Consider the following 46,329-nt stretch of genomic DNA (forward strand, 5'->3'; position numbering starts at 1 on the left):
CTTGCGGCTCTCGCGAGCAGCCATGTCCATGACACGGGATACTGCGAGACGTGCGCCCAAGAGCTTCGAGCTGTAGCTCTCATCCCCTGCTCCGATGAGTGCCGTGATGGCGGACTCGAGCGTCTGGAGGCTCCAGCCGGCGGTCGCAGTAAGCGACTGCTCGTTGGCACCAATCTCACGCACAGTGCGGAAGCGGTGTACCTTGTCGAGCTCGTAGGAAGCCGCCTTGAGGAACTCAGGGATGTTGTGACCCTGCGCATCGAGCATGTGGAGGAGCGCAGAACTCTTGGTGCTGTTCCCTGCTGCGAGCCAGCGTACGAACATCGGCACCATAGAGAGATAGGTGGAGAAGAGCATCTCGCGGACACGCGTTGCCGAGAGCGAGAGCCAAGAGTATTCCGGCTTCTCGTACCAGGCATGCGCCACTTCGGTGAGTTCAGAGAGAACATTCTGGGCCTGCTCTGCCTTACCATCCGCTGCAGAGAGGATGAGGGCAGCTGCATCCTCGGAGAGGAGGATTTCCTTCTCACGAGCGTAGCTTACGAGCATCTCATAGATGCGAGTCTTCTCCTCATTGCTCATGCCGGTCGCAACCTTAGGTGCTGCAGGAGCCGCCTTGAGGGTGCGAATCTGGCTTACGAGATCAAGCGGTGCATCAGCTTCCTTGCGGAGAGCGAGTGCTGCCGGAGCTGCCACTACCTCAGGGGTAGCAACTGGCTCTGCAACCTCTTCAACAACAGGAAGCGAGACTTCCATCACCGAGCTTAGAGCGACAGTGCGCGGCAGCGGCGTGAACGGATTAAGGAGATCTGCATAAGGCTTGAGTGCAGCGCCCACGGAGAGAGCGTAGCGGGACATGTCATCCCCCATGGAAGCGAGAGGCTGGAATACCTGCATCGAGCGCGAGATACCACCGGCATAGACCATGCCGTAGGAGAACATCGCGGAGAGACCAAGAAGCCCGAAGAGGAAGAAATACGTGAAGAGGGTGTCGCCTACGCCGGTGTACGGGATGGAACCGAGGTTCACCGAGACGAAGGATGCGAGCGGAGAGCTGCCAGTCACGCGGGTGAGCTCGACGTTCGGCATCGTACCGCCGCCGCCGGTGGAGCTACCGCCACCAGAAGAACTGGAAGACGAGCTGCTACCACCGCCAGAGGAAGATCCTGGAGGAGGCGGAGGAGGTGGGGGCGGAGGAGGAGGCGGAGGCACTTCTATACCGCCAGAGGAAGAACCGGAAGAAGAACCCGGAGGAGGCGGAGGAGGTGGGGGCGGAGGAGGTACCTCTATACCACCAGAGGAAGAGCTAGGAGGTGGTGGTGGGGGCGGCGGAGGAGGCGGAGGGGAAGGAGGTTCGATGTTCGGACCCGCTTCTATAGGACCACCAGAGGAGGAACTACCTGTCTCGCCGCCGGAAGATGAGCCACCGCAGCCCTCGCAGCCACCCGAAGAGGAGCCCATACCATCGCTGGAGCCGCCACATCCTTCACAACCGCCAGAGGAAGAACCCATGCCGTCGCTAGAGCCACCACAACCCTCGCAGCCACCGGAAGAGGAGCCCATACCATCGCTGGAGCCGCCACATCCTTCACAACCGCCAGAGGAAGAACCCATGCCGTCGCTAGAGCCACCCTCGGCTCCGCCACCGTCGCCGCCACCATCCGAGGAGCCCATGCCGCCACCGTCGCCGCCTTCCTGAGCAAAGACGCTGGAAATGGAATTACCAGTAAAATTATTCGAAAGAGAAAAACCGACCACGAATGAGGCTATGGTGAGCACGAGGGCACTGCTGATGATTAGATTTTCTTTAAGGAATTGGTTCATATCTGTCTTAAAATTCTCGTGTCATAGCACCTCGACGAGATGCTATAGCGCAAAAATTGAATGTGCTTAATTGGCACGATTCAATATAGAAGTGATGGCGGAGCGCGCCGAAACGCGCTCCGCACACCAGAAGTTCAGTCCCCTTCCCGGTCAGATCGTGCCGACTCGGAAGCTGAGCACCCCTCGGCCGGAGCCGGAGAGCACTTTCTCCCCGAGGTTGTCCTGCGCACGAATGCGCAAGGCTCCGGTGTTCTTGTCACCGTAGCCATCAGGCAGACAGTCGCAGGCCTGAGGATACCCCGCCACGTAGGCGGGATTCTCCGACCACACCGCTGCGCCCATTCCCTTCCGACCAAGTGAAGGAGGGATGTAGAGCGCGACTTCGCCTGCGAACGGGAATTCGCCGAGGAAATCACCCTTGTCCCCTTCCTTCTTGATGAGCGTGAGGGTCGCAGTACCGCCCGAAGAGAGCGGCACCTGGACCTTCATGCCGAGGGGTTTCCCTGCCGCGTTCGCCTCTTTAAGGGCGATGTGCATGATGACGTGCCGCGTATCGAGCGGCACGGTCTTACGCAGATGGTCCGGGGAGAGGTTTCGAGAATCCTGCGCCTCGCACCAGAGCTTGTTGGCATCGCCGACCGGCTGGAAGGCCTGGAGGCAGAGACGGAAGTGGCCCCGCATCGAGGCGACGCAGGCGCCGGTCGCCGAAACTTGCAGCGGCGGAGACGCGACAACGGGCCTCTGCCCACGGGCATCCACCCGCCAGAAGTTTTTGCACCCGTTGAACTGGCCGATGTACATGCCATCGATCAGGCAGACTTTGGTGCCCCGATCCGAATGACCTTCAGGGACGTTCCCGATGGCCACCCTTACATGCTCCTGGACCACATGTTCCTCTTTCTTGGTCCGAGGATTCTCCCGAGTGAAAGTGAGACGATCGAGCACGACGCCATTCGGCAGAACTGCGTCGGCACACTCGTTGTTGTTGATCATCCGCTTGAAGCGGATGCACTGACCGACGTTGAGGCCGAGCAATCGACAGTTGGTGTCGACGTCAGCCTTGTTGCCATTGGCGTGCATGGTCTGCCACGCCTTCCCCAACGCCGTAGAGACCGGCGCGCTGGGGAAAGCTTCAACAGGAACCATAGCGGTCACATGCTCCCCCGAGACCCCCGGGAGAGAAAGCTGACCCACGCTGACCGCCGAGCCGGAGCTCGCGCTCTGGCCGATGCCCTGCGGGGCGCAGGCTGCAAGCCCGAAGGCCAGCAGCACAACAAGAAGACTGTATACTTTCTTCACGACACCACCTCTCTTCTTGATATGGGATTCTGAACTTCTTACGACAAACAACGGTCCGCAATTCTTATGCGGAGCTACCCGATCAAGAAAAGGTGTTTAGTCAGTTCTCGAACGGATAGCTCTTCACAAAATGCGCTGTGACTACGAAGCGCTCTTCTTTCGCTCCCCACACGTTACAAGTAGACAGGATGAGCTTCCCCTCCTTCTTCCCTATCTCCACAGTCTGATTCCCTGCGAGTACCTTCTCCACGGAATCCACTACATAGAGAAAGGTGGTATTCGCCCCCGAGAGCTCGATCTCATCCCCGCGCTTCAGCTCCTTCAGCCGATTAAACACCTTGTAGGCCTGGTTGTGCACTACCGGAAGCCCAGAGCTGTGGCCGAACAAGAGGATGTTCTGATTGCTCCCCAGGAGCCCTGAGCCGGGATAGTGCACCGGGCCCTCCTGGAGGGCCTTCTCCAGCACCGTGTCGTCCTGGGTCGAAGGGCTCCGCACTGCGGTCGAGAGTTTGATTGCGGGGATACTCACGGCCCGTACTACGCCGAGTTCTGCTGAGATAGACGGAAGAGTAGCCACTTCCTTTCCGAGGATGAGCCCCCTCCAGAATTCCCGGAGACCTAAGGGAGCCAACCCGATGGCCGAGAGAGCGAAGGAGAGGAGAGCGAACACGACGAGCAGAAGGAGGAGAAAACGCCTACGCTGAGGCTTTTTATCTGTATCTTCATTCATCTGGTGCTCATTCTTAGCTTCCATGGCTGTTATGTCAACGTTCGGCGTTAGACGCACATTGCTATTTTTTTTAGATAAAGTCAAGGGCTCTCTCGCGCCTCTTCCCACTTTTCTAAAAGTGGGAAGAGGCGCCCTTCTCTGGTACTTGCAGGGAGGACTCGGGATTGTCATACTCCGCCCATACCAACGTCCTTCCTGCTAAAGGCACTTGTACCCGCAGAGCTGTAGCTCAGGAATGACTTGACAGGAGCATAAAATTATAGTAGTTAGAACACATTATGAATAGAGATACCGAGCAGTACCGGGACATCGCCATCAAGAGCTTGGCAGTCCTCGGCCTCATGACCATCCTCGCTTTGGGCAGCTTCCTCACGCTTACCGCGCTTACCTACATCCCCAAGGTAGTCCGCTCCGTCGGCACCTTTGTCGCGAGCACCACTCCGGACGTGACCACCACCGTGGCCAACGTGAAGAATGCAGTCCAGGGCAACCTCGGCTTCGCCTCCAACAGGACCGCGCTTTCGAACGGCTCTTCCGTAACCCTCTTCTGGGACAAGACCAGCGCTGAGGCTGGCGGCTCCTACGCGCTCACCTACCCGTGCGTCAGCGGCGTCTCCGTCTCCTACAAGGGCACCACCCTCTCCTGCAATGTCCCCTTCTATCTCGACCAAGACGCAGAAGAGGTCACCCTCTCGGTAAATTCTAAGAAGGTGCGTAACGCGGAAGTAGCCTTCGCGCTCCACTTCACCAAGAACGGCGAGAATCGTGTCACTTCTACCGATACCACGGCCGTCTCTGTAACGAACTCCGCCATCGCTTCGACGGATGAGGCTCCTGCAGCTCCAGCCAAGCCGACAGTGACCGCCACCCGCCCTCCGGTCTACAACATCGTCAACTCCTACATCCCGGGCATCCCGACCACCTACTCCACCGTCTACATCCCGGGTAACACTACCTACGTTCCGACTCCAGGAGCAGAGTGGGGTCAGGCGGATCTCCGCCCGGTGATCCTCGAGGTAGGAGTCATGGACCCGTACAGCAAGGTCATCACTCCGACCCGCTACATGAGCCGCACCAGTAAGGTGGCCGTACGCTTCGCTGTCGAGAACATCGGTACCAAGACTTCCCACCCATGGGTCTTCAACGCGGTGCTTCCTACCTCCCCTCGCTACACCTACCTTCCTGAGTTCCAGCCACCTCTTCGCCCAGGGGAACGCATCGAGTACACCCTCTCCTTCGACCGTGTCGTAGAGGACAACAACTCGATCATCGTCACCGTAGACCCGGCAGGCACGCTCGCGGAAGCCACTAAGGCCAACAACTCCGTCACCGCGACCTTCACAGCGTTCTAATATCGCAGTAGTCAAAACAAAAAACTCCCCCAACGGGGAGTTTTTTGTTTTACGGGAGCAAGAAGTTGGTTAAATATCCAAAGTCGCGAGCTTCGCATTCGACTGGATGAACATCTTGCGGCTCGGCACGTCTGTGCCCATGAGAATGTCGAAGACCTTGTCTGCCTCGACGCCGTCCTCGATGTTTACCTTCTTGAGCACGCGACGAGCAGGATCCATGGTGGTCTCCCAGAGTTCTTCTGGGTTCATTTCTCCCAAACCTTTGTAACGCTGTATGGAAATCTTCGGCTTGCGCTCCTTTCCTTTTGCAGGAGTTTCTTCCTCTTCAGGTTCTTCTTCCAATCCTTCGGTCTCCGTCACCTCAGTGACAAGCTCAGCATCCTTACCGAGGAACTTGATCTTCTCTTCGTCGGTATAGGCGTAGGCGATCTCCTTGCCGCGCTTGATCTTGTAGAGCGGCGGCTGGGCGATGTAGATGAAGCCGCCGTCGAGGAGAGGACGGAAATGACGGTAGAAGAGTGTGAGGATGAGCGTGCGGATATGCGCGCCGTCCACGTCGGCGTCCGTAGCGATGATGATCTTGTGATAGCGGAGCTTCCCGATATCGAAGGTGTCTCCGATGAGTGTACCGAGCGCAAGCACCAGGGATTTAATCTGCTCAGAGGCAAGCATCTTGTCGAGACGAGCGCGTTCCACGTTCAATATCTTGCCGCGGAGCGGGAGGATGGCCTGCGTGCGGCGATCTCTTCCCTGCTTAGAAGAACCTCCGGCAGAATCTCCTTCCACGATGAATAGTTCGGACTCAGAAGCGTCCTTGGACTGACAGTCTGCAAGCTTTCCTGGGAGCGTGAGACCCTCGAGGGCGCCTTTGCGCAGGATGGAATCCTTTGCGGCCTTTGCGGCCTTGCGGGCGCGCTGTGCCAAGAGCGCCTTGCCGATGATGAAGCGGGCGTCCTCCGGATTCTCTTCAAGAAAAGCAGAGAAAGCTTCTGAGAAGACGGTTTCCACCGCACCGCGCGCTTCCACCGTACCGAGCTTGGCCTTGGTCTGGCCCTCGAACTGGATCTCGGGAATCTTGACCGAGACCACCGCAGTGAGACCTTCGAGCACGTCGTCACCAGTAAGGGTGTCGTCGCTATCCTTTACTATATTGTTCTTGCGGGCGTAGGTGTTGAGCGTACGAGTGAGCGCCGTCTTGAAGCCGGTGACATGGGTACCGCCTTCTGCAGTGTAGATATTGTTGGCAAAGGCAGAGAGGCGAGAGCTGATGTCGTCTACATACTGGAGCGCTACTTCCACCGCCACGCCATCCGCCTCCTTCTCTACATAAAAGACGTTCTTGTGGATGGGCTTCTGGAACTCGTTGTAAAAACGCACCAGGGATTGAAGTCCCCCTTCGAAATAGAAAGAGGTGGAGGGGACCTCCAGGCGCAGATCGCGCATATACACCACATCGTCGAGATCAAGCTTCCCTTCATACTCAGCCGCATTGATGATGCCAATGCGCAGTCCTTTCACCAGGTAGGCTTGCTGGCGGAGGTGCGCGACCACTCTCTGCCAATCGAATTTGATCTCCTTGAAAATCTCGATATCCGGCTCGAAGATGGTGATGGTGCCGTGGAACTTGGAGCTACCCAATTTCTTAACTGCCGCCTTGCGCACGCCCTGCTTGTATTCCTGCATGTACCTGCCGCCATCGCGGTGCACTTCCACCTTGGTGTAGATGGAAAGTGCATTCACTACTGATGCACCCACGCCATGGAGACCGCCAGAGACCTTGTAGCCTTCCCCACCGAATTTGCCGCCCGCGTGAAGCGTGGTCATGATGGTCTCAAGCGCAGAGACCTTGGTCTTGGAGTGGATGTCTACGGGGATACCGCGGCCGTTGTCTACGACGCGGATGCGATTGCCCGGCAGGAGGGCCACTTCGATGTCGTTGGCGAAGCCGCCCATGGCTTCGTCGCGCGAGTTATCGAAGATCTCCCAGATGAGGTGATGGAGGCCATCGGGACCGGTGGTACCGATGTACATGCCCGGACGCTTGCGCACCGGCTCAAGGCCCTCGAGGACGGTGATATCTTCAGCTCCGTAGCCGCCCTTTTTCTTCTTTTCTTCTGCCATATATGTCCGCTAATTATATCACAAACAAGGCCTTTTTACCTGTTACAAAACTGGATAAATATGCTCTGGTATAGGCCTAAAGCAGCAATCTAAAGAAGCTAACTCAGCTTAAGGGAATAGAGCTTCCCATACTTCTTTTGCAGATATTCTATGAAAAACCTGCTCGAAGGCGCCTCACCAGTGACTCTCTTCAAGAGATCCGCTGCCTTGTAGGTCTTCCCGTGGAGATGCACGTGCTTACGCAGCCATTCACGAGGAACTGAGAGTTCTCCCTTCGCGATCTTCTTCGCAAGATCAGGAATGTCCCGCTCCATGGCAGCGTACCATTGCGCCGCATACAAATTTCCCAGAGTGTACGTCGGGAAGTAGCCGATGTATCCAGCGGACCAATGCACATCTTGCAATACGCCAAGAGTATCATTCGGCACCTCGATACCCAGATACTCTTTCATCTTAGCTCTCCACACCTTTGGCAGATCCTTGGGATCGATCGTACCCTCTACCATACCCTTCTCGACCTCGAAGCGCACGATGATGTGGAGATTGTAAGTCACCTCGTCAGCTTCCGTACGGATGAGAGATGGCTTTACCTCGTTCAATATCAACATAAACTCCTCGAAAGAGAGTGCTTTGAATGGCTTCGGGAACTTCTTCTGTAGCTTGGGATAGAAATATTTCCAGAACGGGATACCTCGGCCGATGTTGTTCTCCCAGAGGCGCGACTGCGATTCGTGCACGCCATACGATATGGCGTCCGCCAAAGGTGTCCCGAAATGTTCTGAAGGGAGGCCCTGCTCATAGAGGGCATGGCCAGTCTCATGGATAGTGGAGCCGAGCGAATAGAGGAGATCATCTTCTCGGAAGCGAGTAGTGATACGCACATCATGAGGATGGAAAGCCGTAGTGAAAGGGTGCGTACTCTCGTCCATCCGACCTGCAGTAAAATCAAAACCCATGGTCTCAGCGACCATTCTATTGAAAGCGAGCTGCTCTCCGAGAGGAATCTTTCCTTTGGTCTTCTTCGGGTCAGCCTTCACCTTCGAAGCCTTAATCTCCTGGAGGAATGGGATGAGGAAATCCCTCAGGTCACCCAGCATCGCAGAAGCATCCCTGGTGCTGAGCCCCGGCTCGTAGCTATCAATGAGAGCATCGTAGGGAGACTCCTTATAGCTGATGAAGGCAGCTTCCTTCCTCTTCATCTCCACTATTCTGCGCAGATACGGCAGGAACATCTTAAAGTCATCCTTCTTGCGCGCCTGCGCCCAGACATTTTGAGCTTTAGAGACAAGCTCCGAATATTCCTTCACAAAGGAAGCTGGTAGCTTTCTCTCGCGCTCGTATGTCCGCCAGGTCTCCTCTACGATGATCGCGTCTTTACCTTTGAGCTTCTTGCCATCGACCTCCTTCTTCAGGTTCGAAAGAAGCTGGTCATCATCGAGGGCAACCAGTCTCCCGTGCACAATGCTACTGAGATGGGAACTTGCGATTGCTCGCGCATCCGCACCCTTCTCCGGCATATGCACCTCCTGATCCCAGCCGAGCACCGCTCCGGCAGAGCCTAAATATGAAATCTCCAAGAGTTTCTCCTTCAACGCATCTATCGGCCGAGCTTTCATACTAACGGACCTCCCAAGCCTTCTCCTTGATCGCCGCGATGACTTTTTCCATGACCGCATTCACCTCCGCATCTACCAGCGTCTTCTCAAAAGATTGGAATATCAGACGGAAGGCATATGAGATGCGATCTCCTTTTTCGAAGCGGTCGAAAATATAGGTCTTGAGGAGAAGAGGATCGCCGGCTGCATCTCGGATGACAGTCTGCACCTCATCCGCCTCAGTACCCTTCGGCACCCACAGCGCGATATCGCGCGAAATGTAAGGATAGCGGGAGAAAGGCTGATAGCGCATCGTCTCAGTGAACAGAAGACGTTCGTAATTCTCCGCAGCCACATTCTCGATCTCTTTCTCAGATGCAGGCTCCTTCTCCCCGATCTTCCCTAGCATCAATTTCTCCATACCGTCCTTCCAAACGATACCGATTTCAAAAAGCTTCACTTCCTTAAGCTCAAGCAGCGCCTTATTAGGCACGTTCTTGGCGAGCGCCTCCGTAAGGCCCGTAAGGAGGCTGGCACGCAGATACGGCTTATCTCCCCCTATCTTATTCGCTACTGCACGCTCGCCTTTCTCTACGAATACAGAGGTCAGTATTTCGGAATAGCCAGCGCTACGGAGCTCTTCACGCGCCTGCTCAGCGGCGACGAAGCGTCCATTGACCGGCGTCTTCCCAGGAATCGGCGGAAGGGGCACAGCCGGCACATGCTCATAGCCAATGACGCGACCCACCTCCTCTACGAGATCCTCGGGGATGGAGAGATCCAGGCGTTCAAACGGAGGAGTGACAGTGAACACGCCACTCTCTTCCCTACAAGCAAGACCTAAGCTGGAAAAAGCCTCGAGTACCTTCTCCTTGGAAATCTCCGTGCCAAGCATCTTATTAATCTTCTCGAGAGAGACGCTTACCTCCGCAAGTTTTTGCGGAACAGGATACGAATCTACAAAACCTACGAGCTCACCGCCTGCGACCTTTTGAATGATCGCCACCACATCCACCATGCCGTAGGCGGCAAGTTCAGGAGAAAGCACCTGCTCGAAACGACTTGAAGCATCCGTGCGTAGCGCCAGCGAGCGAGAGGCCTTGCGGACAGAGGGTCCGTCAAAATTCGCAGACTCGATGACGATATCGACAGTAGATTCATCCACTGATGCTGGCATGCCGCCTTTTATTCCCGCGATGCCTACTGGGACATCGCCTGCGGTGATGAGGAGCATCGTGTCAGTGAGAGAATATTTCTTGGCATCAAGCGTCTCAATCTCTTCTCCGGCGTGCGCAGTACGGACCCCGATCGAAAGACTCGGAAGTTTCTTAGCATCAAAGGCGTGGAGAGGCTGCCCCAGCTTGAACATTACGAAATTAGTAGCGTCGACCACGTTATTAATGGAACGCTGGCCGATGGCTTCCAGGCTTTCTTTGAGCCAGGAGGGCGAAGGACCCACCTTCACACCCTTCATGTATCCGGCTATATAGCGATTGCAGAGCGGCGACTCTAGGGAGACAGAGACCTCAGTCGTAACCTTTGAAAGATCCGGCTTTTGCAACAGAGGATCATAAGTCATCTGGAGCTTGAGCACGGCGGCAAGCTCTTTGGCCACAGCGCGATGCGAGAGCGCATCGTGGCCGCGGTTAGGCGTCACCTTCACGTCCAGAACTTCCCCCTCCACGCTATCTATCTCAAACGCATGGAACGTAAGGGCGTCAGCTATTACCGCTGCTTCGGGCAGATCGGGAACGAATTTCTGGAGCCACGGGCGTAAGACTTTCATACTTAAAATTGATTCACGAAACGGAGATCCGCAGAGTGCATGAGACGCACGTCATCGATACCCCAACGGAGTATGGCCAGACGATCAAGCCCCATGCCGAAAGCGAATCCACGATACTTCTCGGGATCTACCCCCGCATTACGAAGCACGCTCGGATGCACCATGCCCGCTCCCATCATCTCAATCCAGCGATCACGCAGCTTCTCTGGGACGTTCTCACCCACGAGACGCATGTCCACTTCGACCCCCGGCTCCACGAACGGGAAGAAGCTCGGACGGAAGCGCACTTCCACAGAAGCACCACGGAAGAGCTCCTGGAAGAACTGCTCGATCGTTCCCTTGAGATTGGAGAGGGAGATATCTTCGCCCACGACCAAACCCTCGAGCTGGAAGAACTCGGCTTCGTGGGTCATGTCGGTAGCTTCATTCCGGAAGACTTTGCCCGGCACGATGATGCGATATGGCGGGAGGATGCCCTTCTTCATCTGGGCTTCCATATATCGAGCCTGTACGTTCGAGGTGTGCGTACGCAGCACCATTCCCGGCTCATCCTTGATGAAGAAGGTGTCCTGCATGTCCCGCGCCGGATGATCCTTGGGGACGTTCAGAGCATCGAAGTTGTACCACTCGCTCTCAAGGAGCGGACCTTCAGCGAATTCGAAACCCATCCCCGCGAAGATGCGGTTGGTCTCCCGTATGAGCAAAGAGAGGGGGTGGAGGTGTCCCTGCGGATATTTTGGGTCCATTGAGTCGCATTGTATCGGAAAAGAGCTTTTTATCAACGCGATTCAGGGAAAAAGAGTCTCGACCGGTAGAAAGGCAGGGGTGACCAAAAAGGTTGAAAAAATGGCCTAAAAATCGTATAATGACCGTCATCCTATGAACTCCTTCTTCGGAGAAATACTCCCTCATATCCTGGTGTTCATATCCCTCTATTTCGAGGTTTTCCTCCTTGTGACCTTCCTGGAGCGCCGTGGTGAGATCCGCAAGGAATCCCCAGAGCCGAAAGCGTACCCTTCGGCCACGGTCATCGTCCCCTGCTTCAATGAAGGCACGACGGTGGCAGGTACGCTCGATTCCCTCCTCGCCCTCGACTATCCCAAGGAGAAGCTCTCCATCTTCGCCATCGACGACGGCAGCAGAGACAATACCTGGCAGGTCATGCAGGCCTACAAGGACAACCCGCAGATACGACTCTTCCAGAAAGAGAACGAGGGCAGCAAATACAAGGCCCTCAACCTCGGCCTCTCGCACGTCACGAGTGAGATCGTAGGCTGCCTCGACGCCGACTCCTACGTGGACCCCCAGGCGCTGAAACGTGTCGTCCTCCGCTTCGAGGATCCGACTGTCATGGCAGTGACTCCTGCCATCAAGCTCCACCAGCCCAAGAACTTCATCCAGATGGTACAGCGGGCGGAATACAGCTTCAGCGTCTTCATCCGCAAGATATTCGCCCTCATCGGCAGCGTCTACATCACCCCTGGCCCCTTCTCCTTCTTCCGGAAGTCAGTATTCGACACTCTAGGTCCGTACAAGCACGCGCACCACACCGAAGACCTGGAGATCGGCCTGCGCATGCAGACCAAGGACTACCGTATTGATAATGCGCATGACGCCTACGTCTACACAGTAGCCCCCGCGACATTGCGTGCCCTCTTCAAGCAGCGCGTACGCTGGACCCATGGCTTCCTCGAGAACGCCATCGACTACCGTGAGATCTTCTTCAAGCGCCGCTACGGTAACCTCTCCATGTTCATCCTCCCCTTGGCCACCCTCTCCGTCTTCTCCGTGCTCTACTTCACCGGCTACTCTCTCTTCTACGCCGTCAATGCTATCTTCGGTAAAATCTCCGAGATTAGCATCGTAGGGCTCAATCTCGGTTGGCCGCGCATGGCTACTGACTGGTTCTTCCTCAACACCGGGACCCTTACGCTCCTCTCGGTGATAATGATCCTCATCACTCTCACGCTCCTCATCACCGGGAAGGTCATCGGCCGGGAGAAGCCCTTCTCCCGGGATATTGTTTATTTCCTAGTCTGCTACGGCTTCATCGCGCCTTGGTGGCTGCTGAAGTCGGTCTACAATACCGCCTTCTCCCGTAAGACTACTTGGCGCTAACTTAGCTTTATATGAGAACTATTGATTGGAAAAAATACGCCCTGGTGCTCCTGATTACGGTCACAATATTTGCGACCGCGCTCTACGTGAGCAACCGGCTGAATGATCGCCGTATCGACGAGATCCGCGACATCGGAGACCAGATCTCCATCGATATCCTCTCCTCCGAGACGCAATTTAGCCTGCTTGCGGAATCCTCCTGTAAGGACCTCTCCGGCCAGTCCATCCTCTCCAAGGAGATCAACTCGCTCGCGGAGAGGCTCTCCTACACGGAAGAGAAGCTGGGGAGCGACAACGACGAGGTCATGAAGCTGAAGCGCTACTACTCCCTCCTCGAGATCAAGGATTACCTCCTCATGAAGAAGGTGGCCTCGAAGTGCGGCGTTAAGCCCATCACCGTCCTGTATTTCTACTCGAACACCGGCGACTGCGCAGAATGCGAGCGCACCGGCTACGTACTCACCGCCCTCCGAGAGAAGTACCCTGACCTGCGCGTGTATTCCTTCGACTACCACCTCAACCTCTCCGCGCTCGGCACCCTCATCTCCATCTTCAATATTGAGCCTCGCTTCCCCGCCATCATGATCGATGACGAAATCTTCTACGGCTTCACTTCCCTGGAGGATATCGAGAAGGAGGTACCGGAGCTTAAGGCGAGCCTAGCGACCACCACCTCGACGTCCACTCGCAGCAAGAGATAACATGGAAATACCGCTTAAGGATCGCGCGCTGTACTTCGGAGCAAATGTGCTCCTGGTCTGGCTCGCTGTTCTCATCTACTTCTTAAACGCCTACTACCAGTCCTTCCTCCTCCCCGGTACCAAGCTCATCGTAGTGGGCGCCGCCCTCCTCTACACCGCCTACTTCCCGATCTATCTCTTCCTCCACCGCGCTACCCGCCCGAGCAAGGGCTACCTCATCCTGCGCGGCCTCTGGCGCCTCTTGCCGTGGAGCACCGTAGCTCCTGGAGAGACCCGCTCTCTCACCAAAGAAGAGAAGACTTCTCTCCTCTTCTTCGTAGTGAAGTTCTACTTCCTCCCTTTGATGATCAATTTCGCTGCGGGCAACTTCCAAGGAGCAGTCGTCACTCTCTCGCAGTTTGACCCGAGCCGCCTCTTAGAGGCGGCCTACTTCATCACCGCCACCTATCCTCTCCTCATCCTGCTCATCTTCTTCGTCGATACCTTCTACTTCGCCTTCGGCTACCTCTTCGAGTCAGAGAAGCTTAACAACACCGTGCGCTCGGTAGAGCCTACGGTGCTCGGCTGGATCGCCGCCCTCCTCTGCTATCCCCCCTTCAATGGCGCCATCATGGAGCGCTTCTTCCCCTGGTACCCGAACCTCTACAGTTCCTTCGGCTCCCCTGAAGCGACCTTGGTCGCTTACGTATTCATACTTCTCGCGCTCTTCGTATACCTCTGGGGCACGCTAGCGCTCGGCACCAAGTGTTCCAACCTCACCAACCGCGGCATCGTGAGCCATGGCCCCTATGCGTGGATAAGACACCCGCACTATGCCTCCAAGAACCTCGCCTGGTGGATAGCGCTGCTGCCAGTGATGTCCTTCCCCGCTCTCCTCTCCATGCTCGCCTGGAGCAGCGTGTACTTCGTCCGCGCCCTCACCGAAGAGAGACATCTCCTTGCCGATCCGGAGTATCAGGAATATGTGAAGAAGGTGAAGTATCGGTTTATTCCGGGGGTTTATTAATTCTCTAGCGAGTACCGTAACCCAAAGTTCGACGAATATAAGAATTCCCTGCCCCCAACTCACGAGCTAGTTCCTTGTCTTCCTCAAAAATAAAAGAACGTGTAGGGCGGTGGTAATGCTCAGATACGGAGAATGGCTCGTCGTTGTTAATATTTGCTTTCTTAGTTTTCTCTTTCATTTTTATCTGGTTCTTGTTACTGCTTTCTTGGCAACCCTGGAAGCTATCGGAGCTTTTGGAGGAGACGTCGAAGGGGCCGGACAGACAGTATCTATGACGTGCCGAGGCGATTGTTCTTTCAGCCGCACAGAAACAAGTTTTTGATAAATCTTCATCACATCTTTCTGATCTGACTTTACATTAAATCCGATCTGCTCTGCTTCAGTCGCAAAAATGGGCATGCCATGAGTATAGCCATTATACGTTAATCGGTAGGCTATTCCAGAAGCTTTTTCTGGTTTATACCCAGCCTTCATTAAGAGCCGTCTGGCACATGATGCTGCTGTAAATAAGACCGTGGTCATTTCATCATGAACCACTGGATCCATTTTTCCAGCCATCTGCTGCCAAGGGGTTGGTATCTCTTGCGGGCTCATCTCACCGTACTCATCTTTAAGATATTCAGACGCTCTTACAAAAGCGTACGCCGATACACGAGTATCCTTGTATCGAACTTGAGGATCTATAGAGGTAAGGTTTCCTAAATCACCGATATAGAGATCATCAGCGCCACAACAAAGAATAGTGCCTCCACTAGCGGCTTCATAAGGAATAAAAGCCTTTATGTGAGCAAATTTTGAACGAAGAAAACTAGCAATCTTATATGACGTGTGCATCTCTCCCCCTGGGGTATGGATCACGAAATGCAATGCAGTAGCTCCATTTTTTAATGCCTGCTCTACATGTTCTTCCAAACTATAAATTTCATCCTCTTCAATTGATGCGCTAGCAAAAGTAACCGGTGAAGTACGCACCCCATGCGGAGCAACGAAACTAATGATCGCTACTTTTTGTTTGTCTGCAATAGACTGCAATTCTGCTCTCAATACGTCATCTAACTTAGAGGGGCCGTTGGGCTTTGCCATGTACTTTAAATACTATCACGGCTGTGTTGACCAGAATAGCGTCATAAAACTGATCCGGAGCCGCCTCCCAGAGTCGAACTGGGGACCTACTCATTACAAGTGAGTTGCTCTACCAACTGAGCTAAGGCGGCGATGCTAGCAGACTACCATTAGACCCGAGGCTCGTCAGCTTCCACTGGAAGCTTGTAGGCCTCGTCCTTCTTGTGGGATTCGAGGGAACTGAGGAAGACCGAATTACGCTCTGGGAGCTGATCGGTGAAGCGATGATAGCGACCGCGGATGAGCGTGAAGAATTCCGAGTCACGGAACTTCTTCAAGAGGAAGACGATACCGTGATGGATATGCTCCAGAACGAAGAGAAGTAGCAGCCTAGCGGTGTGACGGTTGAAATAGACCGTGTAGGAGGAAACGTGCAGGAAGCGCTTGCGCAGGAGTATATCCAAGCGATAACGGAGGGCGGAGAAGGGCTTGTGTCCACGGTGCAGTTCCCAATCCTTAAGCACGAGCATCACCACCATGGCGCCGAGAGATGCAAAGAAGAGGTACGTGGTACCCATATTTGATTAGAGCGAGAAACGGGAGAAGCGCGTGATCTCGATGCGCTCGCCGAACTTCTGAACCGCCTGAGAGAGGAGCTCGCGGACGGTACGCTCGGAATCCTTGATGAACGGCTGCTCGAGGAGCGCCTGCTCGCGGAAATAGGAGGCAAGTTTGCCTTCGATGATCTTCTCCTGCATCTCTGCCGGCTTGTCCTTGGCCTCTTCAGCGAAGACCTCGCGCGCCTTGGCACGCTCATCAGCATCGATGTCTTCAAATGTTAGGAACTTCGGGTTGGCAGCAGCCACGTGCATAGCAATATCGTAGGCGAGCTTGCGGAACTCCTCGTTCTTGGAGACGAAGTCGGTCTCGGAGGAGAGAGTCACCATAGCGCCTACCGTGCCGGTAGCGTGCACGTAGGCAGCCACAGCGCCGGAAGCGAGAGTGCGGTCCCCTTTCTTAGCAGCGAGTTCGCCGCTCTTCTTGCGGAGGATGACACGTGCCTTCTCCACATCTCCTCCTGCCTCTTCAAGTGCCTTCTTGCACTGCATCACCGAGATACCGGTCTCATCGCGCAATGCCTTGATCTGCTCAGTGGTTATTTCCATAGTGAAAGAGAAAACGATACACGGCCCCAGAAGGGCCTGTTATTAAACCGTCGCGGTTGCGGAAACAGGAGAAGCAGTCGGAGCGGGAGCGCGGCCCTCGCGGTAGGCGGAGGCGATCTCCTCCACGAAATGCGCAACTGAAGCACGGGAAGAGTCGTTGGCAGGGATGGCGTAGTCCACCTGGGAGAGGTCGCAGTCAGAGTTAGCAAGCGCTACCACCGGGATGTGGAGCCTCTTAGCTTCCAGGACCGCGATGTGCTCGCGGCGAGGATCTACCACGAAGACAGCAGCCGGGAGGGACTTCATGGACACGATGCCAGCGAAGTTGCTCTGGAGCTTCGCAATCTCGCGATCGATGAGGAGACGCTCCTTCTTAGTGTAGCGATTGAGTTCGCCAGTCTCGCGCTCAGAGAGGAGACGCTCCATCTTGTCCACGCGGCGGCGGATCTCAGAGAAGTTGGTGAGGGTACCACCCACGAAGCGGCCAGCAGCAAACGGGAGACCAGAAGCTTCGGCAGCAGATTTAACTACTTCCTTGGCTTCGCTCTTGCCGCCAACAAAGAGAACCTGCTTGCCCTGAGCGGCCACAGCAGAGACGAAGGCCTTGGCGGCTGCGAGCGCCTTCTCAGTCTCCTCGAGGTCGAAGAGCTCTACATGATTCTTGGCACCGAAGATGAACGGCTTGGCCGTAGGATGCCTGCGGGCCTTGGCGTAGCCGAAGTGTGCGCCGACCTTGAAAAGGGCTTCAATGACGGGGCTTTTGGCGGTCGTGTCTGTGGATTGCATGTCGGACTAGCCTACCAAATATGGCGGATTGTTGCAACGGCCGTCTTAACGCTCCTCGAAGCGGGGGCTCACCCGGCAGGTAAAGGAGGCGGTATTGGAGACCTTGGCATCCCCGACCCGGCAGACGAAGCGGTAGAGAGACTGGACGGAGACCGGTGGAGTAAGGACCTGACCAAAAGCGCCGTTGGCGCGCACAGAGAGGTCGGGTCCTGAGATGACACAACGGAGGAACTGAGACTGCTCCGGCGGCACCGAGCTCACCCGCCAAGGGATGGTGCACTGAGAACCCTTCTGGACGAGCTCTCGCTCCGGCATGAGAGCAGTCACCGCGAGCGCACAGGCCTGCTCGCCAGGAGGCGGAGGAGCATCAGAGGATTCGTCGGGACAATAGTAGAGAGAGCGGGTTACGCCGCAGGAATTAGGGGCAGACTTGGCTTCAGCAGCTGGCTGCATCTCGTGGCGAGTGCACTCACCGTCCTTGTCAGTCGCAGTGCAGACATTGCACATCTTGGTCGCGCCGCAGGTAGGACACGGGATCTCCTGACAGGAAGGGAATCTCCCCGTCTCTCCTACCCCACAGCTTGTGCGCGGCTGACAGGAGCCGGTCAGTCCGAAATTGATCGCAGTAGGATCCGTACAGAGAGAGCGTCCGCTCGAATACTGGCAGGCGCCGAGCGCACCGCCATTGAGCGCCAACGGATCGTTGCAGCGGACTGCGCCATAGCGACACTCTCCCGTTTCTCCATAATTGAGAGCGGTCTGGTCCGCGCAGAGACGCGCGACCGGCTGGTCGGTGCACTGCCCGTTCTCCGGATTCCAATTCGGCTGATTGCTCGGACAAGTGAGACCGATGATCACGTCTTTCGTCGCGGGGCACTGAACACCGCTCGGCAGAGTCATGGAAGCGGTAGCCCGGAAATGGTACTGCTGCTTAGGCTGGCTTGCCGCCAGGACACCCTCAAGAGAGCGACCATCATTCACCACCGCAAGAGAGGAGGGGAAGGACGTATCACCAGAGGAAGGAGTGAGCGAGTAGCTCTGCGCCGGACGCGAAGTCTGGATGGTATAGCCTCCGAAGCTTCCCCCTATGATTCCCGCAACACTGCCAGAGCTGGTGATGGTGGGCGTAGAGGTGGCGCACACAGAGGCGGGAGCTATGGTGATAGCCACGTTCTTTGAAGCTGAAAGAGGGGTACAGCCAGGCGCGCTATTCTCCGCTTGAATGGTACAGGAATATGAACCAGCCGATGTGGGTACTCCCCCGATCGACAGAGGACTCGTCCAGCTCGTACCGGAAGGTATGGGCAGACAGCTCATACCGAGCGTCGTGTAGTTGCTGGCAGTTGCTTGATATGAGAAATTCTCGCCCACCACGCCCGCTGCTGTGCCAGAGGAAGTGATCTCCGGAGCTACAGTCGAACACGTTGCCGGAGTTACTTCTATCTCAAGCACATCCGCACGTGAACAGCTCGGAGAATTCCTCATGTAGTATCTGTCCTCGCCGCTCCCCGCCACCGTACTGCTCTGGTTATCCCCGGCTCCACCTTCATAGACCCACTCCTCAAGGTCATTACGAGAAGTGAGGGCTACGGAGTATGTCCCTGGAACAGCAGGCACTCCGGAGATGATGAGACCAGTGGAGTCTGGCACCTGGGTTACGCCCGCACGCGCCTGCACCCGAGCACTCAAGACGTTCGCGGAAAGGCCGGAACCCGTGAGGCCCGCTGGATCAAGCGAAGTGATACCTGCCCCGAACCAGCCTGACTCAAATTCCCCCTTCTCCCGGAGCTGCGGATGCTCCCAAGGAGCAAGATCACGAGAAGGATTGGGATTCACCTGAGCGACCATCACTTCGTATGAAAAAGATTGACCGGCCTGCGTGGTGACACGGAGGGGACTCGAGAAGCGCGGCGTATTGTATTCAGTGCAATACTGAGGGCTGTAACACTGGCTGCCGGAAGCACTGCAGTCATCTATATTATTCATTTCCGCTCCGCACTGGCCTCCCGTACAGTCACTGTTACCAGCAGGACTTCCTGAGCTCGTTTCGCTGCCGCCAGCATCCTCAGCAGCAAGAACTGCAGGAATCTGTCCGATCACAGACAAGTGAATTCCCATGCCCCCGAAGAGAGCAAGCGCGAATGCGGTAGCGAGGATAAAAGGAATTTTTTTCATATTAGTTCCAAGAAGAGAGGTAGAGCGTGCCACCTTCGTATGGAGAGAGGTCGAGGATACTCCTACGCTCTCCCGTGTCGAGCCGCTCGATGACGATCTCGAACTGCGACGCCTCCCCCTTACGTACTCGGAGAGCTGCGTACGCGTTGTCTGGCGAGAACGCCGCATCATACGCTCGCGCCTCAAGAGTATCGTTGAGAAGAAGCTCCTTCGGATTCACCGGGTTCACCTTGAGCAGCATTACTCGCTCGAGGCCGGGAATGAGCCAGGCAACCAAAGAGTGATCCTGGCTTGCGGCGAGCTTCATGCCAGCCCCGCTCGCTCCCCAAACCTTGGTCTTGGCGAGAGTCCCTAGGTCGTAGCGCACCAGGCCTTCTGGAGCGAGCGCAAAGAGCGATTTCCCATCAAGGGACCAGACGGGATAGCTTCCCGCGCCGATGCGGCGTGGAGTCCCTGGGAGATCTATTGCATAGATATCCGAGCCGCCTCTCGCTTCCTGAGAGTACGCAAGCCCCGTACCCACCGGAGACCAGTCTGGGGAATGCCTAAAGGCTTCTCCACGAGTGATCGGACGACGTTCCTCCGTAGCGGGATCATAAATGACCACCTGGCTCGCCAGGGCTCCGGGACCGTAGGCGATATGCGCGAGACGATTGCCATCAGGAGCCACTGCCGCATCGAAATTGGAATTACTATCGCGACCGATACGACGGAGCTCTTTGGTCGCAAGCTCATACTCATACAAATTCACCTCCGTACTCCCTTTATCCGCAAGCGAAAGGAGAAGTGTGCCCTGAGGATCGAACTTAGCCAAGGACGCAGAGCGCTGATAGAAATACACGCCGAGAGCGGCAGCGAGAAGGAGTATGGAGAGGACTCCAGCGACGAGGCGAGTACGCGAGGACATTGCGTCCATTATACGGCATAACCCCGCCTTATGGCGGGGTTATGCACAGCACGATCAGAAATCCGATTTACTGCTGCACCTCGATTGATCCGCGGAAGCGGGCGTGGAGATGATCATGCATATTCCACTTACCTATCCTCTCGAACTGGAAGGAATAGGTTTCTCCAGGACCTACCGGCTTGTCAGAATCGAATTCGGAATAGATTTCGTGCGTCGGATGAAGGTCAGAAGCTGGCCAGTGGAAATCCTTGCCGACATTCACGAACTCTATAATCTGGCCCTTCTTGATGACGAGAGTAGAGGGCTCGAAGCCATCGTCAGTCATGTTCACCGTGATCCTAGGGAGAGCAGGCGTAGAAGAAGCGGTATCTGGCGTAGTAGTAGCTATATTTTCTGTAGGGGTCTCCACGACCACCTCAGGTGCCGTGCGGTTGGTCCAGTAATACCAGCCGCCGCCGAAGACTACGATGACTACGGCAAGAAGTATGAGTTTATTCATCGTGAACGCAGGGAAAAGTAAGTAATAGCGCCGCCCGCGAAGAACGCGGCGAGTACCGATAATAGCATACCGAGAGGAACGGATGATTTGGACGTCTCCGCCTTTTCCGCCTCAAAAGTGAAAGTATGTTCTGCCACGGTTCTGCCCCCCTTCTCAAAACGCACATCCATCTCATAGGCCCCCTCCTGCGGAAAACGATAAGTAAGCACCGTCTTGCCGATATCCGCCTTAGCTATGCCCGTAGCGAAATACGCGGCGGAGCCTCTACCGAGACGCACCCAGATATGGTCGAAGGCTATTTCTTCCCCTCCGGCATCAAGAACGGAGAAATCAAAAATCGTACTCTCCCCCGAGACTGGAGCAGAAGAGTATCCGATATCCATCAGAACTCCCGAAGAGAGAGTAGCTTCAAAGGAAGCGCTTTCACCGTGTGCCGCAACGGTACACGGGATGAGCAAGATCGCAATAATGTAAAACGAGAGTGCGTATTTCATGATGCTATGGACGAGCGCCGCAATGCTCCTGCCACTTCTCCGGAAGGAGAGAACAGAGACGATTCGACTCTGGGGAGCCGGCATGGAAGGTGAAGCTTGCAGTGCGCACCATGATGTCATAACAAGTCTCCCCTACCCCCTTCGCTTCCGCAGCAGCACAGAGGGCTACGGAGCGTTCGATATTGCGGTAGTCGTTCTCCAGGAGGCGGGAAGCCGCATCCGCATAACAGAGCCCGCGATCCTCCGGAAGCATAGTGTCGCAGAACGCGCCGATCTTCTCGTTATCGAATTCAAGCTGCGCCACGAAGACGAACACCAAGGCATGCTTGCAGCGCTCGCGAGGGCCGGCTTCAGAGAGCTGGTTGCACCAGCGACTAATAGCGCCTGGCGCCTTCAGCTCTTCTCGCTGAAGCGGCCAGGATTCGCTCCAGCAAGACGCCTTGTCGTAACCGCTATAAGCGGAACAATACGCACGCTGGGTCCCCGTAGCCACCTCCTTACCCTTGATGAGGTCGAAGTCGTCCGGCTCGAGCGGCTGGAAGATCTGCATGAACACGCCATCGGAGCAGACCTGACTCATATCCTGCCCCGGCTTTATGGAAAGTTCCCTGCACAGACCGAGCGATTTCGGGATATCCGCGCGAGTGATGTACATAAGCAGATGCCCGAGCGCATGGTAGCAGCTCGCCTGTTCGAGCCCCGTAGGATTGAAGCTATCCTGCGGCTCGCACACGTTCGCGAATTCGGGTTTGTACTTTTCGATCTCGCTGTCAGAGAGAGATTCTGTACGGAAGCGTTCTTGGAACGCGCCGTGGATGCAGCCGTTGGAGCATACGCCAGATGGACAGCGCTGGATCACCTCCGTCCACTTATCCGGATCCTTGGCGGTTTCCTTGGCGCTGATCTTGTGCCCGAGCACATGGCAGTAGGTGTAGGTCTTGTCCTTGGCTTGAACTACTGCTGCGACGCGCACCGCATCCTCCATGGAAACGCCCTTGTCCATGAGCTTGGGGATCTCGTCTTCGTAGCAGGTCGGACGATATCGTGCGCTCGCGCAAGCGGCGACGACCTCGTCAGCGTAACGCACCAGACGCATCCCCGGATCAGGAGCAAGCATGGGAGCGGCGAGTATGTAAATCTCACCAAAGAGGAAAGCCGCGAGGATAACGATAGCGGCAGCAAACTTCGTATGCTTCTTTAAAAACGAGTTCATATCAGCGGATTATCTGAGAACCGGCCACACAGCTCTGTCGTGCATCTTCCGAAAGTCCGGCGCAGAGCTGAGGCGAGAGATCCCGCACGCGAGGCTCTGCGAAGAAGCTCCAGGAAGCCCCCTGGCGGCACAGCAGCTGTTCTTCCGTCCCAACGAGACTATTGCAGACAGCGAGAGACTTCTTTACATCATACCCCGACTCCGGAGCCACGATATTGCCGATACCTTTGAAGCACGCCTCCCGCTCGCCCTTCGCACCAACCTCGGCACAGAGAGCGGCTGCTGGAGCGGCATCTCCATTAAATGTCCGCATCCACCATTGCGGCATATCGAAATAGCAGGCTTCGCGATATATGGAAAGAGCGTCGCAGGGCGCATGCGCCTTCTTCGGGTCGAACATGCGCGGGGAGGTAAGGTCGGGATCAGCCATCGTATGAAAATTGTACTCCATGAAGACTCCGCCGGAGCAGCCGCCGATCGGTCCTTTCCAGGTGAGCGTCGCACAGATATCGAGCGCCTCCGCGAGTTTGTCATCGCCGACAGACCACAGGAGGCCGTGCCCGATTCCATGCGAGCAGCCCAGGCCCTTCTCTCCCCACGCTGCCACGCAGGCGCGATCAAGCTGGCCAAGCACTTCTACCCCATGCTCGCTGATGGCCCGCCCGAAGAAGCTGTGGTAGCAGCCGAAGCCGAACGAGCTGTCACAGACCGCGACCCCAGGAAGTCCCTCTTTCTCATACAGTAACTCCCCAAAGACATGCGCAAGCGAATGCGCCGAGCCAGGCGGAAGCTTTCCGTACACCTCCACGAATTTCTGGTACGCAGCCTTCGCACCCAGCGTATCTATGGTCTCTGCCCACTCAGCCTTCTCACGCTTAAAATATTTGGATTGGAGCCGTGGTGGATCAGGGACCTCGGTGCCGCGCGAGATATACAGATAGTATGCTTCGCCAGCTACGAAAAAGATCAGGATAGCGGCGGCGAAAATAAGTTTTAACGGGTAACGGCGCATGAGGCAGTATAGGGTTGCGGATAAGCAGCGCAGAACTCTCTCATGTAACGACCATCGCGGCCTCTAAAATAACGCGCCATATCTGCGAGCCGGGTGAAGCAATCTCTCTGATCGCCCTCTTCCGGAATCACGCTGCAGTAACGTACCGAGGCATGGAAATCATTCTCCCCTCCCCAATAAAGCGAAGCGACTGCCTGAAAGGAGCAATCCCTCCTGCCATCTTCCGCTGGCGAGAGCGAGCACCACTCATACATCGTACGCATAGCCTCATCCGGAAGTGATGTCACCGCACGTACATCGCGAGAAGAGAGGATTACCGGGAACTCCTTACCGAAACCACCGAAGCAGGCGCGCCGATCCTCTCTCTGTGTGAGCGCGTCACAATAGGTCATGCCAATCCTGAAATCTTCCGCCTTCGGAGCTCCCAGATTGCCTCCGGCAGCCTCCATAAGATGCGGAGTGAGGTAGGTGTAGCAGAAGCCGCGCACATCCTTCGGCATGAAATCCGCGTCACAGGGATAGAGCGGATCTTCCTCCTTGAAATATTTCTTCGCCTTCTCCTCGCGGAGCTTAGGATCATGTACGCCGCCGGTCATCTCCATGATGGTGCCGCCGATGCACTCCTGGTATTCGTTCGCCTTGTTACCAGCAGATTCCCCCGCGCGCTTACAGAGCGGCACCGCCTGATCCAGTTCGTAATCCGTATATGCAAGCACGCCATGCCCCAGGCCGTGATAGCACATGTTGTACGCTCCGGCACCGCCGGGAGCCTTGCGACAGATCGCAGCCACCTTCTCGAGCACGGGCGGCCCGAACTCGAGAAGCGCGCCGATCACTACCGTATGCGAGCAGGCGTTGCGCAGATCAGGCGTGCAGTAGGCCATACCCTCGAGGCCATATTGCTTGTAGAGCTCATCCCCCACCGTATGTCCCACGAGATGCATGTCCACACCGGGGACAGAAGGCATGCGGATGAGCACCTGGTACGCATACGGAGCACCTTTGGCTTCGGCAAGATCCCGAAAGTATCGCGAGAGCTCGGGGAAGGAGCGTGGTGTCTGGAGTTCAGCGAGTTCCGGATATGAACCCGCGCTCGCAAAGAGAAGATAGCCCCCGAGAGAGAGATTCAGAAGGAGAAGGGCGGCAGCTGAAGAGAGAATCAGCCGGTACCGGAAGAGAGACCGCATCAAGAAGTGATTACTCCGTCACGAAGATCATGCCAGAGGCGCTTACGGAAGATCCGCAGCCGTAGCCGTAGATGCCGCCATTCTGGGCAAATGCGACCTTGAACTCCTTGGTTTCTCCAGCAGGAACGGAGTACACGGAATCCTTATTGAAGGCGATGGTCTGCTCTACCGTTGCCGTGTTCTTTATTTTAAGAGGCGCGCCTTTCTTTAGCGCGAGCACCACCGGCTTCACAGAACAACTCGTGCCGATCTCAAGCGCCGGGACCGTTTTAGCTGCAGAGACCACTACATCAAAGAATGCTTTCTGCTCTGCCGCCGTCGCATTCTGGGAAGGAGGCGTAAGCGCTTTCTTCTCCTCAGCAGAGAGCTCGTAGGAAGAGCCAGCGGGAAGATTCACCCCAGTAGAAGGAGTCTGCGGAGCGTTTGTCGAAGGATTCTGGGAGGTCGTGCCCGCAAGAGGCTTATAATCCCGCACATAGATGAGATAACCGAGGACGACAGCGCCGACCGCAAGTACCCCGACGATGATCTTTAATGTTCGCTCCATATGATTATATTTATGATTACAGTGAGTATACTCCGTTCGACGTCTCCATTATCCCCAGTTAGATCTCCTCAAAAGCAGGATTGACCCGGCAATCCACCGTCTTCGAGGTATTAACTTCAGAACCGTTGTAGCAACGTACTGTGTAGGTACTCGTCTCGGTGACATTCGGTACGGATACCGAACCGGATGTCCCTGTCTGGCTCACTCCTGGGCCCGTGACCGTGCAGGAAGTAGCATTCGTCGCTGACCAGGTGAAGCTGCAGGAAGCGCCTTTGTTGATCACGATGGAGGGAGCGGCAGGAACCGTGGTGATGGTGGGCGCCGTACAAGAGGATTCCGGCGGAGCCACGGTAGCGGAACACGCACCCGCACAGCTATACGTACCGTAGGTCACCGCGCCGCAGCTATTAGCGGCAGATGTACAGACCTGTCCCTGGTTGGCAGAGCAATAAGAAGCTTGGTAGTAGCCCTGGGAGTAGTAGTAGCCTTGATAGTACCCCTGCGAGTAATAGTAAGGTTGGTAATACCCCTGAGAGTAGTAGTAGCCTTGGGAATAGTAGTAGCCTTCGTAATACCCCTGGTAGTAAGACTGGTAATAACTTTGATAATACGATTGATAGTACCCTTGGTAGTAACCCTGGTAGTACCCCTGATAGTAGGATTGGTAGTAGCCTTGGTAATACCCCTCTGCATAAGAATCCCCCGAAGCCGGGAGTATGACTCCTCCCTCCTCTCCATTCGGTGAGAGCGAGTTGTAATCAATCTCTGGAGACTGCGGACCAGAGCTCTTCTCCAAATACCCCAAACTTGCTAGAGAGATGACGAGAAAGATTGCCACACTCGCAAAGGAAAGGAGCCTGCGCTCGCGGAGTAGGTTAGAAAATCTTTTATTTATTTCACGAAAAAAGTGCCTCATCGTACGTCTTTTATTGTAGCACTATGTAAACCCCCCTGACACCAGCGAGGTACGTCCAATTCTTAGATTTCTTCAAAAGTCGGATTGACCTGGCAGTTCACCGTCTTTGTGGTATTCACCATGGAGCCATTGTAACAACGCACTTGGTAGCTTCTCGATTGCGTGATATCAGGGACAGACACTGAGCCCGAAAGACCAGTGGAATTCACCCCAGGACCGGTCACGACGCAAGAAGTAGCATTAGCACTGCTCCAGCTAAAGCTGCAAGCATCGCCTCTATTGATGACGATTGTCGGAGAAGGAGGCGCAACAGTGATAACTGGGACGACGCAGGAAGATTCCGCAGGAGCCACGGTAGCGGAACACGCACCCGCACAGCTATACGTACCGTAGGTCACCGCGCCGCAGCTATTAGCGGCAGATGTACAGACCTGTCCCTGGTTGGCAGAGCAATAAGAAGCTTGGTAGTAACCTTGATAATAACCTTGATACGCCGCTTGATAGGCGGACTGGTAATAGCTCTGGTAGTAGGATTGATAAGCAGCCTCATATCCAGCTTGGTAATACCCTTCGTAATAAGGCTGATAGTAGCTCTCGTACGTAGACTGATATTGGCTCTGGTAATACGCCTCGTAGGTCGACTGGTACTGGCTTTGATAGTAACCCTCGTACGTAGACTGATATTGGCTCTGGTAATACGCCTCGTAGGTCGACTGGTACTGGCTCTGGTAATAGCTTTGGTAAGCAGCTTCAAAATAAGAATCCCCCGAAGCCGGGAGTATGACTCCCCCCTCCTCACCATTCGGTGAGAGCGAGTTGTAATCAATCTCTGGAGACTGCGGACCGTTATCAATCGGCTGAAGGTAGCTCAAGGCGGAAATCACAGCCAAAACCAGAGCCAATACCGCCAGAAAGAGCAACTTCCGATCACACAGCAAAGCGCCCATATTACGCCGCCATCTCTTAAGAAGGTACTTCATCCTATTTTGTTACTGAATCGCACTTAAGTCTGCCCCAGAGAGGAGTAGAAGATTTTTCTCTACAGAGCGCAGAGAACCCGCAAGACCTTGTGGATGATATCGAGCGTCGTTCCCAGGGTACGCCCTACCCCACTCCTCTGGCGTCATGGCTTTGAAACCAGCAAGAGCTTTCTCCAGGGCACTACGAGCCTCTTCCCTCTCTCCGAGATTAAGGAGCGCAACACCAAGAGAGTTCTGAAGCCAAGGATTCTCCGGATGATAAGAAAGGGCCTTTTCTGCAACCGTAAGGACATCCTTATAGCGACCCTGCCGAAAATAGATCCAACAGAGGTCATTCGCTCCCGCCCAGCTCTCCGGTTCCAATTCCAGATACCTAGCGAAGTCACCCTCTGCCTCCGAGAGATTATTCCTATATCCGTACACAAGCCCACGCATGTAATAAGCGTTGTGGATGGAAGAATCCAGCCGCAGGGTCTCGTTTATAGCCTCGATAGCTTTGCTATAACGCCCCTGAAAGAAATAAACCCGGGAGAGACCGAAATGGATATATCCCGGCTCTGGATACCCTAAGTCGAGAGCCCTCTTATAAAGTTCCTCTGCCTTCTTTAGGTCATGAGCATTCTCTCCGAGATAAAAATTACCCGCGCGATAGGCTAAGCTAGCATCCTCCGGCGCAAGCGCGAGAGCTACGGCAGGCATATGTAGCCTCTCCATAAACACATGGGCCCACAAGGGTCGATGGAAATCGACATAGGAATAGAGGCTCTTCCAACTAAGAAGAGTCGTGAGAGCGAGGAGAAGACCAAGGAGGCAAAGAACCGCACGCAGGCGCATAGATATGAATATTGTATAGTAAGGACGCTAAGCGCCCAAGCCGATGAATACCCAGTATCAAAGAGAAGACCCGCGCAGACTTGAGGTTGCGATCCGTACAAAAGATTTTGCTTCTCTCTATGTGAAATCTTACTGGAAACGAAGTTTCCTAGAAGCCCTCCTTGGGACCCTGGAGGAACGTCTCGGGATAGAAATCTTGACCAAAGTACCGGAGAATCTTCGTGATGTTCACCTGCTGATATTCAAGAACCTGACAATCATAGAAAAATTGAGGAGACAGGGAATATTAGAGAAGGTCGAAGTCCTTAATCCTCCACCAGATGAGCCCCCTCTATACCGCGTTCATACAAAGGGCCATCTTCGCGCCTCCGGTGCAAGCTTCCTTGATCCTGAAAAAGCCCTGTGGAGCGCGCTCGGGGAGTGCGTCGAACGCTCTCTATGGTCAGGCTCTTCGGAATGGTACGAAAAGAAGATCAAGGTCTCTTCGTATAAAGAGCTTCCTGGGGATAAGATAGACCCCCGCTCAATTACTGGTTTCTCCGAGGAACAGAAGAGCTTGGATCCGATGCTACAAGTGGATGAATCGACAGTTCTCGGCTGGGTACAAGCCAAAGAAAAAATCTCCGGAAAGATGATCTGGGTACCTCTCCAGCTTTTCAGCGCCGAATATTGCCAGAAGAGACAGAAGTCTCCTGAACGACCGGAAAACGTCGAGCCACTTCTCCGTTCCGCCGTAACCACAGGACTCGCGACTTCTTCACATAGCCACGAAGAAGCCGTCCTCTACGGGGCATTGGAAGCGATCGAACGCGATGCTTTCATGATCTGCTGGCTCAAACGCCTCTCGCCTCCTCGCATCGATATCAATCACCTCGCCGAACAAGACGATGATCTGAAAAGCATTCTTGATTCCCTGGCTCGCTACCACCTCCGTGCAGAACTGCTTCTACTTCCGACTGATTTTCCTTTCCTGGTCATCGCAGCCGTTCTGCTCGATGAAAGCGGAAAGGGGCCGGCGTTTACTATGGGCGCAAAGGCGCATTGGGATATGAAAACCGCCATCCTTGGAGCCCTCTCTGAAGCCGCTAGCGTACGCTTTTCTCTTAAAACCGCATACGAAGCCCCTGTGGACATGAAGAAGGTCGGTCGCAAGGAGCGCTTGATCTATTGGGCAAAGGAGGAAAACACCCCGAAACGCAGCTTTCTTACACAGGGGGAAATAAGAAAGATCACTCTAGAAGAGAATAAGAGTGATACTGGCACAGAATCTCTCCGACTGTCGGAAGCCTTGAGAAATAAGAAATATCCATTGTATGAAGTCGAGATAAGTTCCGAAGCAAGCCGTAGAAGCGGTTTTCGTTCAGTCTGTGTGCATATCCCTGACCTGCAGCCGATGCATCTCGACGAGCGAGTTCCCGCTCTCGCCGGAAAACGCCTGGCAGAGATTCCCTCTCTCCTCGGATACGAACCCGCCAAAGAAATGAATCCTGAACCCCACCCCTTTCCATGAATAACCATTTCGCCAAGCGGTTCCATCATCAAGCCATCGCGAACTGGCGTCTACCCAAAACTCGCGATGCCAAGAATCCGATCCCCAGGGAAGATATCTTATTCAAGACATACCCTCGCTCTGAAAACACGGCGCTCGCCGAGCCGCTTCCCCTCAGCCATACACTCGAGAAAACCCTCTCCGAGCGGAAGACGACGCGCTCCTTCGATCCAGTCTCCGCCGTCAGTTTCCAAGAACTCTCTTCCCTGCTCTTCTGGAGCGCCGGACTTAGAGAGAACCGTACAGACCCACAACAGAGCAAACGGTTCTATCCATCCGCGGGAGAACGTTATCCGCTAGAGATATATATAGCTGCGCGCAACGTCGATGGCTTGCCTAAAGGCCTGTATCACTTCAATCTCCTCAAGAACTCTCTGGAGAAGATAGGTGGTGAGGAATACTGCGATAATTTTCAAAAAAACCTCGGGTACGAATGGTCTAGGGATACCGCAGTAGCCATCCTCATCACCGGAGTATGGGAGCGGACTTTCTCAAAATACGGGGATTTCGGATATCGGCTCATATGTACAGAAGCCGGACATGTGGCGCAAAATCTACAGCTCATAGCCCAATCCCTTGGTCTGGACTATGCCTCTATCGCAGGGTTCAAAGAAAAAGAGATGGATACCCTCCTAAATCTGGACTCGGATAAAGAATCATCTCTCTACCTGACCCTCATAGGAAAAGCTACACCTTCCACCCGAACGAACGCATGAGTGCGGCGAACTCTTCATCTACCAGAGAAATACGTTCTACATTAAGCCGCGTCTGTACATCGGACAGAGCCTCTTTGCTTGCCAGGTACTTATAGAAACGCTCGTTGCGATACGCAGGATCAGAGAACGGCGCAAGGAGGACGGATATCTCTCCCGCTTTTGACTTTCCATACTGTTGAGAAAGATACAGGGCGTATTGATACCCTGTCCAAATGCGCTGATCACGGTTACCCTCCGTCAGATTCCACGCCTCTTTATAGAGAGCCTCTGCTTCAGCTGCATGATCTTCGCCTGTGAGAGTAGCGATGCCGAGCAGGATAGCCTGTCGCGTGATGCGCGCGGAAAGCACGGAATTATCGAAGCCCAAGGTACGGGCTGCGATGAGTTCATCGTTGCCTATGCGTATCGCCTCGTGCACCTGGTTCCACAGAGACTTAAGATTTTCTTCATCCGCGCTCGTACGAGCCTGCCTCACACTGAGCGCAAGGATCTCAGGGAAGGATTTATCAAAAGAAATACGGAAGAGAGAGACAGCCGTAGGATAAAAAGAGCTTGCATACTCCGAGAGTCGAGTATATGCCGCCTCAATATTCCCATTGGAGTTGAAGGCAGAGTACGGGGTCTTGTCGAAGACGTATTTCGAATATTCCGGATCTTTGTTATTAGCCAAGTAAAGCTCGCCCATAAGCTGGATAGACCAAGCGCGAATGATGTCCGCATAATTCTCATTGGCAGCCACCTCTCGGAGCGTAGCTATAGAACTCTGATATTCCTTAGCGAGTCCCTGAGCATACCCCACATTATATTTGATATACCCTTCTTGATTGAGATCCTGGGCATCAAGCAATGCCGCTTGGAAGAAGGGAATAGCTTTAGAGAATTCACGGGCCTTCATGTGCGCAAGACCTTTTTTGAAATCCGCATTCTGCTCCCTAACATACGTCACCGTATTCGGCTTCACAGAGGGTTCTTGCGATTGAGCATAAAGATAATAAATACTCCCCAAGAAGAGAACTAGGAGCAAGGCGCCGATAATAGTGCGGGATGTGAGATAAGAGCGAAGCATGATTTAGGAACCACCGCACCCCTCGCAACCACAGCCATCGGCGCTACCGCCGCCATCCCCTCCACCTGAACACTCACAATCCTTCCCGCCTCCCTGCGCAAGCACTGAGGAAATCTTCTGTTCGCTCCAGAAGGAAGCATCTCCATTCGACCTATCAAGCGCCGCATGAAACATGAAAGCGGCGCTTACCCCCGCCACGACGCCCAACCCCTTCATAATTGTAGAGAAAAAGTTCTTCACGTATGCAATTAATATTAGCACCCTGCTTCAAGAAGCTTTGTTGATAACTCCCCTTTAATGTATTGACATAATTGTTTATATACTATATAATTTAATTCGAACTAAGCATCCGCAGACCAGGAGGTCACCATGCTGAAGCTGTTCTTCGTCATCTTGCTCATCTCGCTCGGCAGCGCGACCGCTGCCAGCGCCCAAACCAATAGTTGTAACACTGAGACGAGGCCCCACCTTTGCATCTGCAAAGTGGCGCTGCTCCAGGAAACTATCGGGGAAGAATCTCCAATCAGCAAAGAAGATGATCTAGACGCACGCGGGGCCCACGAAGGATACTTCATGCCCCAAATGAAATGCGTCGGCTTCTACATCCAGCGAAAATGGTACGACACCACGACGGAAAAGTGGCTGATCAAATACATATACGTCTGGAACATGGGCGCGCTCCGTGGACAGCGGGTCTCCCGAATCGAAGTCATGCAAAAAGGGGGAACCTACTTCAAGGTCACCGGCCTCGACGCCTGTCGCGATGACCACTACTTGGGAGTCACTTTCACCTACAAAGACTCCCTCCGTGGCGACTGTGACGGCACGACGTTCTCTGCGCAAATCCATAAGATGCAAGAAGCGCGAGTCCGAGCCCCTCTCGGCAGCTCCACAGCGGCGGTGCCGATTCCCGACACCTCGACCGTCGCATCCCCTCCCCCAGCTACCACACGAGGAGGGAGCAAGGATTGAAAACGGCGAGATCGACTGGCGGGTGCCCTTCGGGGTACTCGCCGGTTTTTTTATTTTCATGAGCGTTGACAGTATTTAAAAAATGTTATAAAAAGATTTCGTAGTCAACCCCAGGAGGTCGTTATGCTGCGATTCACGCGAGTATCGTTCCTTCTAAGCCTTGCCGTGCTTCTCCTCATCGGCCGTCCGACTTTCGCCGATCAGGAAATCTGCGGCATCAAGGTCACCTCAGCCACGCTCGAGGCCGCCGCCGGGAATCCCCTGGCTCAGGTCGCGACGGACCCGTCTCCCAAGATCTATATCGGCAAGTGGAGCAGCGGCTGCGCCGGCCTCGTCTTCCCGAAGGAGGGCACAGTCGCCGGAGCACGCTACGCTCAGGTGAGTTACACTTACAATCTTTCCGCAGCCGATCAAGGGACCCTAAAGACAGAGGTCATCCCCGTGGAGAATGACGGGAAGATGATCATCAGCGTTCCCGGCTGTCGGAGCAAACAGATGCAACTCGTGCCGGACGGCACCGCCTTCAAGGGAACTTGCACAACGTCGGCCTTCAGCATCAAGTTCGAGAAGCAGTGAGACTCTCGAAGTGTCGGCGCGGTCCTCCGGGACCGCGCCCTTTCTTTTTTATTTACTCCTCCACCTCTCCTTTGTTTTCAAAACCTCCTTTCGCTGCCTCCGCGAGAGCGTTAATTATATCCTCGACATTCCCCGCCATGATCTTAGGGATATTGTGCCAAGATTCCTTGATACGGTGATCCGTGATGCGATCCTGCGGAAAATTGTAGGTACGGATCTTCTCAGACCTGTCCCCTGTTCCTATTTGTGATTTACGCTCACCGGCATATTTAGCTGCATCCTGTTCATCTTTCAATGCCTGAAGCTTGGCCGAAAGAATCGCCATAGCTTTTTCTCTGTTCTTCTGCTGACTACGCTCTGAGGTACAACGCACGTCGATCCCAGTAGGCTTGTGTATCAAACGAACCGCCGTCTCCACCTTGTTCACATTCTGACCACCCGCACCTCCCGAACGGGAGAACTCCATCTCGATATCCCCTGGATTTATCTCCATCGGTGCCGTCTCACGAAGAGGCAACACCGCCACAGAAGCAGTAGAGGTATGAATACGTCCCATCTTCTCCGTAGCCGGAGTGCGCTGCACGCGATGCACTCCCGTCTCGTAACGCAGCTTGTCATAGACACCCTCGCCCGAAAATTCAAAAGAAGCCTCCTTGTAGCCGCCAAGCGCGCTCTTGGATTCATCGAGTACGCGCACGTCCCAGCCCTCCCTCTCAGCGTAGAGGCGATACATATTGGCGATCTCTTCCGCAAAAAGCGCCGCCTCTTCTCCGCCCGCGCCCGCGCGCACTTCCAGGATGATCTGATTGGGCGATTCTATCGTGCCCGCTGCCTTGTTCAAGATCTCTTCCATCTGAGCGACCAGCGCATCTCGCTCCGCAGAGAGACGCGTCAGGTCTTCTCTCCCGAGTTCTGCCATGGAAGGGTCGCTCGTGATGAGGGTCTCTAAGTCGTCTATCTCCGCAGAAAGCCGCTCGGCCGTTTCCGCCAAGTACTGTGTCTTCCTATTCTCTTTGTATTTGGAAAGGTCCATATGGGTAGGACAAAGCCCGCCCCGGAGTATGCCGGGGCGGGCTTTGAATCGTTACGCCTTCTTCTTGGCAGGCTTCACCTTGGCGCTTGCAGCGCGCGTCTTGAAACGCTCCACGCGGCCGGCGGTGTCGAGCACCTTGTCGGCTCCGGTGTAGAAAGGATGGCACTTGCTGCAGATTTCCACAGAGAGACTCTCCTTGGTGGAAAGCACGGAAAACTCAGCTCCGCAGGCGCAGAGAGCCTTAGCAGCGAGATGGGTGGTCGGATGGATATCTGCCTTCATGCCGGACTTTATAACATACTGAAATTAAAAGGGCAAAGGCTCTGGTATAATATGGCTATGTTCCTTTCCTATCGTAGCCTCTCCGCGCTCAGCCTGATCCTCCTCGGGCTCATCTTTGGCTTCGGCTGGTATCTCACCAAGGCACCCTCGGAAGGAGAGCTCGCGGAAGGCCGGAAAGAGGCCCTTGGGTACCTGCTCCGCTCGTTTGATGAGGATATACACTTCGTGACCCGCTACGGGCTCGACAGCAGCCCCCCTCCCGTCACCCGGGAAGAGCAGTTCATCGCGGAGCTAGAGGCCGCCACTACCCTCGCAGATGCCTCCCGCGGAGACACCACACTCGCCGGAGCGCACCGAGAGAATCTCCACATCATCCTCACGGATTGGTACGTAGAAGCGGGTAATGACGCATATCTCACCAACGGCACTCCCTTCATGGAGCAGAATGGCCGAGGATTAGCACTCCTCGCAACAAGCCCGCTCTTTGAAGAAGAGAGAGCCAAAGCGGAGAAGCTCGCCACCCCTATCGCTTCCTGGGCACGAAAGGAATTCACTACCTACTGGAAAGCTGCGAGCAGCACCGCCGCAGAGAGCCTCGGCTATGGCATCCTCGGCATAAGCGCGCTCTACCTGCGCACCGGCTCTCCTGAGCACAGAGAGACACTAGAACTGCTCGCTGCCCGCTATCGCCTTCTTCTTGACCCCTCCCCGCTCCGCTTCGCGGTACGCAGCACTCTCTACGAGTCGCTCCGCGGAGACGAAGACCGCCGCAGCCTTCTTCTCATCGCCAACTCATATCTCCCTCTCCAGGACAAGAACTTCTTCTCCGCCTCCTACGGGCTCTTCCGGGATACTGACGGCACCTACTACCCTCTTGCCGAGCAAGCCATGATCACCCGAGGACTAGTACAGGCTTCTGTACTAGTCGCAGAGAGCAATGATTCGGCCTCTCATTCATACAAGCAAGCAGCGCTCCGTAGCGCTGGTGCCCTTTTACGTATGCAGATGGACGCTCCAGAGCAGCTCAAAGGAGGAGCGCTCGGCAGCATCAAGAGAACATACGTGGATACCTACGCTACTGCGCAGCTCATAGAAGCGCTCGATTCATTTAAATAAATCTCCTACTGCGCCTTCTTCAAGATATCTATCTGCGCCTGGAAACCGTCAGCCAGACTCATCACCTGATCACCATAAAAGGCGTATGCTGCTTTCTCCGCGTTCTTCCAGCCTGCGAGATATCGGAGGGCAGCGAGACGCTCTGCTGCACGCGTACCGCGATTAGCACCGTTGTCCTTCATGAGGAGCGCAGAAGCCATGAAGGCATCGCGCGGGTTCCACGGATTCGGCGGGTTCGTCCCGGTGATAGCCGAGATACGCTTTTCATACAAAAGCCAGGTGGAAGGAATGAACTGGGCGGGGCCCATGGCACCTCCCCAGCCGTAGCCGCAGGCTACTCCGGGGCCGACCCGTTTCCTCTCCGCAGCCGAGCAAGGACGCGCGGAGATAGGCATCGCATCAGGATCGAGTCCTAGGCGGCTAGTGATGGATTGGAAGTCTGCCCAGTCTCTCTGCGCCATATCGGCTCTCCAGGTGCCCGTACCAAGGTTCTTACCGAGATCGGTCTCGGTAGCGATGATGCCGAGGATGACCGCCGCACGTACCCCCGTCTTCTGCGATGCTTCGGTCGCATATTCATACGCCTTCTGGAATGGGATGGGGCCCGCTCCCTGCAGATTGAAGAGACGTGCGCGGATAGTGGCGGCACTCTGCTCCTGGGACTGGATTACGCGCTGATATTCGGCTTCCTGCCCCTTAGAAACGTTCAGAATGCGTTTCTTCTCCGCCTCCTGGTCCTGGACGGCTTTCTTCTGGAGTTCCTGGATGCGACGAAGCTGCAGTTCCTCCGACCGCTTGTCCTCTAGGCTGTCCTTGGCTGCCTGCGTGTCATCACGCGCTTCGCCCAATTCGTGCGAGGATTCCTGCAGTTGTTCCTTCACCGACTGGAAGGCGTCGAGGTCAGAGAAGAAATCAGAGAGATTACGACCGGAGAGAGCGAACTCGGCGATGGAATAGTCATCGATGACAGCAGTCTTGCGGATGAGCTGAGCGAGGGACTCCCGCTCCCGCTCCATCTTGGAAGAGAGCACGCCGATAGTCTGCTGCTTGCCGTCGATCTCGCGAGAGAGGCGCTGGATGGAGAGGTTGCGGGCCTGGAGAGAGAGCTGGGCCTCTTTGATACGGGCATTGAGAATGGCCACGTCACGCTGGAGAGAAGCGGACTGCTGGCGGGTTGAATCCAGAATCTTGCGCTGGCCAGCAATCTGATTTTCGATATTGCGGAGCTCCGCCTCAAGCGCCGCACGCTCAGCCGGAGAGAGTTCCGCAGCAGAAGCCGACCCGAAGAGAGAGGCTACGAGCAGAAGCAAGGCGCAGAGGGCGCCGACAATACGAAAAACGCGAGGCATACTTTTCAAGGATAGCACAAAGGCGCTCCCCTCGGAGCGCCTTTGTGTGGAATTTCTGTAAAAAGTGTTACTTGTCGCCCTTTTCCTCTGCTCCTTCTTCTCCTTCCTCTTCCTTCTTGCCCTTCTTCTCCACTTCGATGTCCTCCAGGTTCATCGGAGTCTCGTCCGCCTTCTCTTCGTGAGGCTGAGTGATAGCAGCGACTACTTCCTCAGGATCTGCCATAGCGACGACACCTGCTGGGAGGACGATGTCCTTCACCAGAATCTGGCTCTCAAAGGTAGAGAGACCGGTCACATCCACCGTGAGTGCGTGCGGGAGATCCTTCGGCATCGCTTCAACCTCAAGCTCATGGAGCACTTTCACCAGGATACCGCCGAGGCTCTTGACCGCCTCCGGTACGCCTTCGAAGTGTATCTGTACGGCAACCTGCACCTTCTTGCCCTTCTCTAGTACGTAAAAATCAGCGTGGCGAGGCTCGCCCTTGATAGGGTCAAAGTCTACCGCCTGGATGAGGGTCTCGAGTTCGCGCTCGCCGTCCTTGAGGATGACCACGGAAGACTCGCCAGCCTCCTTCCAGGCCTTCTTGAAGAGCCCGCGAGAGAGCTCGATCGGGGTGGTCGCCTCCTTGTGACCGTAGAAAACAGCAGGCATAACCGTCTCGGGAAGGCGGGATCCGGCCTTACCGATGATTGTGCGGCGTTTGACTTCGAGAGTAATCATGAGGAGCAGTCTACCTAAAAGGCCAGATTTTGCAACCCAGGATGGGCTGGAGAGGCTAGGCCTTGACCGCGTTCGGTGCTATCCCCGTCTCAAAGAAGGAAAGGACGTTCTCCGCCGCTATGGTACTCATCTTCTCGCGGGTCTCCCCTGTAGCCGAAGCTATATGCGGGGTGAGGATGACATTTGGGAGCGAGGCTAAGCCCGGAGCGAGCGCAGGCTCATTTTCGAACACATCGAGCGCCGCGCCGCGGATGACTCCTCCCTTAAGGGCCTCTACCAGCGCCACTTCATCAATGACCGGACCCCGGGAAGTGTTCACCAAAAAAGCAGACGGCTTCATCATTCCCAAGCGCTCCTTATTAAGAAGGTGCTGAGTCGAAGGCAGTAGCGGCACGTGGATGGTAACCGCATCCGCAACAGCGAGCACTTCCTCCGGCGTCGCGTAATAGGTGGCGCGGTATTCCTGCTCCAGCTGTTCGTTCCTCTTCACGTCGTAATAGGCGACATTCATATCGAAACCGCGGCTGAGATGATGTGCCACGCGCGCACCGATACGACCCGCTCCGAGAATACCGAGCGTCTTGTGCGAGAGGTCCGTACCAAGAAGAAGGAGCGGATCCCAGCCTACGTACTTCCCTTCCTTGGTGAAGCGATCCCCCTCCGTCACCCGCGAAGCCAGCGCCAAGAGAAGCGCCACCGTGTGTTCCGCCACCGTCTCGGTGAGCACGTCCGGCGTGTTAGAGACGATCACCCCGCGCTCCTTTGCCGCCTCCAGGTCTATATTATTGAAACCCACCGCATAGTTGGCGAAGATCTTCGCCTGCGGAGCCGCATCAAATACTTCCCCATCTATCTTATCCGTAAGCAGACAGAGCACTGCGTCATAGGGCTTCGCCCTGAGAGCGGAGACAAGCTCCTCTTTGCTAAGCACGCCATCCTTGGAACTCACGTCTACCACACATCCTTTCGATTCCAGTAATTTAATGCCGCTCTCCGGTATGCGACGGGTCACGAAGACTGTTTTCATGCGAGAAGTATATCAAAAAGAAAAGCGGCGCCCCCGGTGAGAGGGCGCCGCCGTGCCGCATTTCTGCAGCCTAGAAATTCCTGCCGACGTCGCCGCCGTCACTTCCTCCGCTTTGAACCGGCTCAGGAGAGAGGTCGACCGTGTCCATGAGCACCTCGCAGGTGATCCTCTGGTCCACGAACACGACCCTGAGATATCCATCGATGGGATACGGCCAGTAGGGAGCGGGCTGAATGGCGATTACGACTCCGGGGACGATATAGCGAGCCGAATATTCGTTGCCGAAGACCATGAAGACCCAGCGGGTCAGCGAGCGGATGTCTTTACCTGCGAAGTTCCTGATGACACCCCCCGCTTCCAAAGGCAGGCTCGGACAGAAGGCCGACATGTCTTTCAGCGCCCCCGCGAGAAACTCGCGGGCGTCTCCTTTCGGATCCGCCTTACAGTGAGCGCGCAGAAGGCCGGTATCTCCGAGAAGACCTCCGCCAATGAAGCTGAGGCGACACCGATCCTCCCGGACAGAAGCAGAGGAGACACAGTGCGGCGGCTCGAGTTCAGTGAATGTGCACCGAATCTCCTGCCCGTTGACATAGACAGTGAAGCCGCCGCCAGCGGGAGGCAGAGGAGATGACCCAACTTCTTTCGGGACAACCGTGATGCCCGCAGAAGCCGAGATCGAACTTGCGCAAAACGCGATGGCAAGGAACAGAAGGGACAGAATACGCATTAGGAATCTCCTGTGAGCGCAGTGATGTTTCGCGTCTGACATTACCACACTTTACATATATTTGTCAAGCATTCGAGTTTGCCTAACACGCTTGTGTGATAAAATACTTATATGTCGAAGCCCTTTGATCTCGTAGCTATCGGCGACACCGCCACTGATGCATTCATCCGCCTCAAGGAGGCGCACGTCAATTGCCGTATCGATACGAAAGCCTGCGAGATATGCATGAGCTTCGGGGACAAGATCCCCTACGAATCTGCCACCATAATCGCCGGCGTGGGTAATAGCGCGAACGCAGCCGTTTCTGGCGCGCGCCTCGGCCTCTCTACCGCCCTCGTAAGCGACATCGGAAATGATCTCTACGGCAAAGAAGTCCTTGCTTCCCTCTCTGGCAATCGCGTGGCTACCGACTTCGTCCGCACCCACGAGAAGAAGACGACGAACTATCACTACGTGCTCTGGTATGGCGCGGAGCGCACGATACTCGTGAAGCACGAGGAGTATCTCTACGCTCTCCCCGACATCGGCGAACCAAGATGGGTCTACCTCAGCTCGCTTGGTGCAAACTCCGTCTCATACCACCGAGACATTTTGAAATATCTGCTCGATCACCCCCGCATCAAGCTCGCTTTTCAGCCAGGGACGTTTCAGATAAAGATAGGACCTTCGGAGTTAAAGCTTCTGTATAAGCGCACGGACATATTTTTCTCGAACCTAGAGGAAGCGCAAACTATCACCGGCATAAAAGCCAAGGACGTAGGACTCCTCCTTAAAGGCATGGCCGAACTCGGACCAAAGATAGTCGTGCTTACGGACGGCCCGCGCGGCGCCTACGCGTATGAAAATGGAAGCATGAGGAGCATGCCTGCCTACCCTGATCCTAAACCTCCTCTGGAGCGCACCGGAGCAGGTGACGCTTTCTCCTCAAGCGTAGTTGCCGCACTCGCTCAAGGAAAGACCCTCCAGGAAGGCTTTGAATGGGGCATGATCAACGCTATGTCAGTGACCCAGCACATAGGTGCTCAAGAAGGCCTCCTCACCCAAGCGGATATCTCCGCCCTTCTTTCGAAAGCGCCCTCTAATTTTAAATTCCAGAAACTCGTTTAGAGACTCTTCGCTGCCGCAACTATGTGGCTCACCCCCATCCCGTAGTGTTCCAGAAGCTCCTCAGGCTTGCCTGATTGACCGAAGACATCGCGTACACCGACAAAGGTAATTCTCGCTGGCTCCTCCTCTCCAAGGAGTTCTGCTACCGCCGAGCCCATGCCGCCAGCCACCTGATGCTCTTCTACGGTTACTACCTTGTGTGTCTTACGAACAGACTGAAGTAGTGTCTCTTTGTCTAAAGGTTTGATGGTCGAAAGATTAATAACCTCCGTCTGCACCCCCTCACTCTCAAGCTGCTTAGCGGCCACGAGCGCCTTATGCACCAAAGCACCCACCGCGACGATGGTTACCGCAGGCTTCTCGCTCGTCCACAGTACCTGCGCCTTCCCTATCTCAAACGGCGTATCCTCCGTGGTAATGATGGGAGTCTTCTCACGCGCCAAGCGGATATATACCGGAGTCTTGGTCTTGGCTGCGGCGACAGTGGCTTTCTTGGCTTCAATGCTGTCGCACGGAGAAATCACTACCATCCGCGGGATGACGCGCATGATGGCGATATCCTCGATGGCCTGATGCGTACCGCCGTCCGGTCCCACGGAAACACCTGCATGCGAACCCACTATCTTCACAGGTCGATCGTTGTAGCAGATGGTGGTACGGATCTGCTCCCAGTTACGTCCTGGACTGAACATCGCGTAGGAAGTAATGAAAGGAATCTTGCCCATGGCCGCCATACCACTCGCTACCGCCGCAAGATTTTGCTCCGCTACGCCCATCTCCACAAAACGCTGTGCGAACTTGGCTTTAAAAAGATGCATCTGCGTGGAATCGGTGAGATCAGCACAAAGACCAACCACTCTCTCATCCGCCTCCCCAGCAGCAAGGAGCCCCTCACCGAAGCCCTTGCGAATTGGTGCCTGTTCGACGTCAGCATCGAAGAGCTTGAGGTTTAGTTTTGAATCAGGATTCAACATAGTACGAACCTAGGCATCTTTTTGCCCTCCCATTCTACCTCGCTGAAGAAAATCTTGAGTGGGCGAAAATATATTTTGCCATCTTCTTGGCGCATATAGGCAACCAGCTCTTCTCCCGTTTCAGAATGTTTGCCCAAGCAGATAATCTTGTAGTGATTACCCTTGTAGTGCCGCCACACTTGCCCGGGGTTGAGTTCCATATTATTTATTCTTATGCGTCCAAATATTATTCCACCAATCTGACGGTTTCTCTGAAAAAATAACCTCTCCGAGGCGTTTCGCGCTTTCCGTGCGCAAAAGCTGAAGCTGCTTGTTCCCAGAAGCCAATCCATCGCTTGAGTCCTTACCAGTCAGCCAAAGCTCGGCTTCCCGGCTGCCTTGCCAAGCATATTCCTTAAGAAGCAAGAGTTGGTCTAGAATGTCGGCATCTTTCGCGATGATCGCTTCCTTGCTCTCCCGCGCGTCATATTCTCCCGCCAAGTCTCTTAAATCATTAAAGGGTAAAGTGCCTAATTGATCTTTCCGTATTTCTTCCTCAAAAATCTTCACATACCTTTTGTGCACCCAGTTATGATCACCGGTACGCGCCTCGGACATATCATGACATAGGCACATCATCACGACCTTATACGGATCAGCCTTCTCCATCTTCGCTAGGAACCAGCCGATAAGTCCGACGCGATATGAATGAGTGGCGATATTGTCCGAGGTATCGTCAATAAGCAAGGTTTGCCGATGCATCCGCGGCACCCTCCTTAGAGTTCCTATTTCAAAGAGAAATTGAGTAATTTTCTTGTCGTCCATATAGATAAGCTATTCTACTGCTCCCAGAGCTTTTAACGCCATCTCCCCTTCCTCCTTTAAGGGCGGCTTTCCGTGCCACTCGAACTTCTTCTCGAAAGCGGGCACGCCCTTGCCGGGGATGGTGTGTGCCAGGATCATAGTTGGCTTTTCGAAAATTGCTTTAGCTTCCTCAATAGCGCCAATAATCTCCTCGAAGTCGTGCCCGTTCACCTCGAGTACATGCCAGTTCCACGCCTCCCACTTCGCGCGAAGAGGCTCAAGCGGCATGATGTCCTCAGTAAAGCCGTCTATCTGTATATTGTTGCGATCAATGAAGCCGATGAGATTGTGGAGCTTCTCCTTACCTGCGAGCATGGCTGCCTCCCAGGTGTTGCCGCAATCGAGCTCTCCGTCCGAGAGCAGCGCATAGACGTAGCGGCCAGAAGCGGAGCCGCGATCAATCCTATCCGCCAAGGCCATGCCCACCGCCTGAGAGAGACCAGAACCGAGAGGTCCCGAGCTCGTCTCAATCCCCGGCAGCCATTCCCGATGCGGATGTCCCTGGAGCGCCGAACCAAATGTGCGGAGCGTCTCAAGTTTCTCTAATGGGAAATACCCCGCATGAGCCATGGTGGCATAGAGTACTGGGCAGATGTGGCCATTGGAGAGCACGAGGCGATCGCGATCTTCCCAGAGAGGATCTTTGGGATTATGACGCAGAGAGTGGAAATAGAGTGCAGTGAAAATGTCCGCCATACCCAAAGGACCAGCAGTGTGCCCTGAGCCAGCAGCCATGAGCATCTTGATGATGGAGATGCGTATGGCATTCGCCTGCTGCTCCAACCTTTTTATCGTCTGATCATCAAGGTGCTCCATATATTTAAAGATTCGCGAGATATTCTACCGCCGCTCCCGGATGCGGATTAGCGAAGAGGAAAGAGCCGGAGACGAGACGCGTTGCCCCCCGCTCCGCAAGGAGCGGGGCCGTCTCCTTGTTCACTCCTCCGTCGATGCTGATGACGAGGTCGGGATACGCTTCGCGGAGTTCCGATATCCGATCGAGCACCCGCTCGTCAAAGGGCTCTCCTTGATACCCTCTCTCCGCGATACCCATGAGCTGCACCGCATCGATCGCAGAGACGTACGGCAAGAGATCTTCAAGCGGAGTATCGTTCCCAATCGCAAAAACGAGCTCCACGGAGACCAGACTCTCTCCCGGATTACCATACGTCTCCCGGAACCAGCGGATGAAGCCAGCTGGATCACTGAGAGTCTCAAGGTGCACTACAATACGGCTCGCGCCCGCCTTGATCCACTCTTCCGCATAGCGCGCAGGCTCTGCGACCATGAGATCTGCTTCATAGTTCACCTTGTCCCACTGCGGAAGACCTACGTCTTCATTCTCGAGAAGTGAGAATTCCTCCTCTCCTTTCCCAAGATACGGCCAGGTGCGCCGCCCTGGCACGAAGCGCCCATCGAGCACGTCTACTTGGATCGTGTCCACATAGGGAGCGATGAGCTCCACCTTCTCAGAGAGATCTGCGAAACTCTCGGGCAATATGGCAGGGACAACTTCCATTAGTTTGAGTCTAGTTTAGCGATGCGGCGGACATGCCGCTCTTCTTTGGAAAAAGAAGTTTCGAGCCAAACTTTCACCGCCTCCTCTGCTTCAGTAGTAGAAACAAAACGCGCGCCGAGGGAAAGCACGTTGGCATCATTGTGCTCGCGAGAGAGGCGGATGACGTCGAGTGATCCGCCATAGTAGACCGCGGCGCGAATCCCATTAAAACGATTAGCAGCAATAGCCTCACCCTGGCCGGAACCTCCGAGCACGATCCCCTTCACGGAGTGGGGCTCCTTGAGCACCTCTTCCGTAACAAGTCGCACCATGTCCGGATAGTCATCCGTCGGGTCTTCGCTGTAGGGACCCTTATCCACAGCGATGTAGCCAAGATTATTCAAATATTCGACCAAATGGTTCTTGAGGGCGAAGCCTGCGTGGTCGGAAGAGAGGTAGATGGTCATACGGGAGAGTCAGAGTGCAGCAGTTAGTTTCTTTATATGCTCGACGAGGGTATACGCATACCCCATTTCGGTGTCGTACCAGGCGAGGCAGTTTTTTAAAAAAAGTCCTGCAGTCATTGGATTTTATTGTACCATCGAGATCCCTTAGAGGGAAAATCCCGCTCGCTCGCTTTTAGAACACCCCATGCGAGAGGTTCTCTAAACGCGAGCGAGATTGTCTTATTTTCAAAGAGCACCCTAACTATACCGCGCTCCTTACACCTTGCAAACACCCCCCTAGCCTACCCCTTACGCCCCGCAAGCTCTGGATACTTCCTCCGGACAAGCGGATGCTCCAAGGCTTTCTTATCGCCCAGCTTTGCTTTTTCGCGCCAGTAAATCTCCTGGATAGTGGGGCGAGCCTTACGATATTTCTTCGCAAGATTCCCAAAGGAATATTTCTTTGGGTTGAGATCGTGCAGCGCGACGATCAAGTCGTTTCGTTCTGTATTTGCGGCCATGCCCGCATTTTATCGTGCATCTCTAAGAGACGCTATTGCCGAACCATGCGCCCATACTTCCCGGTCTTGATTTCGACCGGGCGCAGTCTGCCCTGGGTTGCCGATTCTTGCCGCCCTTTCATGCGAGGAAAGTTCCGCGATGCCTTTGGTGCTTCCGCAAGCGGATTACCGCGTTGCTTCATTACCTGCGACCAGTCCTCTTTCAAATCCTCGCCCCAAAGCATGGTGTAGATGTAAGAGCTGTCGAGGTTCGAGTGCCCAAGCACGTTAGAGACCGCCGAATTGCTTCGGAGGGTCCTGACTGTATCCCTGCCCATTGAGTGACGAATTGAGTGCGCGTTCACGATCGGTATCTTTGCCGCGTTAGAAAGCATGCGCATAATCTCCGCCGCGCCGCGGTTCGACATGCGGCTGCCGCGCACATCGTACTGACCCGACTTCGATATGGAGACGAACACCGCTTCGGGGTCGTTGAATTTAAAGAGGGTTTGGAGATGCTCTTTTTTCTGAATCCAGAGCTTGAGGTGCTTGCTGGTTTCCTCTGTCCAGAATATCTGCCGAATCGGGCGTCGGCCGCGAGACTTCTCCGTTTTAATGAGGGCGGTTCTCTTCTTGAAATCGAGATCGCCCGTATCGAGAGCGCATATCTCGCCCACTCGCGCTCCGGTATCCCAAAGCAAGAGCAGGAAGGCGCGATTGCGAATATGGTGCGGTCGCGGCGAATTCTCTGGAATCTGCTTAAGCAACTTTCTAAACGCCTCGATGTCGGCGACTCGCGGGATGTTGAATTCTTTTCTAGGTACGGGAATAAGCTGCTCGTTGAAAGTCGCGTAGCCTCGCAGATTGCAAAACTCGAACAGTTTGCGGAGCGCTATCGCGATGAGGTTGATACCGTTCGGCTTCCATCCCAAACGTTCAAGCTCTCCGAAATACCAAAGTATATGCGGTAGATCGAGCGCCTCGAGCTCCGGGTCCTGCATGCACAAGCAGAAAATACGAAGAAGCCGGTCATACCGGGCAGTCGTTTTGCGGGAACCTCGAAAGGTCCGCACTTTCGTGAATTCTTCGATTGTTTCGCTGAGACGCATAGCTTAAAGCCCACCCTGATGCGACTCTAGGTGGGCCCTTAGCTTTATCATCCCCAGCCGGGGCGATATACCCCAATCCTAACGCGCCGGGAAATGGCTGTCAGCTAAATGCCCATTGGTCGCATCAGCCGGAAATCCGGACTGATCCCTGTTCGGGACAATGGCTTGCACTACACTCTAGTGTAGTGAACATTATATTGTCAAGTCGTAAAGTATGTTGCAGAGTGCTATTGCTCCGCAGTCAATGAAATATGGCTTAATAAGGGCATATTTTGCCCCGTTTCGAGAAAAAGAAAAAGGTCGTATTTCCCCACGCGGAGAAATACGACCTTAAGTGATCTTCAAAAACGGACTAAACGAGTTTCCCCAGGACTGCCCTAAGGAACCCAATTACTTCCGCATCGAGCG

General features: G+C 54.9%; 47 protein-coding genes and 1 tRNA gene (1 of these 48 only partly in view). 10 read left to right on the plus strand and 38 right to left on the minus strand.

The features are described 5' to 3' along the window. From K8Q93_03645 to K8Q93_03655, 3 genes are all read right to left on the minus strand, one after another. On the minus strand, positions 1-1,824 hold the 5' portion of the coding sequence (locus tag K8Q93_03645) for a hypothetical protein (GenBank protein MCE9644305.1). Its footprint begins 18 nt before the window's first position; 1,824 of the gene's 1,842 nt are visible here — the first part of the coding sequence; it begins with the start codon at positions 1,822-1,824; the stop codon falls past the left edge of the window. Between the two features lie 150 nt (positions 1,825-1,974). Then, positions 1,975-3,123 carry a hypothetical protein gene (locus K8Q93_03650; GenBank protein ID MCE9644306.1) on the minus strand — a complete coding sequence of 383 codons (1,149 nt, stop codon included), beginning with the start codon at positions 3,121-3,123 and terminating at the stop codon, positions 1,975-1,977. Between the two features lie 100 nt (positions 3,124-3,223). Beyond that, entirely contained in the window at positions 3,224-3,853 is a 630-nt protein-coding gene (locus K8Q93_03655; GenBank protein ID MCE9644307.1) for a sortase, read from the minus strand. A gap of 278 nt (positions 3,854-4,131) precedes the next feature. Between K8Q93_03655 and K8Q93_03660 the strand changes: the two genes are divergently transcribed. Next, the gene (locus tag K8Q93_03660) at positions 4,132-5,205 is read left to right on the plus strand and encodes a hypothetical protein (GenBank protein ID MCE9644308.1); all 1,074 of its coding nucleotides are present in this window, start codon (positions 4,132-4,134) and stop codon (positions 5,203-5,205) included. Positions 5,206-5,274: 69 nt separating this feature from the next. On the opposite strand, the gene K8Q93_03665 is transcribed toward K8Q93_03660, so the two are convergent. The 4 genes from K8Q93_03665 to pheS all read right to left on the minus strand — a co-directional run bounded on the left by K8Q93_03665 (position 5,275) and on the right by pheS (position 11,453). Next, a complete protein-coding gene (locus K8Q93_03665) occupies positions 5,275-7,326 on the minus strand; it encodes a type IIA DNA topoisomerase subunit B (protein MCE9644309.1) in 2,052 nt (683 codons plus the stop codon). 98 nt (positions 7,327-7,424) lie between these two features. Further along, complete coding sequence (locus K8Q93_03670) at positions 7,425-8,942, minus strand: carboxypeptidase M32 (GenBank protein MCE9644310.1); 1,518 nt, start codon at positions 8,940-8,942, stop codon at positions 7,425-7,427. 1 nt (position 8,943) lies between these two features. Then, complete coding sequence (locus K8Q93_03675; protein ID MCE9644311.1) at positions 8,944-10,707, minus strand: phenylalanine--tRNA ligase subunit beta; 1,764 nt, start codon at positions 10,705-10,707, stop codon at positions 8,944-8,946. 2 nt (positions 10,708-10,709) lie between these two features. After that, a complete protein-coding gene (gene pheS, locus K8Q93_03680) occupies positions 10,710-11,453 on the minus strand; it encodes a phenylalanine--tRNA ligase subunit alpha (GenBank protein ID MCE9644312.1) in 744 nt (247 codons plus the stop codon). A gap of 133 nt (positions 11,454-11,586) precedes the next feature. On the opposite strand from pheS, the gene K8Q93_03685 reads away from it, so the two are divergent. From K8Q93_03685 to K8Q93_03695, 3 genes are read left to right on the plus strand one after another with little or no spacing between them, the layout of a single operon-like run. Next, positions 11,587-12,825 carry a glycosyltransferase family 2 protein gene (locus tag K8Q93_03685; protein MCE9644313.1) on the plus strand — a complete coding sequence of 413 codons (1,239 nt, stop codon included), beginning with the start codon at positions 11,587-11,589 and terminating at the stop codon, positions 12,823-12,825. An 11-nt stretch (positions 12,826-12,836) separates the two neighbouring features. Then, positions 12,837-13,526 (plus strand): hypothetical protein, encoded by a 690-nt coding sequence (locus tag K8Q93_03690; protein ID MCE9644314.1) that lies wholly within the window; start codon positions 12,837-12,839, stop codon positions 13,524-13,526. 1 nt (position 13,527) lies between these two features. Next, positions 13,528-14,532 (plus strand): hypothetical protein, encoded by a 1,005-nt coding sequence (locus K8Q93_03695; protein MCE9644315.1) that lies wholly within the window; start codon positions 13,528-13,530, stop codon positions 14,530-14,532. A 180-nt stretch (positions 14,533-14,712) separates the two neighbouring features. Here the strand turns inward: K8Q93_03695 and K8Q93_03700 are convergent, their stop codons facing one another. From K8Q93_03700 to K8Q93_03775, 16 genes are all read right to left on the minus strand, one after another. Continuing rightward, positions 14,713-15,615, minus strand: coding sequence for a hypothetical protein (locus K8Q93_03700; GenBank protein MCE9644316.1), 903 nt, complete (start codon positions 15,613-15,615; stop codon positions 14,713-14,715). A 58-nt stretch (positions 15,616-15,673) separates the two neighbouring features. Continuing rightward, positions 15,674-15,746 (minus strand) — tRNA-Thr (locus K8Q93_03705). 18 nt (positions 15,747-15,764) lie between these two features. Then, complete coding sequence (locus K8Q93_03710) at positions 15,765-16,172, minus strand: hypothetical protein (protein ID MCE9644317.1); 408 nt, start codon at positions 16,170-16,172, stop codon at positions 15,765-15,767. Positions 16,173-16,178: 6 nt separating this feature from the next. Beyond that, a complete protein-coding gene (gene tsf / locus K8Q93_03715; GenBank protein MCE9644318.1) occupies positions 16,179-16,760 on the minus strand; it encodes an elongation factor Ts in 582 nt (193 codons plus the stop codon). Between the two features lie 42 nt (positions 16,761-16,802). Further along, positions 16,803-17,546, minus strand: a complete 744-nt coding sequence (gene rpsB, locus K8Q93_03720; GenBank protein ID MCE9644319.1) for a 30S ribosomal protein S2 — start codon at positions 17,544-17,546, stop codon at positions 16,803-16,805. Between the two features lie 45 nt (positions 17,547-17,591). Beyond that, entirely contained in the window at positions 17,592-19,721 is a 2,130-nt protein-coding gene (locus K8Q93_03725; GenBank protein MCE9644320.1) for a hypothetical protein, read from the minus strand. A gap of 1 nt (position 19,722) precedes the next feature. Further along, complete coding sequence (locus tag K8Q93_03730) at positions 19,723-20,628, minus strand: hypothetical protein (protein ID MCE9644321.1); 906 nt, start codon at positions 20,626-20,628, stop codon at positions 19,723-19,725. A gap of 67 nt (positions 20,629-20,695) precedes the next feature. After that, positions 20,696-21,127, minus strand: coding sequence for a cupredoxin domain-containing protein (locus K8Q93_03735; protein MCE9644322.1), 432 nt, complete (start codon positions 21,125-21,127; stop codon positions 20,696-20,698). After that, a complete protein-coding gene (locus K8Q93_03740; GenBank protein ID MCE9644323.1) occupies positions 21,124-21,621 on the minus strand; it encodes a hypothetical protein in 498 nt (165 codons plus the stop codon). The genes K8Q93_03735 and K8Q93_03740 overlap by 4 nt, the downstream gene beginning before the upstream one ends. Before the next feature lie 4 nt (positions 21,622-21,625). Further along, positions 21,626-22,834: a hypothetical protein gene (locus tag K8Q93_03745; GenBank protein ID MCE9644324.1), complete on the minus strand. Its 1,209-nt coding sequence runs from the start codon at positions 22,832-22,834 to the stop codon at positions 21,626-21,628. A gap of 1 nt (position 22,835) precedes the next feature. Further along, positions 22,836-23,846, minus strand: coding sequence for a hypothetical protein (locus tag K8Q93_03750; GenBank protein ID MCE9644325.1), 1,011 nt, complete (start codon positions 23,844-23,846; stop codon positions 22,836-22,838). Next, positions 23,828-25,033, minus strand: a complete 1,206-nt coding sequence (locus K8Q93_03755; protein ID MCE9644326.1) for a hypothetical protein — start codon at positions 25,031-25,033, stop codon at positions 23,828-23,830. Before K8Q93_03755 ends, K8Q93_03750 begins: the two co-directional genes overlap by 19 nt. A 10-nt stretch (positions 25,034-25,043) precedes the next feature. Further along, a complete protein-coding gene (locus tag K8Q93_03760; protein MCE9644327.1) occupies positions 25,044-25,580 on the minus strand; it encodes a hypothetical protein in 537 nt (178 codons plus the stop codon). 58 nt (positions 25,581-25,638) lie between these two features. Further along, positions 25,639-26,418 carry a hypothetical protein gene (locus K8Q93_03765; protein ID MCE9644328.1) on the minus strand — a complete coding sequence of 260 codons (780 nt, stop codon included), beginning with the start codon at positions 26,416-26,418 and terminating at the stop codon, positions 25,639-25,641. Positions 26,419-26,558: 140 nt separating this feature from the next. Then, positions 26,559-27,368, minus strand: a complete 810-nt coding sequence (locus tag K8Q93_03770; GenBank protein ID MCE9644329.1) for a hypothetical protein — start codon at positions 27,366-27,368, stop codon at positions 26,559-26,561. 117 nt (positions 27,369-27,485) lie between these two features. After that, positions 27,486-28,175 (minus strand): tetratricopeptide repeat protein, encoded by a 690-nt coding sequence (locus tag K8Q93_03775; GenBank protein ID MCE9644330.1) that lies wholly within the window; start codon positions 28,173-28,175, stop codon positions 27,486-27,488. Positions 28,176-28,431: 256 nt separating this feature from the next. On the opposite strand from K8Q93_03775, the gene K8Q93_03780 reads away from it, so the two are divergent. Together K8Q93_03780 and K8Q93_03785 are read left to right on the plus strand one after the other, a co-directional pair. Next, positions 28,432-29,820, plus strand: a complete 1,389-nt coding sequence (locus K8Q93_03780) for a YcaO-like family protein (protein MCE9644331.1) — start codon at positions 28,432-28,434, stop codon at positions 29,818-29,820. Beyond that, entirely contained in the window at positions 29,817-30,575 is a 759-nt protein-coding gene (locus K8Q93_03785; GenBank protein ID MCE9644332.1) for a SagB/ThcOx family dehydrogenase, read from the plus strand. Before K8Q93_03780 ends, K8Q93_03785 begins: the two co-directional genes overlap by 4 nt. Here the strand turns inward: K8Q93_03785 and K8Q93_03790 are convergent. After that, on the minus strand, positions 30,547-31,599 hold the full coding sequence (locus K8Q93_03790; GenBank protein ID MCE9644333.1) for a hypothetical protein: 1,053 nt from the start codon (positions 31,597-31,599) through the stop codon (positions 30,547-30,549). The two genes, K8Q93_03785 and K8Q93_03790, sit on opposite strands and share 29 nt — an antisense overlap. A 411-nt stretch (positions 31,600-32,010) precedes the next feature. Here K8Q93_03790 and K8Q93_03795 point away from each other — a divergent pair, with 411 nt between their 5' ends. Together K8Q93_03795 and K8Q93_03800 are read left to right on the plus strand one after the other, a co-directional pair. Beyond that, complete coding sequence (locus tag K8Q93_03795) at positions 32,011-32,613, plus strand: hypothetical protein (protein ID MCE9644334.1); 603 nt, start codon at positions 32,011-32,013, stop codon at positions 32,611-32,613. Between the two features lie 123 nt (positions 32,614-32,736). Continuing rightward, the gene (locus K8Q93_03800; protein ID MCE9644335.1) at positions 32,737-33,189 is read left to right on the plus strand and encodes a hypothetical protein; all 453 of its coding nucleotides are present in this window, start codon (positions 32,737-32,739) and stop codon (positions 33,187-33,189) included. Positions 33,190-33,241: 52 nt separating this feature from the next. Here K8Q93_03800 and K8Q93_03805 read toward each other — a convergent pair whose 3' ends face one another. Beyond that, entirely contained in the window at positions 33,242-34,222 is a 981-nt protein-coding gene (locus tag K8Q93_03805) for a PCRF domain-containing protein (protein MCE9644336.1), read from the minus strand. Positions 34,223-34,273: 51 nt separating this feature from the next. Then, positions 34,274-34,504, minus strand: a complete 231-nt coding sequence (rpmE, locus tag K8Q93_03810; GenBank protein ID MCE9644337.1) for a 50S ribosomal protein L31 — start codon at positions 34,502-34,504, stop codon at positions 34,274-34,276. Positions 34,505-34,561: 57 nt separating this feature from the next. On the opposite strand from rpmE, the gene K8Q93_03815 reads away from it, so the two are divergent. Continuing rightward, a complete protein-coding gene (locus K8Q93_03815) occupies positions 34,562-35,620 on the plus strand; it encodes a hypothetical protein (GenBank protein MCE9644338.1) in 1,059 nt (352 codons plus the stop codon). A 5-nt stretch (positions 35,621-35,625) separates the two neighbouring features. Here the strand turns inward: K8Q93_03815 and K8Q93_03820 are convergent, their stop codons facing one another. The 4 genes from K8Q93_03820 to K8Q93_03835 form a co-directional block, all read right to left on the minus strand. Beyond that, complete coding sequence (locus K8Q93_03820) at positions 35,626-36,969, minus strand: hypothetical protein (protein MCE9644339.1); 1,344 nt, start codon at positions 36,967-36,969, stop codon at positions 35,626-35,628. Positions 36,970-37,036: 67 nt separating this feature from the next. Further along, complete coding sequence (locus K8Q93_03825) at positions 37,037-37,690, minus strand: 50S ribosomal protein L25 (GenBank protein ID MCE9644340.1); 654 nt, start codon at positions 37,688-37,690, stop codon at positions 37,037-37,039. 55 nt (positions 37,691-37,745) lie between these two features. Beyond that, positions 37,746-38,717, minus strand: coding sequence for a D-glycerate dehydrogenase (locus tag K8Q93_03830; protein ID MCE9644341.1), 972 nt, complete (start codon positions 38,715-38,717; stop codon positions 37,746-37,748). Positions 38,718-38,787: 70 nt separating this feature from the next. Further along, positions 38,788-39,444, minus strand: coding sequence for a hypothetical protein (locus tag K8Q93_03835; protein MCE9644342.1), 657 nt, complete (start codon positions 39,442-39,444; stop codon positions 38,788-38,790). Between the two features lie 111 nt (positions 39,445-39,555). Here K8Q93_03835 and K8Q93_03840 point away from each other — a divergent pair, with 111 nt between their 5' ends. After that, a complete protein-coding gene (locus K8Q93_03840) occupies positions 39,556-40,551 on the plus strand; it encodes a carbohydrate kinase family protein (GenBank protein MCE9644343.1) in 996 nt (331 codons plus the stop codon). Here the strand turns inward: K8Q93_03840 and K8Q93_03845 are convergent. The 8 genes from K8Q93_03845 to K8Q93_03880 form a co-directional block, all read right to left on the minus strand. Then, positions 40,548-41,525, minus strand: a complete 978-nt coding sequence (locus K8Q93_03845; GenBank protein ID MCE9644344.1) for a transketolase family protein — start codon at positions 41,523-41,525, stop codon at positions 40,548-40,550. The two genes, K8Q93_03840 and K8Q93_03845, sit on opposite strands and share 4 nt — an antisense overlap. Beyond that, positions 41,519-41,725, minus strand: a complete 207-nt coding sequence (locus K8Q93_03850) for a DUF1653 domain-containing protein (protein MCE9644345.1) — start codon at positions 41,723-41,725, stop codon at positions 41,519-41,521. The genes K8Q93_03845 and K8Q93_03850 overlap by 7 nt, the downstream gene beginning before the upstream one ends. 1 nt (position 41,726) lies before the next feature. Further along, complete coding sequence (locus K8Q93_03855; protein MCE9644346.1) at positions 41,727-42,329, minus strand: HD domain-containing protein; 603 nt, start codon at positions 42,327-42,329, stop codon at positions 41,727-41,729. Positions 42,330-42,338: 9 nt separating this feature from the next. Next, on the minus strand, positions 42,339-43,184 hold the full coding sequence (locus K8Q93_03860; GenBank protein ID MCE9644347.1) for a transketolase: 846 nt from the start codon (positions 43,182-43,184) through the stop codon (positions 42,339-42,341). Between the two features lie 4 nt (positions 43,185-43,188). Then, positions 43,189-43,887, minus strand: a complete 699-nt coding sequence (locus K8Q93_03865; GenBank protein ID MCE9644348.1) for a hypothetical protein — start codon at positions 43,885-43,887, stop codon at positions 43,189-43,191. After that, a complete protein-coding gene (locus tag K8Q93_03870; GenBank protein ID MCE9644349.1) occupies positions 43,887-44,333 on the minus strand; it encodes an RpiB/LacA/LacB family sugar-phosphate isomerase in 447 nt (148 codons plus the stop codon). Before K8Q93_03870 ends, K8Q93_03865 begins: the two co-directional genes overlap by 1 nt. A gap of 281 nt (positions 44,334-44,614) precedes the next feature. Continuing rightward, entirely contained in the window at positions 44,615-44,833 is a 219-nt protein-coding gene (locus K8Q93_03875; GenBank protein ID MCE9644350.1) for a hypothetical protein, read from the minus strand. Between the two features lie 32 nt (positions 44,834-44,865). Continuing rightward, positions 44,866-45,813: a site-specific integrase gene (locus K8Q93_03880; GenBank protein ID MCE9644351.1), complete on the minus strand. Its 948-nt coding sequence runs from the start codon at positions 45,811-45,813 to the stop codon at positions 44,866-44,868. Between the last annotated feature and the right edge of the window lie 516 nt (positions 45,814-46,329).

The organism is Candidatus Parcubacteria bacterium, from assembly GCA_021414235.1.
Taxonomy (GTDB): domain Bacteria; phylum Patescibacteriota; class Minisyncoccia; order Phycocordibacterales; family JAKFXT01; genus JAIOOV01.

What these genes read in the sequence shown, in the direction of transcription:
- K8Q93_03870 (MCE9644349.1), bottom strand. Translation starts at nt 44,333, where the DNA reads ATGACCATCTACCTCTCTTCCGACCACGCAGGCTTCGCCCTCAAGAAC.
- K8Q93_03670 (MCE9644310.1), bottom strand. Translation starts at nt 8,942, where the DNA reads ATGAAAGCTCGGCCGATAGATGCGTTGAAGGAGAAACTCTTGGAGATT.
- K8Q93_03750 (MCE9644325.1), bottom strand. Translation starts at nt 23,846, where the DNA reads ATGCGCCGTTACCCGTTAAAACTTATTTTCGCCGCCGCTATCCTGATC.
- K8Q93_03710 (MCE9644317.1), bottom strand. Translation starts at nt 16,172, where the DNA reads ATGGGTACCACGTACCTCTTCTTTGCATCTCTCGGCGCCATGGTGGTG.
- K8Q93_03660 (MCE9644308.1), top strand. Translation starts at nt 4,132, where the DNA reads ATGAATAGAGATACCGAGCAGTACCGGGACATCGCCATCAAGAGCTTG.
- K8Q93_03860 (MCE9644347.1), bottom strand. Translation starts at nt 43,184, where the DNA reads ATGGAGCACCTTGATGATCAGACGATAAAAAGGTTGGAGCAGCAGGCG.
- K8Q93_03795 (MCE9644334.1), top strand. Translation starts at nt 32,011, where the DNA reads ATGCTGAAGCTGTTCTTCGTCATCTTGCTCATCTCGCTCGGCAGCGCG.
- K8Q93_03735 (MCE9644322.1), bottom strand. Translation starts at nt 21,127, where the DNA reads ATGAATAAACTCATACTTCTTGCCGTAGTCATCGTAGTCTTCGGCGGC.
- K8Q93_03850 (MCE9644345.1), bottom strand. Translation starts at nt 41,725, where the DNA reads ATGGAACTCAACCCCGGGCAAGTGTGGCGGCACTACAAGGGTAATCAC.
- K8Q93_03820 (MCE9644339.1), bottom strand. Translation starts at nt 36,969, where the DNA reads ATGCCTCGCGTTTTTCGTATTGTCGGCGCCCTCTGCGCCTTGCTTCTG.
- K8Q93_03755 (MCE9644326.1), bottom strand. Translation starts at nt 25,033, where the DNA reads ATGCGGTCTCTCTTCCGGTACCGGCTGATTCTCTCTTCAGCTGCCGCC.
- tsf (MCE9644318.1), bottom strand. Translation starts at nt 16,760, where the DNA reads ATGGAAATAACCACTGAGCAGATCAAGGCATTGCGCGATGAGACCGGT.
- K8Q93_03825 (MCE9644340.1), bottom strand. Translation starts at nt 37,690, where the DNA reads ATGATTACTCTCGAAGTCAAACGCCGCACAATCATCGGTAAGGCCGGA.
- K8Q93_03655 (MCE9644307.1), bottom strand. Translation starts at nt 3,853, where the DNA reads ATGAATGAAGATACAGATAAAAAGCCTCAGCGTAGGCGTTTTCTCCTC.
- K8Q93_03880 (MCE9644351.1), bottom strand. Translation starts at nt 45,813, where the DNA reads ATGCAGGACCCGGAGCTCGAGGCGCTCGATCTACCGCATATACTTTGG.
- K8Q93_03700 (MCE9644316.1), bottom strand. Translation starts at nt 15,615, where the DNA reads ATGGCAAAGCCCAACGGCCCCTCTAAGTTAGATGACGTATTGAGAGCA.
- K8Q93_03835 (MCE9644342.1), bottom strand. Translation starts at nt 39,444, where the DNA reads ATGCGTATTCTGTCCCTTCTGTTCCTTGCCATCGCGTTTTGCGCAAGT.
- pheS (MCE9644312.1), bottom strand. Translation starts at nt 11,453, where the DNA reads ATGGACCCAAAATATCCGCAGGGACACCTCCACCCCCTCTCTTTGCTC.
- K8Q93_03695 (MCE9644315.1), top strand. Translation starts at nt 13,528, where the DNA reads ATGGAAATACCGCTTAAGGATCGCGCGCTGTACTTCGGAGCAAATGTG.
- K8Q93_03805 (MCE9644336.1), bottom strand. Translation starts at nt 34,222, where the DNA reads ATGGACCTTTCCAAATACAAAGAGAATAGGAAGACACAGTACTTGGCG.
- K8Q93_03785 (MCE9644332.1), top strand. Translation starts at nt 29,817, where the DNA reads ATGAATAACCATTTCGCCAAGCGGTTCCATCATCAAGCCATCGCGAAC.
- K8Q93_03845 (MCE9644344.1), bottom strand. Translation starts at nt 41,525, where the DNA reads ATGTTGAATCCTGATTCAAAACTAAACCTCAAGCTCTTCGATGCTGAC.
- rpsB (MCE9644319.1), bottom strand. Translation starts at nt 17,546, where the DNA reads ATGCAATCCACAGACACGACCGCCAAAAGCCCCGTCATTGAAGCCCTT.
- K8Q93_03685 (MCE9644313.1), top strand. Translation starts at nt 11,587, where the DNA reads ATGAACTCCTTCTTCGGAGAAATACTCCCTCATATCCTGGTGTTCATA.
- K8Q93_03875 (MCE9644350.1), bottom strand. Translation starts at nt 44,833, where the DNA reads ATGGCCGCAAATACAGAACGAAACGACTTGATCGTCGCGCTGCACGAT.
- K8Q93_03840 (MCE9644343.1), top strand. Translation starts at nt 39,556, where the DNA reads ATGTCGAAGCCCTTTGATCTCGTAGCTATCGGCGACACCGCCACTGAT.
- K8Q93_03855 (MCE9644346.1), bottom strand. Translation starts at nt 42,329, where the DNA reads ATGGACGACAAGAAAATTACTCAATTTCTCTTTGAAATAGGAACTCTA.
- K8Q93_03760 (MCE9644327.1), bottom strand. Translation starts at nt 25,580, where the DNA reads ATGGAGCGAACATTAAAGATCATCGTCGGGGTACTTGCGGTCGGCGCT.
- K8Q93_03745 (MCE9644324.1), bottom strand. Translation starts at nt 22,834, where the DNA reads ATGAACTCGTTTTTAAAGAAGCATACGAAGTTTGCTGCCGCTATCGTT.
- K8Q93_03730 (MCE9644321.1), bottom strand. Translation starts at nt 20,628, where the DNA reads ATGTCCTCGCGTACTCGCCTCGTCGCTGGAGTCCTCTCCATACTCCTT.
- K8Q93_03740 (MCE9644323.1), bottom strand. Translation starts at nt 21,621, where the DNA reads ATGAAATACGCACTCTCGTTTTACATTATTGCGATCTTGCTCATCCCG.
- rpmE (MCE9644337.1), bottom strand. Translation starts at nt 34,504, where the DNA reads ATGAAGGCAGATATCCATCCGACCACCCATCTCGCTGCTAAGGCTCTC.
- K8Q93_03725 (MCE9644320.1), bottom strand. Translation starts at nt 19,721, where the DNA reads ATGAAAAAAATTCCTTTTATCCTCGCTACCGCATTCGCGCTTGCTCTC.
- K8Q93_03675 (MCE9644311.1), bottom strand. Translation starts at nt 10,707, where the DNA reads ATGAAAGTCTTACGCCCGTGGCTCCAGAAATTCGTTCCCGATCTGCCC.
- K8Q93_03865 (MCE9644348.1), bottom strand. Translation starts at nt 43,887, where the DNA reads ATGGAAGTTGTCCCTGCCATATTGCCCGAGAGTTTCGCAGATCTCTCT.
- K8Q93_03830 (MCE9644341.1), bottom strand. Translation starts at nt 38,717, where the DNA reads ATGAAAACAGTCTTCGTGACCCGTCGCATACCGGAGAGCGGCATTAAA.
- K8Q93_03690 (MCE9644314.1), top strand. Translation starts at nt 12,837, where the DNA reads ATGAGAACTATTGATTGGAAAAAATACGCCCTGGTGCTCCTGATTACG.
- K8Q93_03775 (MCE9644330.1), bottom strand. Translation starts at nt 28,175, where the DNA reads ATGCCTGCCGTAGCTCTCGCGCTTGCGCCGGAGGATGCTAGCTTAGCC.
- K8Q93_03815 (MCE9644338.1), top strand. Translation starts at nt 34,562, where the DNA reads ATGTTCCTTTCCTATCGTAGCCTCTCCGCGCTCAGCCTGATCCTCCTC.
- K8Q93_03665 (MCE9644309.1), bottom strand. Translation starts at nt 7,326, where the DNA reads ATGGCAGAAGAAAAGAAGAAAAAGGGCGGCTACGGAGCTGAAGATATC.
- K8Q93_03800 (MCE9644335.1), top strand. Translation starts at nt 32,737, where the DNA reads ATGCTGCGATTCACGCGAGTATCGTTCCTTCTAAGCCTTGCCGTGCTT.